Below are 57,671 nucleotides of genomic sequence, written 5' to 3'. Positions count from 1 at the left end.
GAAGAAGCGTCGATTTTCCGCAGCCGGACGGGCCCAGGAACACGATGAATTCGCGTGCCCTTATGGAGAGCGACAGATGATCCAGCACGGTCATGGCACCGAACTGCTTGCTCACGTTCCTGATCTCGATATTGGCCGTCACGTCGACGCTCCTCCTCAGCGTTTGCGCTTTCTCGATGATCCGCCTGAACTCAGAGCCTCAGGCGTATGACCTGGTAGGAATAGGCCGGCAGCGACAGGCTCAGCTTGCCGCCGGCGAGCGAGGCGCCCTCACCCTTCCTGGGGCTGACATTGCCAGGGTTTTCGGCCGAATTGACGGCTTTCAGATCGGCGTGTGCCATCACCCGGTGATCGACGATCTCCGCCGCGCCGAAGCCGGTGAGATCGACCACTGTTTCGATTGCCTCGCTCGAATGGCGGTTGACGGCGAAGAACGTGACGTGGCCGGTTTGCCTGTCGTGCACGCCGGCAACATCGACATAGGCGACCTCGCCCGCAACGGTGGATTTGTAGGTCGGGCTTTCCACCTTGAGATCCAGCGCGTTGCCGCGGCCATAGTTAGAAGCAAACAGATAGGGATAAAAAATCGTCTGCCGCCATGCCGGGCCATTCGGAACGGTCATGATCGGCGCGATGACATTGACCAGTTGTGCCAGGCAGGCGATCTTGACGACATCGGAACGGCGGATGAAGGTGTTGAGGATCAGGCCGACCTGCAGCACATCCTCGAAATTATAGATGTCTTCGAGCAACGGCGGGGCGAACGGCCAACCGTCGCTGCCGCCGAGTATCTTCCTGTCCTGCTCCTTGGAATGGTACCAGACGTTCCATTCGTCGAACGAGATGTAGACCTGCTTGTTGGAGCGCTTCTTGGCCTTGATATACTCGATGACGCCGGCGACCGAGACAATGTAGTCGTCGAGCTTTTCGCTCATGGCGAGATAGTTCGGAGCATCGTTGGCTTCGTTGTCGAAATACATGTGCAGCGAGATGTAGTCGACCTCGTTGTAGGTGTGGTCGAGAACCGTCGCTTCCCATTCAGGGTAGGTGGGCATCTTGGCATTCGAAGATCCGCAGACCACCAGCTCGAGTGACTTGGAGAAGGCGCGCATGGCCTTGGCCGTCTCATGCGCCAGGCGGCCATACTCGTCCGCGGTCTTGTGGCCGATCTGCCAGGGGCCATCCATTTCATTGCCGAGGCACCAGAGCTTGACGTCGAAGGGCTCCTTGCGGCCGTTGGCGATGCGCCTGTCGCTCCATTTGCTGCCGCCGGGATGGTTGGCGTACTCCAGCAGGTTGCGGGCTTCGTCTAGGCCGCGCGAGCCGAGATTGACGGCAAGCATCATCTCGGTGTTGGCGGAGGTGCACCAATCGGCAAATTCATGCAGGCCGACTTCGTTGCTTTCCGATGTGTGCCAGGCGAGATCGAGGCGGACTGGGCGCTGTTCCTTGGGGCCAATGCCGTCTTCCCAATTGTAGGCGGAGACGAAATTGCCGCCGGGATAGCGGACGATCGGAACATTGAGTTCCCTGACGAGATCGATGACGTCCTGCCTCATGCCGTTGGCATCCGCTGTCGGATGGCCGGGCTCGTAGATGCCGGTGTAAACTGCTCGCCCCAGATGCTCGATGAAGGATCCGTAGAGCCTCGGATCGATTTCCGAGACAACATAATGCGGATGAGCCGTAACGGCTGCCTTCATGCATTCCTCCCATCGATATCACAAACGATGATTTAAATCATCTTGCCCGATATCAAAGCGGGATTGGCAGCCCTTCGTCAAGCCAAAATACCCAAATGTAGGACAATTAGACGAACGCTTTGGCACGGTAGAAAGCCAGCTATTTGAAATTGCTGCGTTATCTTCAGAACCCGGTTTCATGATATCAACCAGTTTTGATCCTGAGCAGGATGTCCTGATCGTAATTTCCAAAGCCCTTGCCGAAAATGTTGATCCCGCCGGGGCGCTTGGCGTCATCCTTGACGCCGATACGGACGCGGATTGAATGATGGCTCTTCAGATCGAGTGCGGCGAGGCCGGTTTCGGAAATCCTGAGGCCGTCGACATAGGTGCCGTCATTGGCAATTCGCCAGTTCTTCAGCTTGCCGTATTGCGAGCCCTTGAGCTTCCACCATGAGGGCGTGAAGACGCCGCGCTTGTCGCCGAAATCCCCTGGCGACGTCCAGGTGCCGACATCGACGCCATTGATCGTCAGCGTGATGTCCGAGGGCCAATCGGCGCTGGTGCCCGGCACTTCCGAGGACAGCTCTATCGCCACTTCGAGTCCGGTGATCTCGGCATTGGCGAGCTTGGCATTGTTGGGGAACTGGTATTCGACAAAACCGCGCGTGAACCATAGCAGACCGGCTTTCATGCGGTCCGGATCGAGGAAAGTGTTGGGAACATCTAGCAGGCCGATGATGCCGTCCGGCGAGCAAAGGCCGCAAGGTGCGGTGACCTCGAAGCCGGTATAAAGCCCGATCGGCATCGACACTTCGATCGCGTCGTTCTTGACCGCACGATATTCGCTCTTGAACACGACGAGCACTTCTTCGGCCGTCGGATAACAGATTTTCTGACTGCCTTTCTTCGCTTTCAGGTTCTCGGTGCGGATCAGCCCCGCATCCTCCAGCACCTGGATGTTGGTCGAGACGGTCGACTGCGGCAGCGACAGCACGGCGGCGATTTCGTTGACATTCATCGGCCCCTTTTCATGCAGCAGTTTCAGCATCGAGATGCGCGCCGAGGAGGCAAGCCCCTTGAGCACGGCAATGCCTTCCTCAGGTTCAATCACCAGAAAATTGCGACTCATGAAATTGCCCGACCCATGCAAAATCTATATCCGAAATTATCCTGTATATCGGGATATCTGATTTAATCAATGCGCAGGCAGAACGCCGGGCAATTTGTCGAATCCAGCAGGACCGATAACCGGGCAGTGGCGCTGCACAGAATTTGCGCAGGAGCCATATGCAGAGTGGACACCTGAACGCCGATCGCCCAATCTGGTCCGGAGCCGAGCCCGGTGATGGCGGCTTGCATATAAAGTGGTTGGACGGTCGTGACCAAAGGGTGGAAATTATACGATCAGCGACTGGCCTGGGTCCTCGTCGCGCCTGTGCTTTTGCTGCTTACCCTGCTTCTGCTGCTGCCGATCGCGATGATGACGGTCTACACGTTTTTCACCTTCGTCACCGCGGGAGTGGAGTCGGCGGTACTGACCTTCGACAACTGGAAGGAATTCCTCACTGACAGCTACTATCACGGTTTTCTTTGGAAGACCGTTCGCGTTGGCGCCATCACCGCGGTGATCTGTGCGATCCTTGGCTATTTCCCCGCCTATTTCATCTGGGCCACGACCTTCAGGCACAAATGGCTGCTGTTGTTGCTGCTCATCGTGCCGTTCTGGATCAGCTTCACCATCCGGACGTTCTCGTGGATTCACATCCTCGGCGAACAGGGGCTGATCAACGTCGCGCTCATCAGGCTGGGGGTCATCAACGAGCCGTTGCCGATGCTCTACACCGAGGGCGCCGTCATCATGGGGCTGCTGCATTTTCTGCTGCCCTATATGATCCTGAACGTCTATGTCAGCCTGGAAAGCATCGACCGCACCCTGATCGCCGCCGCCCGCTCGATGGGCTGTACCAGCGCGCAGGCGTTCCGCGAAGTGACCCTGCCGCTATCGATGCCGGGGCTGGGCGCCGGGCTGCTGCTCTGCTTCGTGCTGGCGGCCGGTTCCTATGTGACGCCGCAGCTGCTCGGCGGCAGCCGCGATGCGCTGTTCGGCAACCTGATCTACGATACCATCATGGGGCAGCTCAATTGGCCGATGGGCGCCACGCTTTCGATCGTCCTGTTCGTCCTGCTCGGCGCGGCCGCGGCCGCCTACAGCCGCTATATGGGCCTATCGCAGATCATGAAGGGCCTCAGTGCATGAGAGCGGATCATCCCGATCGCGAAGGCAGATGGGCGTGGCGGCTGACCGGCGCGATCACGGTGTGCGTCTACGTCTTTATGTTTGCGCCGATCCTCGCGACGATCGTGCTTTCCTTCAACGCCTCGATGTTCGGCGGCTTTCCCCTTACCGGCTTCAGCCTGCGATGGTATGAAAAGCTGCTCACCAACGAGCCGGTTCTCGACGCCTTCAGGACATCGATGTGGATTGCCCTGGTGACGGCAACGGTGACGACGCTGCTCGGCATCATGGCGGCATTGGCGCTGGTGCGCTTCGAGTTCCGTGGCAAGCAGGCGATCAACACGCTTGTCATTCTTCCCGCGCTGGTCCCCGAAACGATACTCGGCGTCGGCCTGCTGGTCATGATCAAAGCCGTCGACCAGCCGCGCAGCATGACGCTGCTGGTGCTCGGCCACATTCTGCTCACGCTCCCCTACGTGGTGCTGATCGTCCAGGCGCGCATGGTCGGCATAAAACGTTCCTATGAGGAGGCAGCGCTTTCGCTCGGGGCGCCGCGTGTGTCGACATTCCGCGAGATCACGCTGCCGCTGCTCATTCCCGCAGTGCTTGCCAGTGTTCTGCTCGCGTTCACCATTTCGTTCGACAACACCTCGGCCAGCCTGTTCTGGCGGCCGGCGGGCGTCGAGACCATGCCGACGCAAATCCTTTCGATGCTGAAGATCTCGATCAGCCCCGAGGTGAACGCGCTCGGAACCGTCATGATCCTTTTGACGGTCGGCATTCCCTTGGCTGGCGGGCTCATCCTGCAAAGCCTCACCTGGTTCAAGGCAGGCAAGTGAAAATGAAAATGGGAGAATGGAAATGAAACTGACAACCACCAAACGACTGGAACGGCTCAACGAACGCTATGCCAATGGCGACATCAGCCGGCGATCATTCCTGACGCTGACGGCCGCCGCTGCCGCCGCCACCGGGCTTTCCATGCCCTGGATGGGACGGGCGCTGGCCGCGGTCTCGGAAGTGCGCTTCGACGGATGGGGCGGCGTGGTGCAGGAAGCGATCGATAAGTACGCGTTCCAGCCTTACACCGCCAAGTCCAAGGTCAAGGTCGTCCAGGGCACCTTTGGCGACGAGAACGAGATCATCACCAAGATCAAGACGTCGAAGCCGGGCGACTTCCAGATCGTCCATTCTTCCGGCGTCAACTACTACATCAAATATGTCAATGGCGGTTTCAATTCGGAGATCAACGAGGCGAACATTCCGAACATGGCGAATGTGCTGACCGCCATGATCGAGCCGTTCCGTAAGATCACGCCAAAGCTGTCGGCAGTGCCATATGATTACGGCACCACCGGCATCGCCTACAACAACAAGGTCATCTCGCCGGAGGAAGCCAAGGAAAAGGGCGCCAACCTGCTTACCGACACGAAATATGCCGGCAAGATCGGCGGCTACGCCGATATGACGACGCGCGTCTGGTATGCGGCGCTGCAGACGAAACAAGACCCCAACAACATCCAGGATATGGATGCGGTCTGGGCCAAGGTTCGCGAGACCCGGGACCTGGCCAAGAAATTCTGGAGTTCCGGCGCGGAACTCATGGACCTCCTGTCGCGAAACGAGATCGTCGTCACCGACGCCTGGTCAGGACGTGTCGCCGCCCTGCAGCAGCAGGGCCAGCCGATCGGCTATCTCGACCCTGCCGGCTCATACGCATGGATGGAGGACATGCTGGTGCTCAAGGGTTCGCCCATGGCCGAATGCGAGGAACTGATCAACTTCATGCTGGACCCGGCCACGTCGATCGCCGTCGCCGAGGGCCAGAACTATCCGCCATCGCTTGACCCGACCAAGGTGAAGCTGACCGACAAGATCGCAGCACTTCCGGCCTTCGACCCGACCGGATCTATGAAATCGCTGACCTTCGCCGATCCGCTCTACTGGGCGAAGAACGAAGACGCCTGGACCAAGCAATGGGACAGGGTGTCGAAAGGTGCATGACGACAACAGTCACGACCATCAGCCCCGGCCGGCTTCGGCTGGGGTTGCTGGTGACCCGCTCGCCCAGAGCGAGCGGCAGCCGATAGGAAAGCCTGCGGTCGAGTTTCGCGACATCGATATTTTCTACGGCAAGTTCGCCGCTGTACGCGATTTTTCACTGGCGATCCGCAAGGGTAGTTTCGTCACCTTGCTGGGTCCGTCCGGGTGCGGCAAGACGACGATCCTGCGATCGATCGCGGGCCTGGTCGACATCTCCAGTGGCCAGATCTCGATCGGCGGAAAGCGGGTCGACGACATCCCGATCTACAAGCGCAACATTGGTCTGGTGTTCCAGAACTACGCGCTTTTTCCGCACAAGAACGTCTTCGACAACGTCGCATTCGGCCTGAAATACCGAAATGTGCCGAAACCGGAAATCGTGCGCCGGGTCAAGAAGGCGCTGGATATGGTGCGGCTGCCCGGCAGCGAGACAAAGCTGCCCTCACAGCTTTCGGGCGGCCAGCAGCAACGCATCGCACTGGCCCGCGCCATCGTCTTCGAGCCGGAAGTGCTGCTGCTGGACGAGCCCTTGTCGGCGCTCGACGCCAATATGCGCGAGGACATGCGAGTCGAGATCAAGAAAATCCAGAGGGAGACGGGCATCACCGCTATCTTCGTGACGCACGACCAGGAAGAAGCCTTGTCGATGTCCGACGATATCGTCGTGATGAACGCCGGCCTGATCGAGCAGATCGGCTCCCCCGCGCAGGTCTATGACCAGCCGGCCACCGCATTCGTCGCCAATTTCCTTGGCAAGGCCAACATGCTGCCCGGCAGCGTGACAGTGATGGACGGCAAGATGGCGACGATCGCGCTGGCCAGCGGCCACGTCGTAAAGGCGGCCGCGCCTAAGGCGCTCGCGATTGGCAGCGCGGTCACCGTCGTCGTTCGCCCGCAGAAGCTCACCGTCGGTGCCGCCGGTGCTGCCAACAGGCTGGAGGGACGGGTCGTTTCGACCTCCTATCTCGGCGGCAACGCCGTCTACGAGATCGACATCGGCGCCGGCACGCAGGTGCGCGCCAACACGCTGATCGACGGCCAGCCGCTGCGTGAAGGCGAAGCGGTCGATGTCTGCTTCGACCCGCTGGGCTGCGTGCTTCTCGATGCGCAAGGCTTACGCATCGCGTAGCGAGGCGGAACTGAGCCGTTCAGTCTTTCGCGTTACCCTTTGGCCCGAGAAACCGTGCATAGACCTCACCGACAATACCGCGCCGGAAAACCAGCACACAGACCATGAAGGTCAGGCCGGTGGCGATGGTCACAGGAAAACTCGAGGTGGCGAGCGTGTTTTCCAGGCCGACGACCAGGCTGGCGCCAATGATCGGCCCGACCATGGTGCCGATGCCGCCGAGGAGCGTCATCAGGATCACCTCGCCCGACATCTGCCAGGTGACGTCGGTGAGCGTGGCAAACTGAAAAACGATCGCCTTGAGCGCGCCGGCCAGCCCGGCCAATGTTGCCGACATGACGAATGCCGCCAGCTTGTAATTGGCGACGGAATAGCCCAGCGAAATGGCCCGGCTCTCGTTTTCCCGGATGGAACGCAGGATCATGCCGAAAGGCGAGTTGATGATGCGCCAGATGGCGAACACGCCGATCAGGAAGACCGCCAGCACGAAATAATAGATGTTCATCGGGACGTTGAGGTCGAGCATGCCGAAGAGCGTTCCGCGCGGCACGCCCTGGATGCCGTCCTCACCTCCGGTGAACGGCGCCTGCACGCAGAAGAAGAAGAACATCTGCGACAGCGCCAGCGTGATCATGGCGAAATAGATACCTTGCCGGCGGATGGCAAAGAAGCCCATCACAAGGCCGAGCAGCGCGGCTCCCAGGACACCGAGCAGGATGCCCGCTTCCGGCGGCCAGCCCCAGACCTTGACCGCGTATGCGGTGAAATAAGCCGCCCCGCCGAAGAATGTCGCATGGCCGAAGGACAACAGCCCGGTGTAGCCGAGCAGAAGGTTGAACGCGCAGGCAAACAGCGCAAAGCACAGCATCTTCATCAGGAAGATCGGATAGACGAAGAAAGGCGCCACCAGCAGCGCCAGAATGGCGAGCCCCACCAGCGTCCATTCAAGCCATACCGAACTTTTGGCGCGCGTCTCGCGAAGTGAGAGTTCGGCCATCTCAGGCATCCCTTCCGAACAGGCCGGCTGGCCGGACCAGAAGCACGATCGCCATGATGACGAAGACCACCAGATTGGAGGCTTCGGGATAGAAAACCTTGGTCAGGCCTTCGGCGAGGCCAAGCATGTAACCGGTGACGATCGCCCCGAGGATCGATCCCATGCCGCCGACCACGACGACGGCGAAGACGACGATGATGAGGTCAGATCCCATCAGCGGGCTGACCTGATAGATCGGCGCGGCGAGAACCCCCGCAAGCCCGGCAAGAGCGGCGCCGAGGCCGTAGGTGAGAGTCAGCAGCAACGGCACGTTGACGCCGAAAGCCTGCACCAGGCCGGGGTTCTCCGTTGCCGCGCGCAGATAGGAGCCCAGCCTGGTCTTCTCGATCAGCGCCCAGGTGCCGAAACAGACGATCATCGAGGCGACCACCACCCAGCCGCGGTAATTAGGCAGGAACATGAAGCCGAGATTGGTTCCCCCGGAAAGCAGCGGCGGCACGGAATAAGGACTTCCCGATACGCCATAGTAGTAGCGGAACACCCCTTCGAGCACGAGCGCGAGGCCAAAGGTGAAAAGCAGCCCGTAGAGCGGGTCGATGTCGTAAAGCCTCGACAGCGCCAGGCGCTCGACCACGACGCCGAAGCCGCCGACGATCAGCGGCGACAGGATCAGAGCCGGCCAGTAGCCGATGCCGAACCGGGTGAGAAGCAGGTAGCCGATGAAGGCGCCGAGCATATAGAGCGCGCCGTGGGCGAAATTGATGACGCGCAACAGGCCGAATATGACAGCCAGGCCCAGGCTCAACATTGCGTAGAACGAGCCGTTGATGAGGCCGACCAGCAATTGGCCGAGGAATGCCTGAACGGGTATTCCGAAGATCATCGTCATGGCGCCATCATACACCCAGCACTTCATGCAGCAGCGTCATGCGATCCGGCAGTTCGCCGACCGGAAAGCCCGCCACGACCTTGCCGTGCTCCATCAGGTAGAAACGGTCGGTGACGCGGCTGGCAAAGCGGAAATTCTGCTCGACCAGCAGGATCGTCATGCCGCGTTTTTTCATCGTCGCCAGCAAGTCGCCGATGCGCTGCACGATGACGGGAGCCAGTCCCTCGGTCGGCTCATCGAGAAGCAGCATTTTCACGCCGGTCCGCAGCATGCGCGCGATCGCCAGCATCTGCTGTTCGCCGCCCGACAGCCTGGTGCCGGGGCTGTTGCGTCGCTCCTTCAGATTGGGGAAGAGATCGAATATTTCCTCCACGCTCATGCCGCCCTCGGCGACGATCGGCGGCAGGACCAGATTCTCGTCCACGGTCAACGTTGCGAAGATGCCGCGTTCCTCCGGCACCAGGCCAATGCCTTGATGCGCGGTCCGGTGCAACGGCAGGCGCATCAAATCCTTGCCGTCGAAAAAAATCTGCCCGGTCCGCTGGCGGATCAGCCCGATAATGGCGCGTAATGTCGTGGTCTTGCCGACGCCGTTGCGGCCCAGCAACGTCACCGTTTCACCTGGAAAGACCTCCAGATCGACGCCGTGCAGCGCATGGCTCTCGCCATACCAGGCGTTGAGGCTGCGGACTGCGAGAAGCGGCGCGGCCTCACTCATCGGCGGTGCCCATATAGGCGATCCTCACCCGCTCGTCGCGGCTGACCGTGGCATAGTCGCCGGCGGCAAGGATTTCGCCGCGCTGCATGACGGTTATCCAGTCGCAAAGATCGGCTACAACAGTCAAATTGTGCTCGACCATCAGCACCGCGCGCTCCTTAGCCACCGAGCGGATGATGTCGGAAACCGTGCGGACATCCTCGTGCCCCATGCCGGCCATCGGCTCGTCGAGCAGCAGCACTTTCGGATCGAGCGCCAGCGTCGTGGCGATCTCGAGCACGCGTTTCCTGCCATAGGAGAGATCGGCGGCGGGCCTGTTCTTGGCATCGTCGAGGCCGACCGACCGCAAAAGCTCCTCGGCGCGCGGCGTCAATCGATCGAGGGCCGCCAGCGAGCGCCAGAACTGAACGCTGAGCCCGCCCGGCCGCTGCAGCGCAACACGCACATTATCGAGCACGCTGAGATGTGGAAACACCGCCGAGATCTGGAACGAGCGCACCAGGCCCATCCGCGCGACCTTGGCCGGCGAGGTGCGGGTGATGTCGTGGCCGAGCAGTTCGATCTTGCCGCTGGTCGGCGGGAGGAACTTGGTGAGCAGGTTGAAGACGGTGGTCTTGCCGGCACCGTTAGGTCCGATCAGTGCGTGGATGTTGCCGTGGTAGAGGTCGAGATCGACATTCCTGACCGCAACAAAGCCGGCGAAGTCACGCCGCAAACCGCGGGCGGAAAGCACCACCCGCGGCTCACTCGGTTCGGGCGGTTCCATCGGTCCGCCAATCACTCGCCGGCCGTGGGACAGCCGCTCTCCTTGGGGCTCAGAAACGCCTCGTTGCCGGGGATCGTGGCGAGCGGTTTGTAATAGTCCCACTCCTTGGTGCTCTCACTCGGCGACTTGACCTGATAAAGATACATGTCGTGAACCATGTTGCCATCGGCCTGCACTTTGCCGTTTGCCGTAAAGACGTCGTTCACCGGCATCGAATGCAATTCCTTGGCGACCGCCTCGGTTCCATCGGTGCCGGCTTTGTCGATCGCCTTCAAATACTGGGTCACCGCTGAATAGGTGGCGGCCTGGATCATATTCGGCATGCGGTTGGTGCGCTTGAAGAACCGCTGGGCGAACTCGCGACTCTTGTCGTCGCGATCCCAGTAGAAACCTTCGGTCAGCACCACGCCTTGCGCCGCCTCGAGGCCGAGCCCATGCACCTCGGCCAGAGTGAACAGAAGTGCTGCAAGACGTTGGCCGCCCTGCACGATACCGAATTCGGCCGCTTGCTTGATCGAGTTGGAGGTGTCGAGGCCGGCATTCGCCAGGCCGATGACCTTGGCGCCCGACGATTGCGCCTGCAGCAGGAAGGATGAATAGTCGGTCGAGCCGAGCGGGTAACGCACCTCGCCAACCACCTTGCCGCCATGGCTCTGGACGAACTTTGCGGTCTGCTCCTTGAGCGAATATCCGAATGCATAATCGACTGTGACGAAGAACCAGCTGTCGCCGCCTTGCTGGACGAGAGCGCCACCGGTCCCCACTGCCTGCGAATGCGTGTCGTAGGCCCAGTGGAAGCCATAGGGCGAGCACTGTTTGCCGGTTAGCTCGGTGGTCGCCGCGCCGGTGACGATGTCGATTTTCTTCTTTTCTTTGGAAATCCCCTGGACGGCGAGCGCCACCGAGGAGGTGGTCAGTTCCATGATGGAATCGACCTGTTCGGTGTCATACCACTGCCGCGCAATGTTGGAGGCGATGTCCGGCTTGTTCTGGTGGTCGGCGCTGACGATCTCGACCGGCGCACCTTGCACCTTGCCACCGAAATCCTCGACCGCCATCTTGGCGGCCTCGACCGACCACTTGCCGCCGAAATCGGCATAGACGCCCGACTGGTCGTTGAGAATGCCGATCTTGACCTTGCCGTCGGAAATCTCGGCGGCTGCGGCAGGCATCGCAGTCGCTGCAAGAAGCGCGGCCGAGACCAGGTACGATATCTTCATTGGTGACTTCCTCCCTTATGGTCGACAACGATCAATCATGTCGGCGGCTGCCTGCTGCGGCACGAAGAGTGGCCTCCCACATTCCGTCCTCTTCGGCACCAGATCGCGCAGCGCTATACGGCCGGCTATGCCCGTCCTTCAAATCGTAGCATCGCTCGGCAACGCGAGAACAGTTACTTTAGTATTAGGCATTCGCGATGCCCGGCCGCCGAAGCGCAACATAGCGCCGGATCGTGCGGCGTCCAGATCGGCCTCTATCCTCGCCGAAAGGACGATTACGGCTGAACGGTCCTGATCCGATATCGCTGAACGAGAACTCCGGTCGTCAACCGTCGGCTGGATGATGGCAAGCAACCAGGCGGCCCTCGCCAATGCTTTGGAGAAGCGGACGCTCGCTGCGGCAGATCGGGGTGGCAGCCGGGCAACGGGTGTGGAACCGGCACCCGGAGGGTGGGCTCATCGGACTGGGCAGGTCACCCTTGAGCACCAGCCGGCCGCGCCGCGCCCGTTCGATGCTGGGTATCGGCACGGCGGAACGCAGCGCCGCGGTGTAGTGGTGTCTGGGCGCCGCAAAGACCTCGTCGGTCGGCCCGCTCTCCACGATCGATCCCAGATACATCACCGCCACACGGCTCGAGATCTGGCGCACCACGGAAAGGTCGTGAGCGATGAACACATAGGTCAGGTTGAACTCCTCGCGCAGGTCGGCGAGCAGATTGACGATCTGCGCCTGGATCGACACGTCGAGCGCCGAGACCGGCTCGTCGGCCACGATCAGCCGTGGCCGCAGCGCCAGCGCGCGGGCGATGCCGATACGCTGGCGCTGGCCGCCGGAGAATTCGTGCGGATAGCGCGATGCGTGCTGGGGCGACAAGTCGACCCGGCGCAGGAGCTCGGCCACGCGGTCCGCCATTTCCGATGCCGAGAGGCGTTCATGGATGCGGAACGGATCGGCCAGAAGATCGCCGACCCGCCGGCGCGGATTGAGCGAAGCGCTGGGATCCTGGAAGACCATCTGCATCTGCCGCCGCAACGGACGAAGCTGCCGCTGGGAAGCGTCGCTGATGTCGCGGCCCTCGAATTCCAGCGACCCCGAGCTGATTTCGGTCAGACGCACCAGACACCGGCCAAGCGTGGATTTGCCGCAACCGGACTCGCCGACGATGCCGAGGGTCTCCCCGGGCCAGATGTCGAGCGACACCGTATCGACCGCATGCACGGTCCGGCGCTGCGCCGGGAAGATCGAGCGGCCGACGCTATAGCGCTTCGACAGGTCGCCGGCACGAAGCAGCGGACGTTCGCGTGGCATGGCATTCATCGTTGCATCTCCGCCACGCCGCCAGGCCTCTGGGCAGCGAATTGCCTGCGCGTAGGCTCCGGCAACAGGCAGGCGGCGCGATGGCTCCCGCCTTGCATGATCGGCAGCTCAGCCAGGCAGGCGTCGTGGCGAAAGGCGCAGCGGGGGCCGAAGGCGCAGCCTTTCGGCAGGTTGGAGAGCGAGGGCGGAATTCCCGGAATGGCAGCAAGCCGGGCTGGACGTGGTCCCTCCATCGGCGGGATCGAGCCGAACAAGCCCCATGTGTAGGGATGCAGCGGCGCCCGGAACACGCTGCTCTTGCCGCCCTCCTCGACGAAGCGTCCGCCATACATCACCAGCACCCGGTCCGCGACTTCGGCGACGACGCCAAGATCGTGCGTGACCAGGATCACCGCGGAACCGAACTGGTCGCGCAATCGTCCGATCAGTTCGAGGATCTGCGCCTGCACGGTAACATCGAGGGCTGTAGTCGGTTCATCCGCGACGAGCAGCACCGGGTTGCACGAGAGCGCCATGGCAATCACCGCGCGCTGGCGCATGCCGCCGGAAAGCTGGTGCGGGTAGCTGTCGACGACCCGCTCCGGATTTGCGATGCCGACCGCATCCAGCAATTGCACGGCCCGCGCCCGTGCCGCTTTCGCCGACACTTTTTCATGCGCGCGCACCTGCTCGCCGATCTGGTTGCCGATCGTATGCACCGGGGTGAGCGCCGACATCGGATCCTGGAAGATCATCGCGATCTGGCGGCCGCGAATGGCATCGAGCGCACGTCGCTTGAGCCCGATCAGCTCCTGTCCCATGAAACGGATGGAACCGGATACGATAGCGTTGGGGCTGTCGATCAGCCCCATGATGGCGAGCAAGGTCTGGCTTTTGCCCGAACCGGATTCGCCGACCACACCGACGATCTCGCGCTGCTCGACGGAGAACGAAACACCTCCCACCGCGCGCACCAGGCCCTCGTCGCTGCGGAAGGAGACGGTGAGGTCCTTGACCACCAGAAGAGGAGCATCAGCCGACATCGCGAGCCCTCGGGTCAATGATGACGAAGACCACGTCGACGACGAAGTTAGCCATCACCACAAAGAAGGCGGCGTAGATCACGGTGGCCAGGATCATCGGCAGATCGAGCGTCTGCAGCGCCTCATAGGTCAGTTTTCCGACGCCCTGCAGTCCGAAGACCACTTCGGTCAGCAGGGCGCCACCACCGACCAGGGCACCGAAATCGAGGCCGAACATGGTGACGAATGCGACAAGCGAGGTCCTGAGGCCATGATGCAGCAGCACCCGCCGCTCGCCGATCCCCTTGGCCCGGGCGGTGCGTATGAAATCCTCCTGCATCATCTCGATCAGGCTTGCCCGCAGCACCCGGCCATAGAGGCCGACATAAAGGGTTGCCAGCGTGAACCACGGAATGACCAGCGCCTTGAACCAGCCCCAGGGATTCTCGGTCAGGGGGATGTAGCCGAGCGGAGGAACCCAGGAAAACAGCCAGCTGTCGTGCCAGCGGCTTTGCGTCAGCAGGTTGGCGACCTCGCCCAGCCAGAAGACCGGAATCGACACGCCTACCAGGCTCAAGATCATCAGTGCGCGATCGATGAATGTCCCGCGCGTAGCGCCTGCGATCACCCCGACGATCAGTCCACCCAGCACCCACAGCACTGCCGCGCCGCCGACCAGCGACAGCGTCACGGGAATGGCGCTTATCACGGTCGGGATGACGCGTTGCCCGCGATTGACGAAGGAGGTGAGATCGCGGCTGACGAAAAGCCGGTTCATCATCAGCCCATATTGCACCGGCAATGGCCGGTCGAGACCGAAATCGTGGCGCACCTGGATCAGCGTCTCTTGCGAAGCATTGCGGCCGGCAATGCGCGCCGATGGATCAGCGCCGGGCGTCGCAAAGAAGATCAAGAAAGCGACGACACTGATGCCGAACATGACCAGCACCATCTGGCCAAGCCGGAAGCCGAGCGCGGCAACCACTAGACGCCCCTCGGCGAGGATTTCGGATCGAGCGCGTCGCGCACGCCGTCGCCCAGAATGTTGAGGGCCAGCACCGTGATGACAATGGCTAGCCCCGGCGCCAGTGCCACGACCGGCCGCGAATAAAGCAGGCCCTGGCCGTCCTGGATGATCGTGCCCCAGCTGGCATCCGGCGGCTGCACGCCGATCGACAGGAACGACAGCGAGGATTCCGTCATCATGTTGAGCGCCAGGATCAACGGCACGAAAACGATGATGCGGGTCACCACATTGGGCATGATGTCGCGCAAAAGGATGCGCCAGGGTGACGCGCCTAGGCCGATCGCAGCGGTGACGAATTCGGCATGCATCAAGGTCAGGACATGGCCGCGGATCGGCCGCGCCACATAGGGCACATAGACGATGCCGATGATGAAGACCGGTAGCCACAGGCTGCCGGAGCGGATCTCGAATGGACCGATCTGGATGCTCTGCGCAATCAGCACGATCGACAACGAAATCGCCAACAGGAAAATCGGAAAGGCCCAGAGCACGTCGAGAATGCGCGACAGGCCGATGTCGACGATGCCGCCGAAGAAGCCGGAAACGACACCCAGAAACGTCGCGAGGACGAGGCACAGCACGGCTGCAGCACCCGAGATCAACAGCGAATCCCGTCCGCCGTAAAGCAGCCGCGCCGCGACGTCACGGCCCTGGTTGTCGGCACCGAGCATATAGGGGCCGATGCGCCAGGTCGGCCCGATCGGCGTCATGCCGAGGCCAAGGCCTTCGGTGGAGGGCTGCAGCACCGGCTGGGTCACCCCATCGACGACGATCTCGCCATTGAGATTGGTCACAAATGGATCGGTGCCGGAGACGTATCGCGCATAAAGCGGCGCCGCGAGCGAGGCGATCACGATGACGACGAGCACGGCGAAGGCCGATATTGCCGAACGATCGCCTTTCAGCTTGCGCCAAGCGGTACGCCACGGGCCATCGGTGGCCCGGCGAACCGGGATGGCGGGCTGGTCCGCAATGACATTGACCATGAACAGGATTGCCTAGGAAAAATCGCGGCCTGGAAGATGCGCTGATCCGCCGGAAAAGGAAATGCGACGGAGAGCCAGCGGCACTCCGTCGCATTGGCTCCGGTCGGCTATTCCACCCAGGACTGGCTGACAATCCAGTAGAATTGCGGGCTGAAGGTGAAGTTCTTCAGCCTGGAAGAGATCACATCGACGCGCTTTGGCGTGAACAGGACAGCGACCGGAGCCTTGTCCGTCACGGCCTTGTCGATGGCGGTCCAGAGTGTCGCGCCCTTGGCCGGATCGGCGATGGTGGCTGCCTCTGCCTCGTCCATCGATGCGTCGATCGACTTGTCGCAGAACCCCGAAATATTGACCGAGGCGTCGGAACCCGGCGTGAACGAGGCACAGCTGAACAAGACCTGCAGGAAATTCGACGGCGCCGGGTAATCCTGGAACCATTGCGAGATCGAAATCTGCACCTTGTTATTGGTGTTCTGGATGTAGGTGAACTGTATGTTCTGCGAGATCGGCTTGACCGACGTCTTGTAGCCAAGCTGGTTGAGCACATCCTGGAGGTAGACGCCGATCGCCTTGGAGACCGTGGTGTCCTCGGTGATGATCGTCACCTCCTGGCCTGCGGTTCCCGATTCCGCGACCAATTGCTTGGCCTTGTCCATATCCGGCGCCGACCACTTCTCACCCGGATTGGCGGTGAACGGGCAATAGGCTGCGAATGACGGGAAGCCCGGCGGCAGAATCTGACAGGCCGGCTGCGCCAGATTGCTGCCGCCGAACAGCTTGACGATCGCGGCGCGGTCGATCGCGAAGTTCACGGCTTGGCGAACGCGGATGTCGTTGAACGGCGCCAGATTGGTGTTCATCGGCGCGTACCACATCGCCGTCAGCGGGTGAACCGTGACCTGCTTGGCATATTTGGTGCCGAGTTCGGCGAGACGGTCGGACGGCGGCGGGTCGAACATCCAGTCCGCCTGCCCATTCTCGACCGCCGTCACCGCCGCCTCGTCGGTCAGGCCGAATTCATAGTCGATCTCGTCCGGATATCCGGCCGGCTGCGCTTCCTTGCTCCATTCCTTGAAATGAGGGTTGCGCACAATCTTCATCAGCTTGTTGGGGTCGTAGCTGGCGATCATGTAGGGTCCGGTACCCGGGATCGGATCCGTGCCGGCGTCCTTGAGCGGTGCGCTCGCCGGCAGGATCGACGCATGCGGAACGGCCAGCTTCTGCAGGAACTCGGCATCCGGCTGGACCAGGTTGAAGGTAATGGTTCGGGCCGTATCGTCGACCGACAGGCCACCGTCGAGGGTGCATGTCGCCGGGGCCTTCAAGCACGCATCCGCGCCGACGATGCCTTTGTAGAAGGTCCCGGCCGTCGGCCCGCTGATCTTGAAGATGCGCTGGAACGAAGCGACCACGTCCTTTGTGGTGACGTCCGAGCCATCCGCGAATTTGATGCCCTTGCGCAGCTTGAAGACATAGGTCTTGCCGCCGTTCTCGACTTGCGGGAGGCTTTCCGCCAGGTCCGCGACGACCTCGAAGCCCGTCTTGTCCCCGGCCTTCTTGTAGGTCACCAGGCCATCGTAGAGGATATAATTGATCTGGAAATACTGCAGCGTGTAGTTGATGTGCGGATCGGCGGTGCCTGCCGCGGCATTGGCCAGCAATCGGAGCGTGCCGCCTGGCTTGCCCTCGGCGGCCAAGGCACTGCTTGCCGGCGACATCATCGTCACGCCGAGCAGAGCCAGCCCGGATATCAACGCTGTAAATGCTTTTTGGAGTCGCATATTTGTTCCCTCATGGAGGCGTGTCGGCTTTTGCCGCGCTGAACCCGGTCGATCGACCATTGCGCGGCTGAAAACAGTGCTGGGGTTGCGAACGGCGTCCGCTACTTGGCCCAATCGCAAAAGACTACGGCGAGCGAAGCCGGACGGGATAGCTATTAAGATAGATAGGGTCGGACAGGCTTATCCCGCCTATTTGTTGAGCAACCGGCCGACATGGCTATTTGACAAGCAATCATCAGCGGGTAAGCTTGCCGGATGCAAAGCCTTCCAGGCGATCTAGAGAGCCGGTTCCGAACTGGAATGAGCATCGACGCTGCCATGGCGGTGGCAACGGAGGTGCTGGAGCCGATCGGTTTCACCGCATTCATCTATGATTATACGCCCGTGCCGGTCAGTCACAAGGGCGAGCTTATCACGCCCTCGCTGATGGCTCTGCGCAACGTGCCGCGCGACATGCAGGATCTCTGGTGCAAGGGCGGATATTATCAGCTCGATCCGGTGCAGGAGGCCGCGCTCACCGTATCGAGACCGTTTCTCTGGTCGCACAACGGCGTTCAGAGCACCGTCATGCAGCGCGTGCTCCAGTCCAAGCACGATCCTGTGGTCAGCTATTTGCTTGACACCAGGATGACCTGCGGCGTCACCGTACCCATTCGCCTTGCCGGCGGCGATCTCGCCACCTTCACCGCGATCCGTGCCGAGCCGGAGGCCGGGTTCGAGCTCGAAGCCAGACCCTTCATCGCCGAGATCGGCGATCTGGGTCATCTGCTGCATGACTCCGTCTACGCCGGTTTCGACGCCGGGATCCGCACCTGCCAACATGTCCATCTGACGTCGCGCGAACGCCAGTGCCTGCGCTTGGCCGCTGCCGGACTGACGGCCAAGCAGGTCGCGCGTGAGATTGGCCGTGCGGTGCCTACCGCAACGCTGCACCTCAACGCGGCGACGCGAAAGCTTGGTGCGCGCAACCGCTTCCATGCCATCGCGCTCGCCGCCCATTACCGGCTGCTCGAACCGGAGCATTGAGGCTCGCGACCTGCGGGCGATCGGCCTTGGCTCGGGCCAACTTATAACCGGCGAACCTATAAATAGTGCTAGCTGTAAATGCGCCGGGCCGCTTAGTACCGTCAGCCGCAAACAAGGCTTGGGAGGGGTGCGCCAAAGTGGCTCCTGCCGCGCCATGATGCGGAGCTTGGACTGTGACGGCACATGCGATCACCGAAGGATTTAGCGACTACAAGGGCTATCGCACCTGGTACCGTGTGACCGGGGACCTCGGGTCGGGCAAGCTGCCCCTGGTCGTCGCTCATGGTGGACCGGGCTGCACCCACGACTATGTGGACTCGTTCAAGGAGCTTGCCGGAACCGGGCGAGCCGTCATCCACTACGATCAGATCGGCAACGGCAAATCGACCCATCTGCCGGACAAGGGCGGCGACTTCTGGACCGTCGATTTCTTCCTGGGCGAACTCGATGCGCTGCTCGCCCATGTCGGCATCGCCGGCCATTATGCCCTGCTCGGCCAGTCCTGGGGCGGCATACTCTCGGCCGAGCACGCCGTGCGCCGCCCTGAAGGGCTCAAGGCATTGATCCTGGCCAATTCGCTGGCCTCGATGGCGCTGTGGGTGGAAGGAGCCCGGCAATTGCGCGCCGAGTTGCCAGCCGATGTGCAAAGTGCGCTCGACCGGCACGAAGCGGCGGGAACCACCGATCACCCCGAATATGTTGCGGCGACGAAGGCTTTCTACGACCGTCACGTCTGTCGCGTCGTTCCGATGCCGCCAGAGGCCGCCCGGACATTTGCGGCAATCGAGGAAGATCCGACCGTCTATCACACCATGAATGGTCCCAATGAGTTCCACGTCATCGGCACGATGCGGGACTGGACCATCGTCGACCGCCTGCATCGGATCGAGGCGCCGACCCTGGTTTTCCGCGGCTTCTACGACGAAGCGACCGAGGCCTGCGTCCAGCCCTTTCTGGATCTTATCCCGTACGTCGAAGGGCTGGTCTTCCCGAATTCCAGCCACATGCCGCATGTCGAGGAAAAGCACGACTGCCTCGCCGCCGTCGGGCGCTTCCTGGCCAAACACGATTGACGTTCCAGGACCCGGCCTACTGTTCCAACGGATCGTCGACACGGCGCAGTCGTCGTGAAGGCAGGTTCAGAAACTTCGAATAGCCTGCTGTCCCATGCCTCCGCCGGCGCATTGTGATGCTCCGTGATCGCGACGCCACGCGGAGGCCTAGCGTTGCGTCGCCGGCATGGCCGGAATCAGCCTGCCTTCCCCTGAAACTGGCATCCGGTCGCTGAAAACCTGACGGATACGGAGTGGGAGGGACCCCGTTGCCGGTAGGTACGGAAAGTATCGGAACCCAAAGTTTCGCTAAGCAGTTGCAACCGAATTCATTAGCCGGCGTTAAAGTACGGGTGATCTAGCGGGGCATGGGGAGGCTCTCATGCAGACGTATCTCGTCGAGCGCATGGATGGCGACGATGTTATCTCGGTGCGCGTTGTCAACGCGCCGAGTCCGTTCAGAGCCGCAGCTATGATGACGGGCGGGCGCATTACCTTCCGAACGTGGGAAAAGGATTGGATCCGCGTGACCGACGAAAATCGGGGACAGATCTATGCATATTGTTTTGTCCCCGGCAGCTATTCCGACACCGAAGCATCGCCGGTATCGCCCGGGAGAACCACCGAATAGGCAATATGCCTGAATAGCGGCAATTCCGTCTTCGACCCCACCTTGGTCTTCGATCCCGCCTTGGCATGTGTCCGTGTCATGCGCACCACAACAGCCAGCGAGCCTGGCATGATTGGCTCCGCCCGCGGCTTGCGAAACAGGCGAAGTGACTAGCCAAGCGTCCTTGAGGGAAGATCAGGGCATCATCAGAATGATCGATGAAAAGATTGGGGCGGGGGGCGATAAGTGACCCTAATCTTAGCGTAGGCAACTCATGTCTTCGGCATATTTGGGATCAGAAGTCGCGGATCAGGATCTAGCGGTGGATTGTCAGATAACGACCTCCGATAATTGGTCAAGTGTCGCACAATACGCACTGGATCAGGGCGGTCCCGTACTGCGCCCATTTCAAAGATTGGGCGTCGATTTTACCAACATTGCGGCCTTCGATCACCTGCGAAATGTTGTCCGCCAGTACCCCGACAAGCTTGCAATCAGCGACGGCGCCAATCGTCTGACCTATTCCCAGCTCCTCCGGTCCGTCGAGACGCTGTCCTACCAGATCGCGGCGGCCGTCCCAGACGGACAGGCGATAGGGATTCTTCAGGCCAACTCGGCCTGGTATCCCATTGCCATGCTGGCAAGCATGACGGCTGGGCGGCCTTCGGTGCCACTCAACGCGCGAGATCCTAGCTCGCGGATCCTTGAAATCGTGGCCGGAGCGCGGCTCTCAGCTGTCCTGGGCGAGGGAAATGTCCGACCCGATGGTTTGCCTCACCGGGTCAGTTGGATCGATGTGTCGACCAGTGCCGCCTCGCCGGCTGGGCAAGTGCCTCGGTCTTATTCCGTATCGGTCGATGCGCCCGCCATCGTGCTTTATACGTCAGGGAGTACGGGCCGGCCCAAGGGCATCGTTAACAGCCAGCGCAGCTTGCTGTGCCGGGTCCAGCAATACGTCGATGCATGCCACATCAACTCGGATGATGTTTTCCTGCCATTGACCGGACCCGCCACAATCGCCGGGTGCCGGGAGATTCTTGCAGCTCTTCTCACCGGCGCCACCTTGCATCTGGTCGAAGTCGAAGCGGTCGGCTTGCGCGCCGTTCAACGCCTGGTGCGATCCGAAAACGTGACAATCACCTATCTGGTGCCGGCACTGCTTCGCGCGCTTATGGCAGACGGACCTGCAGAAGCGTTCCATTCACTCAGAGTCGCCCGGATCGGTGGCGAGAAGGTGCCCTGGACCGACATCGCCCTGCTGCGCAAGGCCGTCTCCGATACGTGCCTTGTCCAGATCGGTTACTCGTCAACCGAGACCACCGGCTCGCAATGGTTCCTGCCGCGAGACTGGCCAGAGCATGGAGATTCGGTTCCAGTTGGCGGACTGCTGCCTGGAATCACCTTCGCAATTGTCGACGAAGCGGGTCGCCGCGTTCAACCGGGCCGCAGCGGAGAGCTTCTGATCAGGAGTCCGTATGTCTTGCTTGGCCATTGGGAGGACGGGGCGGTTGTACCGGCAACATCAGACCCGGACGATCCAGGCCTTCGGATTTTCGCGACAGGTGACCTCGTTCGACTTGATGATCAAGGCCTACTGCACATCGTCGGTCGCAAGGGGCGCCAGGTAAAAATCAACGGTCGACGCGTCGAGCCAGCCGAACTCGAACGGGTGCTGCGTTGCGCACCCTCTGTCGCGGATGCTGTGGCAATCGTGACGGCCGCGAATGAGCTTGTCGCCTTCGCTGTTCCTCGGCGCTCGGCTGAAGGGACCTTTTCGGACGAGCTTCGCCAGCTTGTCAGGACCAATCTGCCGCCGCCGCTGCGTCCCTTGCGGTTGCACACGATCGCCGAGGTTCCGCGCCTGCCGAGCGGCAAAGTCGACATCACGACACTTGCAGAGATGGACCTTTCAGCCAGAGAGACAGCGGCGACCGCGCGTCCGCTCGAGCCGCGAGGCAAGCTGACGGCGCAGCAGGTCGTCCAGCGGGCATGGACCAGCATTCTCAATACGCGCGTGGCGGCAGGACGCTGGGATGACGCCGGAGGAGATTCGCTGAAGCTGCTGCACTGCGTCATGGAAATCGAAAGCGCCATCGGGCAGGAACTCGGCCTTGAGGCCTTCACCGTCGGGATGAGCCTGGAAGAAATGGTCAAGGCGGTCGTGTCCGCCCAGGCAGGCGATCAAAGCGCGCGCGCCCAGAAGCACGACCCTCCCGTTCTTTTTCTGTTCCCAGGGTCCGTCGGCTATGGCCCGAGCCTTGCTGCCTTTGCAGCAGCGATGGGCAAGGTGACGCGCGTTGCCCCGATCAGGTATCCGGCCCTGGCTATGATACTGCGCGGACAAGACAGCCTCGCCGATATGGCCGACGCCGCCGTCGACCAGATCCGCCGCGCCCAACCCTCGGGTCATGTACGACTTCTCGGCCATTCGCTCGGCGGCGCTGTTGCCTTCGAGGTTGCGGCGCGGCTGCTGGCCTCGGGGCGAACCGTAAAGTTCCTCGGCATCCTCGACACCAGTCTCGTCGGGGAGCGAAGCGCCCGCTGGGAGACGTTTACGCGCACAGTCAATCGAATCCGAACCAACCGCGTGTCCGCTTACCGGATGGCTTGCCGGGCCCTCGCGAAAGTCGCCGTGGCAATGAAGCGCGAGGCACAACTGGTCCAGTTTCTCGACCGCTTCGCTCACGGACAGTTCAACGCGACGAGCTTTAGAACCAAACTGGAACTGCAAGAGGTTTTGCGCGCGCAAGCCTTCTTCCAATGGGTGGCCGAGCCAAAGCCGGCTCTGCCGATCACAGGCACCCTGTTCCGCTGTGCTCGACCCGGAATGCCTCTGGCAATCGGCTGGGATAGCGTCTTCGCCCATCTGGACGTGATTCCGATCGTCGGCAGCCACATCGATCTGGTTGTAGAGCCTCACCTTACCACCAATCGTCCCCTTATCGAGAAAGCGGTGGCGAAAACCTATTCGCCAGTCGAGTCTCGCAAACTGGAGTACAAGCCATCGACCTGATCTCAACATTCGGCAAGGACGCGCTGGTGCTCGACGCTGGCGCGGAAGTCGATCGCATCGTCCAGATCTTGCGCCAGCAGGTCTTCGGCACGCTGCGACGTCGAGGGGTGGTTGTCGGCCTCTCAGGCGGCATCGACAGCTCCGTCGTCGCGGCGTTGTGTGTTCGCGCCTTTGGGAAAGGCAAGGTCCTCGGGATATTCATGCCGGAGCGCCATTCCTCCGGCGACTCACTGAGGCTCGGCCGCATTGTCGCCGCACAGCTTGGTATCGAAACGATCCTGGAGGATATAACGCCGGCCCTGGAAGCAATCGGCGCCTATAGACGGCAGACCGAAGCAATCCAGACCGTCGTTCCCGAATATGGGGACGGCTGGAAATGCAAGCTGGTGCTCGCCTCGGTTTTCGAGAGCAACGGTCTCAACATCACGCGCCTCACGGTTCAGGACCCCGAGGGCAGGACCGACACGGTGCGTCTGCCGTCGGCAGCCTATCTGCAGATCGTCGCTGCAACCAACTACAAGCAGCGCCTGCGCAAGATGACCGAATACTACCATGCCGACCGCCTCAACTACGCGGTAGCGGGCACGCCGAACCGCCTGGAGTACGACCAGGGCTTCTTCGTCAAACAGGGCGACGGAATTGCCGATCTGATGCCAATCGTCCACCTCTACAAGACCCAGGTCTATCAGTTGGCCGAATATCTTGGGGTGGAGGACGAGGTCCGGCGCAGGCCGCCCACCACGGACACCTTCTCGATGGCGCAGAGTCAGGAGGAGTTCTACTTCGCGCTGCCTTATTATCTGATGGATCTGTGCCTCTACGGCTTGAACCATGGGATCGCCGACGAAGATGTCGCTGAGGCAACCGGCCTCACCGTGATGCAGGTCCAGAAGGTTTTCAAGGATATCGACAGCAAGCGGCGCGCCGCACGTTATCTTCACGCGCGGCCGTTGGTGTCCTCTTCAATGGGCGAGGGCTAGGCGATGTGCGGCATCGCCGGAATTGTGTCGCTGAGCGCCGCAGCGGCGCCCCCTTCCCGGGATGCGCTGATACGCATGGCGGGCGCGCTGGCGCATCGCGGCCCGGACGAGCGCGGCCTTTACCGGGACAGACGTGCGGGATTGGCGCATGCCCGCCTGTCCGTCATCGATCTCGCAAGCGGTCAGCAGCCACTCGCCGGCGCGGGCGACACAATGTGGATCGTCTTCAACGGCGAAATCTTCAATTACGTCGAGCTGCGACAAGACCTGGTCGCGCTCGGTTATCGCTTCCGCACACGCAGCGACACCGAGGTCATCGTTCATGCCTATCATGCCTGGGGCGAGGCCGCCTTCGAGCGAATGAATGGGCAGTGGGCAGTCGCCATCTGGGACTCCGTGGCAGGTCGTCTCGTCTTGTCGCGGGATCGGTTCGGCATCTGCCCGCTGCACTTTTGCGAGCATGGCGGGCGGCTTTACTTCGCCAGCGAGGTGAAGGCCATTTTCGCGGCCGATGCGGATATACCCCGCGCCTTCGATCCAGCCGGCATCGATCAGACTTTCACACTTTGGACTGTCACGCCGCCACAGGGCGTGTTTGGAGGAGTAAGCGAACTCACCCCGGGGCGCATTCGTATTTATGAAAGCGGCGTCGTCCGGGAGCGGGCTTTTTGGAAGCCTGACTATCCAGAGGTTGACGGACCCGGCGATGATGAATTCACCGGCTCGCTTGATGACGCGGTGGAGGAAGTGCGCAGCGCCCTGGAAGCCGCGACGGCGCTCAGGATAGTACGCGCCGACGTGCCGGTCGGCTGCTATTTGTCCGGCGGGCTCGACAGCTCGCTGGTCGCCACGCTGGGGAGACGCTTCGCGGGCGAGCGCTTCCAGACTTTCTCGCTGCGTTTTGCCGACGCCGAGTATGATGAGACGCATTTCCAGCGCCTGGTTGCCGGCGTGGCCGGCAGTGACCATCATGAGGTGGTTGTTTCGCGCAGCGATATCGCTGGCATCTTCCCTGAGGTGACCTACCACACCGAGCGGCCAATCCTCAGGACCGCGCCGGCGCCGCTGTTCCTGCTCTCGAGACTGGTGCGCCAGCATGGCATCAAGGTCGTGCTGACCGGCGAAGGGGCCGACGAAATGTTCGCCGGCTACGATTTGTTCCGCGAGGGCAAGGTCCGCCGCTTCTGGGGACGCCAGCCCGCCTCGACGCGACGCTCGCGGCTGCTGGAGCGCCTCTATCCCTATCTCAGCCGCTCGCCGGTGCAGCAGCAGGCGATGGCACGCCAGTTCTTCGGGCGCGACATCCACGCCTGTGACGCGCCTGGTTTTGCGCATGGCACGCGCTGGCGTACCACAAGCGCCATCAAGCGGCTGTTTTCGGCAGACATGCGCGCCCAAACGGAGCGCCGCAACGCCGTATCCGAGCTGCTTGCCCGTCTGCCGGCGGAGTTTTCGCGATGGGGCTCTCTTGCGCAGGACCAGTATATCGAGATCCAGACGCTGATGTCGGGATACCTGCTTTCCTCACAAGGGGACAGGATGCTGATGGCTCATTCCGTCGAGGGGCGCTTCCCGTTCCTCGATCATGAACTCGTGAGGCTCGCGAATTCGCTTCCTGCCGCCTACAAGCTGCGCGTGCTCGATGAAAAGCATGTGCTGAAGCGCGTGGCGCAACCCATCGTGCCGTCGGAAATCGTCACGCGCAAGAAGCAGCCTTACCGGGCCCCCAACGCGCTTTGCTTCGTCGCAGATGGCGCTCCGGCCTACATTCGCGAAGCACTTTCGGAGCCCGCGCTGCGCGAAGCGAACGTCTTCGATCCCAAGTCGGTTACCCGGCTCCTGAGCAAGTGCCAGGCCAGCGCCGGCGGCGGCGACCTGTCCAACTCCGACAATATGGCGCTAGTCGGGGTGCTGTCGACGCAGCTTCTCCATCGGCAATTTATCGCGAGCCGTCCAAGTGGGGCTCGCACGCTCAAGCTCAGCATCGATATCGACCGCGTGCATCGCGAAGAGGTGCTCGCATGATGCATGGCGCCGTACCGCTCCTGCACGACTATCTCACCCACTCTGCCAGCCGGCTCGGCGGCAAGGTGGCCCTGGTGTGCGGCAATCAACGTGTCACTTATGGCGATCTCGATATGCGTTCGAACGCCATAGCGCACCATTTGACCGATGCCGGAATTGCGCGTGGCGATCGCGTGGTGGTCTTCGCCGACAACACTGTCGAGGCCGTCGTTGCGTTCTGGGCGGTGCTCAAGGCCAACGCCGTGGTGTGCATCGTCAATCCGCTCACCAAAAGCGACAAACTTGATTATCTGCTCAACGATTGCCGCCCGACGGCACTGATTACCGACAAACACCTGCACTCGATTTTCAGGGAGCCGGCGCGGAATTGCCCATCGTTGCGCCGCATGATCGTCTCCGGGCCGATCGAACGCAGCGATCTACAAGAACTGCCGCATGCTGTGCGCTGGGACGCCGCGGTCGCGGCAGCCCGCAGCACGCCGCCCGCGCGCCGCTGCATCGACATCGATCTCGCTGCGATCATTTATACGTCCGGCTCGACGGGCGAGCCCAAGGGCGTGATGCTGACGCACCGAAACATGATTGCCGCGTGCGCCTCGATTTCCTCATACCTGGCGCTTGCCGAAGACGAGGTGATCCTCAATGTCCTGCCGCTCGCCTTCGACTACGGTCTTTACCAGATGATCATGGCCTTCGGCGCGGGCGCCCGGCTGGTGCTTGAGCGCTCGTTCGCCTTCCCGGCGCAGATCCTTGGGCTGATCAAGCAAGAAAGGGTGACGGGTTTTCCCGGCGTACCGACCATCTTCGCCGCACTCGGGGAGCTCAGGTCTCTCAGGGATCAGGATTTTTCGAGTATTCGCTACGTCACGAACACTGCGGCCGCCCTGCCGCTCAAGCACATTCTCCTGCTGCAGGAGCTGTTTTCTGGCGCCCGCATCTATTCGATGTACGGCCTTACCGAATGCAAGCGCTGCACCTACCTGCCGCCGGAGGATCTGGAGCGAAAGCCGTCGAGCGTTGGGATCGCTATCCCCAATACGGAAATGTGGATTGTCGACGAGCATGACAGGCGGGTAGGCCCCGGCATCGTTGGTCAGCTCGTCATCCGCGGAGCGACGGTGATGAAGGGCTATTGGGGCAAGCCGGAGGCGACAGCCAGGAAGCTCAAGCCCGGCCCGCTGCCGGGTGAGCAGGTCCTATACACCGGCGACTACTGCCGGATGGACGCCGAGGGCTACCTCTACTTTGTCGGTCGCGGCGACGAGATCATAAAATCGCGCGGAGAGAAGATAGCGCCGAAGGAAGTGGAAAACGTGTTGATGAACATTGCGGGCGTACGGGAAGCCGCGGTCATCGGCGTTCCGGACGAGCTGCTCGGGCAAGCAGTGAAGGCATTTGTCGTGATGGAGCAGGGAAGCATGATCGGTGAAAAGCAGTTGCAGAAAGAGTGCCAGAGACGGCTGGAAAACTTCATGGTTCCGAAGTCCATCGTCATCGTACCCAGTCTGCCGATGACCGACACGGGTAAGCTCAAAAAAACGGCCCTGTCATGAGTCGGTACCAGGGCGAAGTTGATCAGCATTCATTTTTTGTACCGGAGGCGAAATCAATGTTATCTACCAAGGACAGAACCGATACCTGCAGCGAACAAATTCGCGCTTTCCTGGCTTCGAATTTCTATATAGCCGATCCCGAGAGCCTGGAGAGCGACACCTCGCTCCTCGACCAGGGCATCGTGGACTCGACGGGTGTGCTCGAGGTTATCGGCTTCATCGAGGAGACCTTCGGCATCACAGTCGAAGACAGCGAGCTGCTGCCGGAGAATCTCGATTCCATCGAGGGAATTGCGCAATACATCATGCGCAAGAGAAACTGACACGAGCGAAACTGATTGCCGAAATCTCGCGCAACTCTGTTTCAAGTTCCCGGCCGTTTCTAGCCGCGACAGCGCGTCTGGGCGGCCACGGCTGCGATGCTTACGCCTGCGCCTTCGTATGTCCCACAACCACCCTGCCCTCACCGGCCTGGTTGGTGACTGCCCGGATACTCTCATAAGCCTTGGAACGCTCGAGCAAACTCATGACCTGCCGGTCCTGGCCAAGCCCCACCTCGAAAAGCAGGATGCCTCCACGCCGCAAATAACGCGGTGCCTCCTTGAGCACCCGCATGTGGATGCTCAGGCCGTAGGGGCCGGCTGCGAATGCTTCACGCGGCTCGAGCTCGACCAGATGTGAACGGTCGCCCTCGAGCCGTTTTTCCGAAATGTAGGGCGGGTTGCAAACAATCACGTCGATCGTACCGTCGAGCTCCAAGCCGGAGAAGGCGCTGAACAAGTCGCCCTGAAGAACCGTTACCCGGTCCTCTATTTCAAGATGGGTGACGTTGCGGCGCGCGACCTCCACGCATCCGTCGGTAAGATCGCTTGCCCACACGCGCGCGGTGGGAGCGTGGTGCGCAATGGCGCACGCCAGATTGCCCGCCCCGCAGCACATGTCGACAACGCGAGGCACCGGCAGGCTCAGTTGGCTCAGGACATCGAGAGCGGCCTTGCCGAGCAATTCCGTTTCCGGCCGAGGAACAAGCGCACCGGGCGAGACAAGCAACTGCAATCCCATGAAGGTGCTGCGGCCCTTGCCGTAGGCATCGGCGACATTGATCTCTTCGCTCACGACACTCGCCTCCCGTTTTAGCCGGCGTTGGTGGCCGACAATTGCGTACCGATGAAGTGTATCTCAAAACCGTTTAACTCTCGATCGACAAAATCAAAACCCATCCGTCGCCAGACGCTTTGGAGCCTTGATGCTACAAAGATGATCATAAGCTTCTGCCGGGTGTCATGATTAGGAATATCTCCTTACCCGACCCGGTTATCCCCAGCCTGGCGAGCCAGTTGCCGAATTCTCAGCCTGGCGTCACGATTTTGCTACATTTTAATCAAAGAAGGCACGTATGTAAGCAATTCGTAATGTTCCAGCAGCGGGGCGGGGCTGCTGCTTCCCGGAAGGTTAAAGTTTGTCCCTCATCGAAAGAATCGACGAGATTGCGCAGCAATTTCGCGTCAACGAGCGCACATCATGAAGTCGACCAAAGGGCGCTCGCTCGATCTCCGCTCCGCAATGTTCGGCTGTGTGCACGGCCTCGTCGGCGTAGGCGTTTTCTCCGCATTGATAAATATCCTCGCCTTAACCGGCTCCGTCTACATGCTCCAGGTCTACGACCGCGTACTGCCTTCCCAGAGCGTGCCGACTCTTATCGGATTTACAGTCGGGATGCTGGGACTTTACGCGGCCTATGGGCTCCTCGATTTCGTGAGGCTTCGCCTGTTGGTCCGCATCGGCAGCCGCCTGCATAGAAATCTGCAGCAAAAAGCGTTCGCAGCCTCGCTTTCCCTGCCCCTCGTCGCCGGGCCGGATGCGAACCGGGTACACCCGCTTCGTGATCTGGACCAGCTACGTGGCTTTCTTTCCGGGCTGGGGCCGACAGTCTTATTCGACGCTCCCTGGATACCATTTTATATGGTGGTCATCTATCTGCTGCACCCCGCGCTTGGCGTGCTGGCAACGCTCGGCGCATGCGCCGTTGTGTTTTTGACGGTGGTTGCCGAGATCATCGGCCGCAAACCTGCGGCTCGTGCATCTGAGACACTCGTAGCGCAGCGGCTTCTGGCCGACTCCGGCCGCCGCAACGCAGAGGTTGTTCAGGCGATGGGCCTTTCCGCCCCGCTTAGCCGGCGCTGGAACGAGGTCAGTCATCTTTATCTGAAGAACCAGGAACGGCTCTCCGACGTCGTCGGCGCCGCAAGCTCACTGTCGAAGACGCTCCGAATGGCCCTGCAATCATGTGTGCTAGGGCTTGGTGCCTACCTTGTGATCGGCGGCGAGGCCTCGCCTGGCGTGATCATTGCATCGTCCATATTGCTGGGCCGCTCGCTGGCGCCGGTCGATGTGGCGATCGCAAACTGGAGAGGGTTTCTGGCAACCCGCAAAAGCTATACCGAGCTGGCGGCAGCGCTGGATGCTTTTGATAGCCAGCAAGAGCCAATGGAACTGCCCCGCCCGAAGGCAGAGCTTGCGGTCGAGGAATTGACCGTCGCGCCACCAAGCCTGCAGAAACCAACCATCTTCAATGTAAGCTTCCGCTTGGCGAGAGGCGCAGGGTTGGCGGTCGTCGGCCCGAGCGGCTCCGGCAAGACCACGCTCGTGCGCGCTTTGGTCGGGGCATGGAAGCCGCTTCGTGGCACCGTAAGATTGGACGGCGCCTCGCTCAATCAGTGGAACTCAGAACTGCTCGGCATTCATATCGGCTACCTGCCGCAGGACGTTGAGCTGTTCGACGGGACGATCGCCGACAACATTTCGAGGTTCGGCGGCAAAAGCGACGCAAAAGGCGTGCTGGCAGCTGCCAAGGCTGCGGGCGTGGACAAGATGATCATGCGTCTTCCGCAGGGTTTTCAAACACGCATCGGAGAAGGCGGCGCGGCCCTTTCGGCTGGGCAGAGGCAGCTCGTCGGGCTTGCCAGGGCACTTTACGGCGATCCATTTCTCGTCGTTCTTGACGAACCAAATTCCAATCTGGACGCAGACGGTGATGCTGCTTTGGCCGGCGCTATCCTGGCAGTGCGTCAGCGCGGCGGTATCGTGATCGTCGTTGCGCATCGCCCCTCCGCTCTCGTCAACATCGATCAGGTACTCGTCCTGTCGAACGGGATGCTCCATTCGTTCGGCTCGCGCGAAGACGTTCTGGCAAATGTGATCCGGCCCTTCCCGCGCCCGGACAAGCCAAACATTGTCGTTCCGCTGCAGCACGGTGCAAGCGGGCATGCTTGAGGTATTGCTTAGTGTCTAACGTGACCATGTCGTCATATGCTGCGGTTGGCGGCGAAGGCCAGCCGACCGGGGAGAAGCCGGAGCCGGATGGGATTCGAGCCAATCTACCCTGGGGTACTCTGGTCCGGAGCCTGGCAGCACATTGTCGTTCCGCCGCACAAACGTGCAGCCGGGCATATGCGAGGTATCGCCCTGCTGTTGCGGTGTCGTCATACGTCGCAGCCGGTGGCGAAAGCCGTTCGCTGGAGACGAAGCCAGAGCCGGATGGCATCCGGGCCAATCTGCTCTTGGGCCTGGCAACCAGCTTGCTGTTGATCTTTGGCGGAGGGCTCTGGTTGGGATTGACCAAGATTGCCGGCGCGGTGATTGCGCCCGCAACCGTGGTGGTCGAAAGCAACATTAAAAAAGTCCAGCATCAAACCGGCGGCACCATCGGCGGAATCTTCGCGCAGGACGGCGATCATGTGAAGGCCGGCGACGTGTTGGTCAGGCTGGACAACACATTGACCCGAGCAAACCTGCAGATAATCACCGAGGACCTCAATCGCGCCACCATTCGTCTGGCCCGACTGGAGGCCGAGCGCCAGGGTCTGCCGGAAATGCAGATCCCGCCCGACCTTCGGGCTCAAATGGGTGACCCGCAAGTGGTGGCACTTGTCAGTGGCGAGCGTGCCTTGTTTGAAAGTCGTGCTGCGGCGCTGGCTGGCCAGAAGGCACAATTGCAAAGCCGCGCGAAGCAGCTGGAACGTCAGATCGATGGCCTCAAATCGCAGCAGTCTGCAACGGACGAGTCTCTGGATCTGCTGACCAAGAACCTTGCAGATGTCGAATCTCTCTACGCAAAGAAGTTGGTGTCCAAGGAGAGGTTGAGCAATGTCAGCCTGGAGAAGACCCGGACTCGCGGCGAATCGGGACGCCTTGTCGCAGCGATAGCGGAGGTACAAGCTCACATCAGTGAAACGGACCTGCAGGTGCTTCAGCTCGACGAACAAATGCGGAGCGACGTGACCAACGAACTTCGCGAAACGGAAGCCAAGCAGACCGAACTCAGTGAGCGCAAGGTGGTGGCCGAAGACGAACTCGGCAGGACAGACATTCGTGCCCCGCAATCGGGCACGGTACAAGAATCCTCGATCCACACCGTCGGCGGCGTGATTGGCGCCGGAGAGGTGCTTATGATGATTGTGCCCGATTCCGACAACCTTGTCGTCGACGCTTCCATTCCTCCGGCGCGTATTGATGAGATTCATCCTGGACAGCAGGTGTCGATCCGCTTTCCGGCGTTCGACGCCGGCACCACACCTGCTTGCGAAGGCTCGGTCAAGCGCGTCTCAGCGGATCTGATCAAGGATCAGCAGCGTCAGCTTTCCTATTTTTCGGCGCGCATCGACGTCGAAAATGAAGCGACCTGCCTGACAGGAGAGAAAATACTCAAACCGGGCATGCCCGCCGAAGTCCACATAAGAACCGACGAGCGCAGTGTCTGGTCCTACTTGATGAAGCCCCTTACCGACCAGTTTTCCAGAGCCTTCAGGCAGTAAAGCGGTTGCGAAACGCGGCCCGATCTATCGGGTCGCCGCATTTTCGAGAGCGCTGCTGAACCTGACCTCGATCGTGTCTCCCGACATGACCTCGGTGTCTTCTTGGGCAAGCTGTTTTCGCCATTCTTCGCCGACCCTGCGAATGATCGTGACCTCGGCCTGGATCTTCTCGCCGGCAACCGGCAACGGCAGTGCGGCAGCTCCCGTGGGCTGCAACTTTTGGCTGGCGGCGCGAAGCCTTGCGCTGACGTCGGCAAGGCGCACGTTGGTATCCTTCAACTCGATCAGCAGACCCATCCTTCTTTGGTTGTCATTGCGTTCGTGCTGTCTGGCAAAATCGTCCTGCTGACGTCGTGCTCTCATAAGTTCAACCGACGTTTCGAGTGCCCGGCTGGAAGAGAGAACCAAAGCGCGCCGGACGTCGGCGAGCCGGGTATTGGTTAGATTTCCCGACTCAAACGCTTTCCTTACGCGCGCCAGATCGTCTTCGTCCGCCTTCACACCATCCGCTTCGGCCTGCGCGCGTTTGAGCAAGGTCTCGGTTTGTGCGGCGGCGTCCTTGCCGCTTTTATCCAGAAAGCCCTGCTCTTGCTGGAAGTTGTCCAACGACAGCTTCAGCCCTTCCGCTTCAGCCTGGGCGATCGCCGACGCAAAACTTGCCGGCAAGGGCGATCCTTGTGGTGGCTGCATGTCGAAAGTCGGTTTGTTCTGAAGTTCGGCGCGGATGCGGGCGCTATGAAAATAATCTCTCGTATATTCCCCCCAAAGCGACTCGTAATCGCGCCGCAGATCCACCGGATCTGGGCCAACCTGGTTTGCCCGGGACCGCAAAAGGCTGAAACCGCCTGACACGGCAATCGCCTGCCGCACCGTCATCAGCGGGCGGTAGGCCTGCTGTCCGGGAGTGAGCACGTCGCCGGTCACATAGATCGGCCTGTACTCCGCAACCACGGCGGTCACGTCTGTCGGCTTGATGACGATCATTTGCTCCCGCCCATCAGGCAGACGCTGGTGGAATATCTTGGTCGGCAAGATCGTCTGCATGCGCGTTTGCAGTTCAGCCGGAGTTAAGCCGCCCACCGAAACCATACCGACTTCGGGAAGCGCGATCGTGCCGTCCATCTGGACCACCGCACGTTGCGTTCGCTCAGGGATGGAGGCAATTCCAATCTCGACGGTGTCGCCGGCGGAAAGTCGATAGGCGACCCGTGCTTCCGCTGCAGCAGCCGTATCCATGGCAGCCAGCATGCCGAGCACGACAATAAGGATTCGATCAACGAGGACCATGGGCGACAATCTCCTTCCGGCTCGAATCCGACGATACCGCGGCCGCAATCAACAGCGGAGCCAATCCTCCCAGGCGAAAGCTCATGTCATGTAACCCATTTCGTGTCGCACTCGGCCTTCGCTGAGGCGCCCTTGCCACCATCCGATCGTCCGCTCCAAGCCTTCGCGCAGGCTGGTCTGGGCACGCCATCCAGTCTTGCTTTCGAGGAGCGAAGAATCGGCGAGCAAGGCACGTACTTCGGAATTCTGCGGCCGCAGGCGGCGCTCGTCCCGGTGGATTGGTTTCTTGCAGCCACTCAACTCGATCACCAGATCCAATATGTCCGAAATCGTCACAGCGCGCTGGCTTCCGGCATTATAGGCATGGCCAAATTCGAGCTCGGCCGAACCTGCGGTCAAAAACGCCGCCGCAGTGTCTTCCACGAAAGTAAGATCGCGGATCGGGCTTGTGTCTCCCACCATGATCGCCGGGCATTTTTTGTCGAGAGCCTGGCGTATAATGGTCGGTACGATGGCCCGCTCACTCTGGCGCGGGCCGTACGTATTGAACGGCCGCATGATGACCACAGGGATGTCGAACGATCTGGCATAGGACTCCGCCATCATGTCCGCGCCGATCTTGGATGCCGAATATGGTGACTGTCCCTGCAACGGGTGGGATTCGCTGATAGGCATTGTCAGCGCGGTGCCGTAAACCTCGCTTGTCGAAGTGTGCACCACACGCTCCGTCTCCCATTGGCGCGCCGCTTCGAGAACGTTGACCGTGCCCAGGATATTGGTCTCCACATAGGACTGGGCAGCGGCATACGAATACGGGATCGCTATCAGTGCGGCGAGATGAAACACGACCGCCTGGCCACGCACGATCCGGTTAAGGAACGCGCTGTCGCGAACATCGCCGCGGATGAGATTCAGCTGGCTTCGTATGGTGTTCGGCAAATCGTCCAGCCAGCCGTGGCTGTCGAAGGAATTGTAGAGAGCCAGCGCGGTGACGTCGGCACCGCTACGGACGAGTGCTTCGGTGAGATGCGAACCGATGAACCCATCGGCACCCGTAACCAGAACTTTCCTGCCCTTGTATGCCATGACCCAAGCGTTCCCCCTATGACGTGAGGCACTGACTTTGCAAATCCACGAGAGCGCGGATGTCCCACCTGCTCTCAAGATCCGATCGGCGGCGGCGACACGACGCCAAGCACTGCCAGCAGCCCGCGCACCATCCACACGACATCGGAGCCGATCGTGCGCTGCGGATAATAGGAAAGGTCGAGCCTGGCTTTGGCAGGAAACAGAACCTCGCGGTAGAACAGTAGCGGATCCACGGACCGAGGATAAAAACGGGCTTCGTGCCGGAAGAGAACCTGGGCAGGACCCAGCAAGCCTGGCTTGTATTGTAAAATACCCTCGAAGCCCCCGCGAAAACAATCGGCGAAGGCAAGGCTCTCCGGGCGTGGCCCGATGATTGCCATCTCGCCTCTGAAGACGTTCCAAAGCTGTGGCAGTTCGTCGAATTTGGTGACGGCGAGGAACCGTCCTATCGGCGTCATGCGGCTGTCGTCGGCCATGGTCAGCGCCAAGCCACCGGGGTCGCATTGCACGCTGAACTTGCGGAACTTGTACATGCGGAATGGGCGAGCACCAGCCCCGACGCGGGTCTGAGTGAAGAAGATGGGCCGACCGCCTTCCAGCAGCAGCGCCACGGCAATCAGCAGCATCAGCGGGGCGAAGACGATCGCCGCGGCCGCAGCAATGACGAGATCGATTGCTCGTCTCGCAGACCCATGGGCGGCGCTCGAGACGTTAGACCGATGAATGGCTAGGTCCAGGGCATTCATGCGGCTGTTCCTGTCTGAGCGCAGTTATTGACCGCCGCGGCAAGAGCGACGACTACCGATTCAACCAATGGCGCGGTGATCTGCGGATGTAGCGGTACAGTCAGTTCGCGCTGCGCGAAATCTTCAGTGCGCGGTAAGTGAGTACCGGGAATGAGCTCACGATAGAGCGTCATCTGGTGCACCGGCGGGTAGTGGATAGTGGTTTGTATCCCTTGCGCGCGCAGTGCGTCGATGACGTCTTGCCTGTCGGCGTAACGTGGCAAAAGGATAGGCATGATGTGGTAGGCCGACGTCCGCGGCTCGTGGAACGGGATGGTCACGGCCGGGCAATGCTTCGCTATGAGACGGCGATACAGCATGACCAGGATACGCCTGATCTCATTCCACTCCTGCAAATTTTGCAGCTGGACCAGTCCGATTGCAGCCCGCAGTTCATCCATGCGATAGTTGAAACCGAGCATGGTGACATCATACTGCGGGGTGCGGCTGTTCAGCCTTTGACGCGTCCCGGTGGTCATCCCATGTCCACGCGCCTGGCGGATTGTCTCGAGCAGACCAGCATCCCTGGCAATCACTGCCCCGCCTTCCGCCGTGGTCATGTTCTTGTTGCCGTAGAAGCTGAAGGCGGCCGCGGCACCAAATGTCCCCACCTCCTTCAAGCCCGGCGCATGCGCCGCGTCCTCGACGATATGCAGCCCCCGGGCACGGGCGAACTTCTGCCAGTGTTCCCGATCGGCGAGGTAGCCGGCGAAATGGACAAGAATGACTGCCTTGGTGCGGGCCGTGCATTTCGCTTCGGCTTCCACGATCGACATCAGCGGCACGTCGGCTGACTCGATGTCGACGAAGACCGGCGTCGCACCGACATAGAGGACCGCATTTGCGGTCGCGACGAAAGTCAAGGATGGCACCAGCACCTCGTCGCCCGGTCCGATGCCAAGTGCGTGCAAAATGAGATGAAGCGCTGCGGTGCAAGAACTGACCGCGACGCAATCCTCCGCATCATGAACGTCGGCAAAAGCTTGTTCGAAGGCTCGTACCTGCTCCCCCATGGTCAGCCAGCCGCTGTCGATGACCTTGGTCAAAGCAGTCTTTTCCGGCACACCCAAGATCGGGGCACTGACCAAGAGCATCACAACCTCCTAGACTGATAACTGTGGGAACCGGGCTCGTGACTTCATCATGATCATGCAGCCGTCGCAGTGACCTCGATCGAGGCCGACTGGTCTTCCCAGGAAATGGTCTGTGCGTTCTGAAAGTCGTCGACGCGCCCGATATCGAGCCAGAGACCCTCATGTTTGTACACGTGCACGGTTGTGCCGTTCTGCATCATCTGCAGCATCAGGTCGTCGAACCCAAAGGGTATGCCGGATGGGATAAACTGCAGAACATCCGGGTTCATGCAGTAAATTCCCATGCTGACCAGATGCGAAAGCGTCGGCTTCTCGCGAAAGACCTGCACGGTATTGTCGACTTCGTCGATGACGCCGAAATCCATCTTGATCAGGCGACAGGCTGTTGCGATCGTCACTGGATCGGTGTGCTTACGGTGCGCTGCTACAAATCGACTGAGGCTTAGATCCGTGAGGACATCGCCATTGAGAACGATGAATGGCTCCGTCAGTTCATCCCTGATCAAAGACAGTGGCCCGATGGTGCCAAGCGGCTCCATCTCCTGCGTATATCGAATTTTCAGGTTCCACTGCGAGCCATCTCCACACACGGTGCGGATCAAGTGGCCGAGATACCCGGTTGTAATATAGACTTCCTGAATACCGTTGCGTCGCAACCATTTCAGAAGCATCTCGAGAACCGGCCGTGCGCCGATCGGCATGAGCGGCTTCGGCAAGACCGAAGTGAAGGGGCGCAGGCGTGTTCCCATTCCTCCACATTGAATAACCGCTTTCATCTTGGTCCTCCCTTGTTCATTCGGCCTGAACGCTATCGTCACGGGCCGGCTATCCTGCCCTGGTCAGCACCGGGAAACGCGTTCTTGTCCCCTCAGAAGAACCGGTGAGATTTCCCGTAGAAGACCGGTGAGTTTTCCCCACTGTCCCCTGATCCGGACATTGCATCTGGATGGTATGTGGCCCTCAGGGTGGATGTCGTCGTGCATTCGAATGGTAACAATTCAGCCGTTTTGCTGTTCTATATCTTTAGACCTATAGCACTGCTGAATGACCGACCGGTCTGTCAGCTGTCCAAAAGGTCAGAACGTATGTTCGACGACGTTCGGCGGGTTTCGCTCACAAGGGGCAAAAAAAGAGGAGCGTTTCCCGTCATTTAAGATTATATTAGAAATCTGGCGTTTGCGGTGTTGGGGGTGCCGCAGCGTCGGCTGGATGAATCGACGAGTGGATGGCCACGACTTTCAGGCCATCGCCGTTCAATCCATTCAGACAGGCGTTGGGGTAGTTCAATGTATCGAATCGTCATCGCCGACGATCACGGCTTGTATCGTCGCGGCTTGCGATTGGCACTGACCGCAGGCATTCCAGGTGTAGAGATATTTGAAGCGTCTTGTTTCGACGCGGTGCTCAGTTTGCTGGCAGAGCAATCGTTCGTGGATCTTGCGATCCTGGACCTGAATATGCCGGGCCTGTTCAATCAAGAAGTGCTCGGCGGGATCCTGTCCGCCTATCCGGACACGCGATTTGCGATCGTTTCCGGAAACGATTCACGCTCGGAAATACTCACCGCGCTGTCGATCGGGCTTCACGGCTACATCGTAAAATCGCAGACGGACGAAGAGGTTGTTTTGGCCGTCAATGAAATCCTCTCCGGCCGCATCTATGTTCCTGCACTTCTGTCACGCCCGGGTGCAACGCAAACAACCCACGCGCATACCCATTCCGACGACAAAGGCCCACAGAGGCGTACCGCTGGCGTCAACCTCGGCAGGCTGACCTCGAGGCAAAAGGAAGTCCTCAAGCTGATGGCGGAAGGCTATTCAAACAAGGAAATTGCGCGCGATCTGGAAATCGCGGAGGCGACCACGAAAATCCACGCTGCTGCGGTTCTGCGTGAGTTGGGGGTACGCAATCGGACCGAGGCTGCCGTTATGCTGAAGACTTGGCTTTCGAGACATGCCAGCTAGAGCGCCGCGCGTCCCTTTTGGACGTGCAAACGGCGTCCCAAGACTCCTCACGCATATTACTGCATATCCCAAAGCCGCAGCGCGGCTTTGGGCCAACGACATTCTTGGAAGGAACCCTGCGCATCTCAAAGGCCGCTCAGCGCGACCCGCCTTTTAGATATCTGCTTTCCGATTGGAGCACTGCACTACAATCCGATTTCCTTGCGTGACAGCCGCAGCGAATACCGCAACCCTTGGTCCGATATTTCCAGCCTGGGAGAGTGACCGACAAGCGGCGCTCCATCCACTCCGATTATCATGGAGCCGAAGCCATGACGGACTACGCTTGAGGTCCTACGCCGCCCCGATTCCACCCACTCGAACACGATATCACTGCCTGTTTCTTCAGGTGCGAACGTCCAGCTTACGTCGATCCGGCCTTTTGGATCGGCAAGCGCTCCATATTTCATGGAATTGGTGGCAAGCTCGTGAACGATCATTGCAAAACTCTCGGCGGCGCCTCCCGACATCGCCACGGAAGGACCGCTGACCGATATCGCACGTGTTCCAATATATGGGTGCAATTCTTGCGCAACGAGATCGTTTATCGCCCCCGATACGCTGCCGTTGCGTGAAAGAAGCAGATGGGTTGCCTCGAGCGCGCGTATCCGGTCGATCAGCATTTCCTTGTATTTGGCGACGTTGTTTCCGGGAACATCGACCATCTTCACGAGCGCCGTGATCACCGCGAAAACATTGCCGAATCTGTGACGCTGTTCGAGCATGATGCGCTCCCGCTTCTTTGCCGCGGCGCGCAGCAGCGTGGTTTGTCGTCTCTCGCTCAGGTCGGCAGCCACTCCAAGCCGCTGTCCACCATCATCATGTCTTTCCTCCCTTCCGCGCAGCGCAACCCAGCGGATATGTCCGTCCGGTCGGCGGACGCGTATCTCAACATCGTAATTCGTGACCGATGGTGCGGCCTTTCTCGATGCCGCCAGCTTTGGCCAGTCCGCCGGATGAACGACAGCTGACAGTTCCTCCAAACTGCGGCTATTGGCCCGGGCCAGGCCGAGAATGTCCCAGAACGTGTCCGAGCCCGTGACTGTCCCGTTTTTAAGGTCGATGCGCCACGTAGCCAAGCGTCCAGCAGACAGAGCGAGGTCCAGCCATTCCTTCTGAGCCCGAAGCGCTTCGTGAACAGCGCGTCGTTCCGAAATATCGTCGACCACCACGAAGATGCTCTCCGAGAGCCCCCCCTTGGGTACGGACGAAGAAAGCGTTAGCCGAGCCCAGAAGGCCGTACCGTCCTTTCTTGACAGACGGACCTCGGAAACGAACGAAGAGATGTCATTGCCCAGCCTCGCCAACAATTGCGCCAAGGTGTGCCGGTCGTTCGGATGGGTGAGCGTATCGAGCTGCAATTGGGCAAGCTCCTCCTCCTTGTACCCGGTCATCTCACAAAGGCGTTTGTTGGACTGCAGCAACTCACCTTTCTCGTTGGTGTTCGCGAATCCCAGGGCAGCACGTTCGAAGGCCCAACGATAGCGGCTTTCGGTCGCCTCGACGGCAGCGAGCCTGGCCTCCGCGACTTCCAGCAACTCACGCAAGTCCTGCCTAAGGCGATGGAAGGTCATGGCAATCACCCCGCCCGAAACCAGAAGCAGGATTGCCCGTGCCCAATCTCCACTTGAAATCTGATCGTGTCCTCGTGCCCACAGCCCGACAGCCACCATCAGAATGGTCGCAGCGAGCGCCGGTACGCGGTCTTCGAGATAGGCGATAATAATAATAGCCGGAATAAATTCCAGAAAACTGGCGCCTTGCCCAATATAGGCTGACGATTTTATTTCAAATATCAGTGTGGCAGCTAACACCGATGCAGAGGCAATATGAGTTAGCAATCTGCCCGACGGGTTCGAATTCGACCTGCGCGACTGCGAGCTCATGGACACAGACTACAACCTTCTGACTAGCCCGTCGAGACTAGAGCAAAAAACGTACAGCTTAGTACCACTGCCGGATTGCCACACCGCTATCATAGCGCGCATTTTATCGGACGCAGCGGGGCCTAGGAGCTGCCTTAGAACTGTCGGATCATATTAAGTTTTCAAGGTGGTGATGAACATATCATCCGTCAGCGCATAGAAGACTAGAATCCAGCGACACATAGAAGACTACATGAATCCCGAATACTTATTTCGGGCGTGTGAAACTTTGGGTTAGGGGTAGAAAATGAATCTGATCGATAGACAGGTCGATGCTTCTTCGAGCAATCGGTACATTGCAACGAGGACCAAGTATGATTTTGAAGCGCGGAATACGCGGCCCTCTTCTGGTCACCTTCCTGATCGCGCATCGGATCCATTGGACGCAAGGTTCGGCGAACAAAAAGGCCGCAGTCTGGAATCCATAACCGGCGTGCTTGATCGCATTGGCTGTGGCTATCTCGTGCTGAATCGCGAAAGAAAAGTAGTCGAGTGGAACGCAGCCGCCCAAACCACGCTTGAGCGCCAGGGCGAAGCGGCCGACACGGCGAGCGGACTTACGGCCGCCCTAAGGCGGCTGATCGCGAATGTTCCGGGCCAATTCCTGCCGGGCTCGTTGTCTTGGGTGGTGATCCGCAGCAGGGGCGACCGACCGGTGATACTGAACGAGAACGGCGTTATCGCTCCCGAGGGGACGAGCATTGTGGCGTTGCTGGATCGCGACAACAGGTCGGGGCCAAATCCTCGCACGCTGCAAAGAATGTTTGGCCTGACGAGCGCAGAAACGCACCTCGCCTTGCGCTTGGCCCAGGGCGACGCACCTTTGGAGATCGCCCGCAGCTGGCGTCTCAGCCGCACCACGATCCGTTCCCAGCTTGCCTCGCTGTTCGCCAAGACCGAAACAAAACGCCAGGCGGAACTGGTGGCCCTTCTTGGGCGTATTTCGGTCCTGCCGTAAGGGCCTGCCACTTAGATCCAATCGCCGGACGTCGGCAGCCGCCCGGAATTCAAAACCACGCAAGTTGGCGTGTCATGACTTGGCAGGTCGTGCACCGGATTGCGCACTCCACTAGGTTCTATGCGCCAGCGTAAATATCGAAAGCCGCAATCCCGGACCGGCTATTCGGTACCGTCGAACGGATTCGAAAGGCGACAAGTGGACAACGATCTATGCAGCGAGTCTGTCCTTGCCGCAGCGGAGAAGATGGAAATCGCTCGATCCCGTTCGGACCGCGCGGTGCAGAAACTTGCACGGACAGGACCGATCGTTGTCACCGGCGCCGCAGGCTTCATTGGTTTTCACGTGGCCTCACGGCTTTTGCGTCTCGGTATCAAAGTCGTGGGCGTCGACAATTTCACGCCCTACTACGATCTGCGGCTCAAGGAAGCGCGATTTGCACGCCTCTGTAGCGAGGCGAAATTCACGCCGGTGCGAATGGATCTGGCCGATGCCGCGCGCGTTCAGTTGCTGTTTTCAAACGTTCGCCCGTCACACTTTGTCCATCTCGCGGCTCAGGCCGGCGTGCGTCATTCACTTGTTGACCCGCACGCCTATGTGCAATCGAACGTAGTGGCGTTTCTCAACGTCCTTGAGGGCTGCCGGCATCACAGCGTCAGTCATCTCGTCTACGCCTCTTCGAGCTCCGTCTACGGCTTGAATCGAACCGTACCGTTTTCCGAACACCACGGCGCCGATCATCCCGTCAGCTTCTACGCCGCCACCAAGCGTTCGAACGAATTCATGGCGCATTCATACAGCCATTTGTTCGGCCTGCCCGTGACCGGACTGCGCTTCTTCACCGTTTACGGCCCTTGGGGCAGGCCCGACATGGCGGTCTACTTGTTCACGCGCGCGATCGTCGAGGGCAAACCAATTCAAGTAGCCAATGCCGGCCGCGTGTGGCGGGATTTCACCTACATCGACGATATCGCTGAGGGCGTGGTTCGAGCACTTGCCGCACCACCGCGGCCAGATCCGAATTGGGACCCTTGCACCGCCGACCCTGCCACAAGTTCCGCGCCATATCGCGTCTACAATATCGGCAACGACCGGCCCGAGGAGATCAACCGGCTGATTTCGATCATCGAGACCGCTCTTGGAAGCCGGGCGCTTCGCGTCGATGTGCCGTTGCCGCCTGGCGACGTTCTGGAGACGCGCGCCGACGTCAGCGATCTTCGCCAGGCCGTCGGCTTCGTCCCGGCAACACCGCTCGAGGATGGAGTGCAACGCTTTGTCGAATGGTACCGGGACTTTCATGGAACGGATGCCGCGGCCAGCATACGGCAACAGACGTTGGTGAATGATGAGGCCACCGTGTAGGCCGCGCGGCCTGTCGGGCGATGATCTGTCACTCGCCGCGTAACGCGTCGGCCAGAAAGCCGCCCTCGCCAGCCTCTATCCGACACAACCCTGGACTCGAAATTCCTGAACGCTGATGTCGTCGCGTATCGGGGCGACGGTCTCAGATCAGCGCAGGAACCAATGTCGCGGCTGGCCTTCGACTGCGTGCGTTCTGAACGATGTTAGCGCAAAGATCAGCCCAGGGATAATTTTCAGCCGTTTGCTGATGTAGATCGACATCGCCACATTCCAAATCGCCAACGCAAGCGCGAGGCCGATTGCGGCGCCCGGCGCGCCGTAGAGCGCAATTCCTGTGGCACAGCCTATGACACTGGCCGCAGCGCCGACGATCATGGTTACGGCTGCCGCCCATTCGTTTCCGGTCATCATCAAGAGGAGCATCTGGGGGCCGCACAGCGCGACAAAGACATATCCGAGAATGAGTATCCGCGCGACGGGTGCCGCGGTACTGAAATCCCCGCCGAACCAGCTCAACAGAGGTTCAATAATCGCAAGCATCGGGATGGCCATCGTTAGAGCCCCACCAGAGGAAAGTAGGGCGGCCCGTGAAAACAGCTGCTGCAGAGCGAGCCGATCGCCTCGGGCATGAAGGGCAGCCGCTGTCGGCGCAAACATCGTAGAGACGGCAACCAGGGAAAGGCTCACAAGCAAGGCGACATTCAATCCCAATGCGAAAATGCCTGCTTCGCGAATGTGATGCGTCCAGCCCAGCACCATGACCCCGGCCCGGCTGATGAAAACATCGAGCCCAGCCATGAGCATCATTGGCGGAACTGCGGACCACCATTCCCGCGACTCGTCGGCTGGCTGAGCCTGCCGCAAGCCAGGCGGCTGAAATTTTGCCGCCATGACGAACACCAGGCCGACCGTGATGGCTGAACTTGCCAGCACCGCCTGCATCACCAAGGGTGCGTTGGGGGTCCATGATCGGGATAAGACCGCCATTCCCAGCAACGTCAACAAGAGGCCGTCGCGCACGATGCGTTCCGGCAGGAGGGACGAGACACCGCCGCCGAAAGCACGAACAAGTGTTGCGCCCAACGCGTAGGCGGTGACCAAAGGCACTGCTGCCATGCCTAGCAGCTGGCTGATTTGAAGCTCCTTGTGAGAAGGATCTGAAAAGAAAAAGACCAAGGCGGCGCCAATGATGCCGAATAGTGTCGCTGCCGCAAGCGACCTTTGCAGAGCAAACCTGATTACGCCGTGTACCAGGTCAAGCCGCCCCTTGGCACTGTAAGCGGAGACGAAACGTAACAAGGATACATGGAAACCAAGCGTTGCAAGATAGGCAAGCACCGAGGTCCAGGCCAGAACATAGGAATAGATGCCATAGCTGGTGGAGCCGACGATGCGCGCAATCAACAACTGCGCCAAGCTGGTCAGGCCCGCACCCCCGATATAGACCAAAAGAGCGAAAATGCTGGCGTAGCCGAGACCCCTGCCCGTGTCCTCCTTGTGCGGCAAAACCATATTCGTTGGAGCAACGGCGGCCGCAGGGAAGCGGGCGAGCTTCGGATCGCTGCAATCGTCGATGTCTCTTGCGCCGGCCTCGCGCATTTCATCGCCCTGATCGCCCTTGGCCGCGGACCCGGCTCCGGACTGCGAGATCGTCGATATTATCTTCCGCTCGACAGGCCGAATGCCGTGGCGGTCGTTACGCGGAATCCCGCATGTGACACTCATGATGTTCTCTCGAGCAAGAGATCCGCGCTGTCCCCAAACCGGTAGCCGGCGTGTTTCCTGAGATTGACCTGCGTGAGAACGCTGCCTACGGGGACCTGAGCCGTCTCGTTCTCCGTCAGCAACTGCAGAACACCACGCGCGATGCTGCGGCGCGTCTTGGCCCAGCGAACAGCGAAAAGAACCGCGTCAGCCCAGCCCGTGAGTAGCCTGGCCTCAGGTCCTCCAAGGCCCAGTGGTCCATTTATGATGACGATGCTGTACATCGAGCGCAGCTCATCTGTGACCAGAGACCCGTCGATCATGGACAGTTGCGGCAGCAAATCCTCCGATGGTGCGAGTGCCATGAAGTCAATGCCAATTTCGGGCATCCCGGTGACCGCGTCGTGCAGGGGACAACGGTCGCTCATATAGTCTCCAAAGGATTTATGCGGCTTGAACGCACCGAATTCGTTCAGAAACTCGTTCGTGAGGCGGGCGCCCGTGCCGTCAAGATCGAGAAAAAGCACTCGTCCCCCAAGTCGGGTAGCTGCCAAGGCGAGGCTCCATGCGAGCTCGGTCTTGCCATCATGCCGGACGCTGGACGTTACGAGGATGACGTGCGACGCGCGGCCCCTCGCCTTGTTGAGCGTCACCGTGACAAGGAGAGAGGTGACGGCTCGGCTGTAGCTGCAGTTTTGCTGGCCGAGAACCAGCTGCTGTAGTCGTTTCGCGTGTATTGTGGGCGCTTCCGGTATCAGCCCCAGGCACGGAACCCTGAGCGCGGCTTCAGCTTCGGCCCCGCCGCGCAAGGTCTGATTGAGACGGCTGCGGACCATGACGAAGATCCCGCCAATGAGGCCAAATACGATCATGCCGGGCGGAATAAGAAAGACGGGCGGCAGGGTTTTTGGATTAGTCGGCGGCCAGGCCGCTGAAAGGATAGAGACCCCGGGCAAGGGCGTTGCGATGCGCTGGACCAGATCCTGTTGTTGGGTGAGAAGCTGGTTGTATCGCTGCGTCAGGATGCTGACCTGCGGCTCGAGCGCACGCAAGCCGGAAAGCCGGCCGGCTGTGTCGGCCACCACCGCATCGAGCACATTCTTACGCCCCTCCAGAGCAGCAATCTGGGCACGGTAGATGTTCGCCTCCGCCACAATGCGAGCAGTGCCTTGTTCGATCTCGCCGTTGATCGCAGTGCTAAGGCCCGCATCCGCATTGTCGTTGGCTTGGCGGGCCGCCATGTCGGCCAACACCGGAGACCCGATCGCTTCGGCGAGCGCCGCGACCGATGCTCCTTCCTCTCGCAAAGCCTCGATGTGCTGAAGGCGAGATTCCGTCGCTGAGAGATCCGCTTTCGACAACGATATCTGCTGACTAAGTTCGGCTGTCTCCTTGGCAGCGTTATCCGCCGCACCTTGATCGGCCGCGCCATGGCTCAGTCGATACTTTTCCAGGCGGTCGGTCGCTTTCGCCAGGTCGCTTTGTACGACCGGCAGGCTGGCGACGATCGAGGCGAGTTCCAGCCTGTCTGACGCCCTGCGCTTCTGTGCGAGATCGTCGATGTATACTTGGACGAACGTATTGGCCACCAGGGCGGCTCGCGCCGGATCGTCGTCAGTGAAGCCGACGGTGATCACCCTCGATCTCAGTTCCTGTCCAACCCTCATGCCCTTCCGCAATGCCTTGAGTTCGGCTGCATCGGCCGCCTCCGGCCTGCCCTGCGGCCAAATCCTTTCTAGCAGACCGGCTGCGAAGGTGCGCATGTTCTGCAGGTTGCCGCCTACCGGGGCGGCGCGGGAATTACCGATATCACCTTGCTCAGCAATATTGCCGATCTCTGTCTTGCGTAGGACTGCCACCACGCGACGCAGATGCCCCTGCGAAGAGAGCATGGTTAAGTGGTCATCAATGCTCGCATCCAGCATCTCCTGAGCAGAATCCGCGCCTCCGGGAGCCGCATTCCTGCCAGGAGCATCGACAATCACCTGTGCGGTCGCCTCGAACAGGACAGGACGCACAAAACCCGCAAGCCCAGCCAACACTCCGCCCAAAATCACCATTGCAAGCAGGAACCATTTTCTCCTCGCAATGGTAGTGAGGAGTTGATGGAAGGGGGTCTGCGCGTCGACCTGTTCGCGCAGGAATGGCCTCATGCGCGGGTTGATCTCGCGCGTCGGCACGTGCATGTCAGTGGCGCGCGGAAGGTGAATTCGGCTGACTATGGACCCTTCCATCTCATACTCCTGTCAGTTCGAGCGCTGTGGACATGCCCGTTGCCGGCCCGGCGGACCGCCCGACCTCGTTGCGCCAGGCCTGGAACATCAACGCGGGCCACAAATCGCGAGAATGATCCTGACTTCCGTCAAGATGGTCGCGCCAGCAGGTTTCGACCTTCGCAAAGTCGAAGATCCCATCTCCGGAGAGGCGTATATCGGCGACTAGATCGCTGGCCCAGATGCGCAACGGGCCGCTCAGCCAGACTGCTATGGGAACATCGAAACCCTGCTTCGGCCGGTCGATCAGCCGTTGCGGAACATAGCGGCTAAGCAGCTGACGAAGAAGCCACTTGCCTTTGCCATTGCGGACCTTCGCATGTGCCGGCAGCTGCCAGGCGAATTCGACAACCCGATGGTCGAGAAGCGGGCACCGGCCTTCGAGGCTGTTGGCCATGCTGGCGCGGTCCAACTTCACCAGTATATCGTCGGGCAGGTAACCGGCCATATCGTCGTACAAGAGACGGGACAGCAGGCCATCAAGCCGGGGGGACCCTTGAATTGATGTGGGCGGCGTGTGGAGTGCGAGGCTCCCGGTCGATGCTCCGGTCAGCCGTCGATACAATTCGTCCTCATCTGGTGCAGCGAGCAGCCGAGCGAGGCGATGCAGCCGGTCGCTCCGCAGCGCGTGCCGTCCACTCGCCGAAAGCGGCAGCATGCCGACGAAATCGTGACGCGCTGCACGGGCCAGCAATCCGACGCCTGCAGCAAGGGCGTGACGCAGCGGCGACGGCAGCGCATGCTGTCGTTTCAACCGCGCAGCCATGAAATGACGGGCGTAACCGGCGAAGCATTCATCGCCACCGTCGCCTGACAGGGCCACCGTAACGTGTTGGCGAGCGAGCCGCGCCACGAGCAAAGTCGGTATCTGCGATTCATCGGCGAACGGCTCATCCCAGATCCGCGGCAGTTCCGGAATGACTTCGCGCGCAGCGGCTGCTGAAAGGTGGAGTTCAGTGTGATCGGTGCCCAGGTGCCGCGCGACCTCCGCGGCGTGGGGAGCTTCATCAAACCCGTCTTCTCCGAAAGCGATCGTGAATGTGCGCACCGGTTTTGGCGATTGGGCCTGCATCAGCGCCACAACCGTGGAGCTGTCGAGGCCACCAGAGAGAAAGGCACCCAGCGGCACATCGGCTATCATGCGTTCCCGGACGGCAAGTCGAAGCAGGTCGTCGAGTTTGTCGGTCAGTTCGTCGTCGGTGCCGGCGATCGGATTCTGTCGTCCGTTCGCGGCGACTTCAGGCAGCGACCACCAGTGTCGGGCGCGTTGCGAAAGGGATGCGGCACTGCGCGCCTCGGCAAAATCCGCCGCCGTCACAGACAGAACCGAGCCTGGAGGTAACTTGAATACGCCTTGCCAGATGCAACTGTTACCCGGTACCCATCCCTTCGAAAGCATTGTCGCGGCCGCGTCGAGATCGAGCTCTTGACAGAAACCTGGAAAACGATGGATTGCCTTCAGCTCGGAGGCAAAAACGAGCGCATCGCGCGTTGCAGCAATAAAGAGCGGCTTTTTGCCCATTCGGTCGCGGGCGAGATGGAGGGTCCTGGTCTTTAGATCCCACAATCCAAATGCGAACATGCCAGCGAGGCGCGTCAGTGCGGTGTCGAGACCCCAGCTCTCGATTGCGCACAGCATCACTTCGGTATCGCTGGCGCTGCGGAACCGATGGCCAGCGTCTTCAAGCTCGCGGCGCAGATCGCGGAAATTGTAGATCTCGCCGTTGAAGGTAATGGTATATCGGCCACTTGCCGAATGCATCGGCTGGCGCCCTGCTTCCGATAGGTCGACTATAGCCAAACGCCTGTGGCCGAAGGCGATGCCGGCTTCGCGATTGATCCAGAAGCCTTCGCCGTCAGGCCCACGATGACGAAGGGCCGTCGTCATCTGGCCAATTGCCCTGAGCGGCTCGATGTTGGCGGCATCGGGTGCAAGGAGAATTCCGGTAATCCCACACATGCCATCACCTCAGGTCGCTGGAGGTTGCCGAAATCGTTCGCGGCGTTCCGGCAACAAGGCAAATGGTAAGCGCAAACCACACGATTGGATGGCGGATGATCAGATGTGGCATTCCGAAAATGACGATCGACACCACCAACACGAACAGGGCATCGAGCTTCGCACGCCACGCGCATAAAGCCGCCGCGCCGACAATCCAGGCCAGGGCCAGGACCGCAACCAAACCACCTTGCGTGTACAGATCGAGAATCGTGTTGTGGGCTTCGAAAGGTCGGGGCAGAAACTGGCTGTCGCCGACGGGGGGGCGCTCCAGATGCGGGCCAGGACCAAGGCCCAGGGATCCTGACGTTAGGCCCTTGTCCAATGCATCTCCCCAGAGTTGGATTCGAAGTGCAGCGGTTTCGGCGGTCCCCTGGCCGCCCTTGTCCTTGGTAAGACTCAAGGCGAACTGTTCGACGCTGCCCACCTCCGTGACGATGTAAGGCGTCATCGACATTGCCAACGGAAGGAAGCCAATCATCAGCAGAAGGGTAACTTGCCGGGACAGGCTGACCTTGCCGTCACCGGCTGCGAGCCATGTCCGAACCCGCAGCCCAACAAATATCAGGCCGACCAGGACCGTCGTGTAAAGATAGGCATCACTCTTCGTCAGCCTTCCGATATAGATGGTCAGGATAAGGCTGCTGAGCCCGGCCAACCTCGCCCACGGCTTGCTTGTGGTCGTCGCAAGATGCAAGGCGAGCGGACCAAAGAGTGCGCAATAGAGCGCGAGCTGGTTGGGGTTCTCTGACCAGCCTCGGAAGCGATCCCAGTACCAGGGATCGACGCCGGATTGGTGAATCCAACCCCATCCAAGTGCCAACTGAACAACAAAGCATGCGTTCGCGATAGCGACCACCCACCAGGCAGTACTGCGCAGACGGCGATCCGCGTCGGGCTCCGCGGCGGCCAGGCAGGTGACGCAGATCAGCAGCAGGTAGGCTATGACATCGTGCATCACCACCGACAGATACAGCACCGTGGTCAGGTAGCCGACGATGGTTCCAATACCCAGAGCGAGCGTGATGATCAGCCAGAAGCCCGCAACATGGATCAGGGCGGGCCTGACGACCAAGTGACCGCCGGCGAGCACCCGCCCGATCGACAGCATGATCCAAAGCGCGAGAAACAATTCGCCATAGCCGAAGGGCAAGCCCGGAACTGAGAGCTGCGCCGCATACGACATGGCAACGCCGCAGGCCAGGATCGCGTCCCGGATCATCGGCGTGCTCCACCGGATCCGCGGTTTGCAGCAGGCTCTTCAAGCAACACCGGCGATGCCGGTCGAGCGATGCCCTCCCGGGATTTGGCACTAAGGACATTGTCGAAGAGATCGCAATATTGCTCGACCACCCAGGGCAGCGAGAACTGCGTCCGGACGAGCTCGACAGAGCGAGCGCCCATGGTCGTTCCCTTCCGGCGGTCGGACAGGACCTCTATAATTCGAGAGGCAAGGCTGTTCGCATCGTGCGGGGGGACGAGATAGCCGTTCCATCCGTCCTCGACCACCTCATTGCAACCAGGCATCATCGAGGCGACGATAGGCAATCCTGCGAGCCCTGCCTCCAGCAGGACGCGCGGAATCCCTTCTCGGTATTGTGTTGGAAAGGCGAACAGATCGGCCATGCCAAGAAGGGCAGGAACGTCGCGTCGTAGACCCAACGCGATGACATGCGGCACATGCCGATCGATCTCCGCCTTGTCCACTGCAAACGGGCCCTCGGATTCCAATGGCCCGACAAGCACGAAACGGGCATTGGGCCTTTCCGACAGGATGCGAGGGACTGCCTTGAGGAGTGTCGGGATGCCTTTCTGGCGCGTTAGCCGGCCGACAAAAATCACGATCTCGGCGGATTGGAGCCCAAGCTCTTCGCGCATTTTCATCGCCGACGGGGCAAGATGCCTTGCCATGGCGAACGCATCGACGTCGATTCCAGAACTGCGGATCACTCGTCCGCTGCCGCGTCCGATCAGTCGGTAGCGTTCAAAGAATGCCTGATCGTCCCGATTCTGGAACACCGTAGCCGCCGTCCATAACGACGAAAGCCATTGCAGTCCGCAAAAGATTGGGCGCAGGGCAAGAGCGCGCGGTTCCAGGGACGAGAACGTCCAGCCCAGACCGTTGATAGTGCGCACGACTGGAACGCTCCCGCGCACCGCAAGTGGCGTCACCAGGTTGGGCTTGGTGTCGAAGCTTTGGATAATGTCCGGCCGGAGTTCCGCCATCAGCTTTCGAATGGTTCTGATAGCGGCCCATTCTCCGCTGCTGCTGGAAAATCGGTCGAAACCGTAGCTGCGATGCGGAATGCCATGCCGCAGGAATGCGGCTTCACCGCCGCTCGACACCGCAGTAACCCGAAATCCCTTCTCTCGCAGCGACATCAGGAACGGAATTCGCAGGGCATGATCCTCGCCTCCGACACACACGAGATGCGGATTCATCCTGCGTCTCCTGACCGTTCGCTGTAGTCCGATCGCGCAAAGTGGCCGGCCCTTGAATTTGCTTTCATGGTGTTGGTTTCGCTACCCATCTCGCCCATGGTCACGGTAGGGGCAGGTCTTGCCACTGTCCTCGTCTGTTTAAATGACGCAAACCCTGTCCCGGCAACGGGCCGCCGTACCCAGCCGGTTCAGGTCGTCGCGCGTTGCATCAAAGAGGTCGCCACTGCCCGGGTGCCGAGCCGGGTCCGCAGACAGCTCGCGCTCCGCGGCACACTTTCCTGTCATTGCTGGCTATCGTCGGAAAGCCGCCTGCTTTAGCGCGGCTCCCATCATCGTCTGGATGCGCGAAGTTTGACCACGCGGGAGGTGATCGTCCGTGCCTCCGAGGCTAGCAGGATTGGAATGCCGTCGCGAACCGGATAGGCAAGTCCTGCGCTCTTCGAAACGAGTTCATCGCGATCCGAATCCCAGGCAAGTGAGCACTTGGTCATTGGGCATACCAGCCATTCTAACAACTCAGAGTTGAACGAGGCATTCTCTTCGGCTCGCTTATCCGAATCCATCTGCTATTCCTTTCTCGGCCGCGACATCAACAGTGAGCTCCGACGCGAGCGCCCTTCGCGATACAAGCCGTCACCCGACGTCATCGCTGTAATTCGTAGGATTCCGGCAAGTGTCATAAGCCTTGCAAACTGCACAATCACGCTAGGTGGAGGCTTGGCCACTGTCGTCGTCCGTTTGAATGAATCGACATGAACGGACCCGTATGTCGGCGAAGTTGAACGTGAGGCGTTAAAAGCGTGAATGGAGCAAGCACGATCGGCGATATCGCCATAGGCAACCGGAAGGTTTCGTTATTGAAGACCGCTCGCGGCTAATGCTCTCGAGCCAGTGTCTGATCCTTCCGGCCAGTCAATACGGGCGACGAAATCGTAAACCGGGCCGCCGGGTACTCCCCAATTGCTTGACCAGATCACCTGTGAACCGTCCGGGGACGGCGAGGCGTGGGTCTCACTCCAGTAGTCGAATGGAACGTTGTTCGTCTGCACAATGCGCCGGACCTCTCCGCTGCCGTCGATGCGCAACGCGATGACTTCCCGTGCATATGGCGCCCAAGCCGGATATTTCGATACTTCGTCCGGATTGCCCGAATAGCTAAGGAACACCCAACCGGGTCTGTCCAGCGACCTGAGCGACGCATGCTGTGCTTCACCATATCTCATGAGCGAGGTGACTTTCCCATCTGACAGCCTTCGCTTGATCACCTGGTATATGTCCGGATCGGACTTACTGATCCCCACATAGATTTCGCTGCCGTCGGCATCGACGGTCATGTCGCCATGGCCAGGCCGATGATGCTCAGTCCATTTCTGGCGCAGAACGCCGTCAACAGAAAAGATGAACGTCTGTTGAGTGTCGTCTTTCAGGTTCTGAATGCATAAGATGTTGACGCCAAGCGGCGAGATTGAGCAGGCGCCGTTGGCCCCGACAAGCTGTGCTAGATCGATTTCCGGAAATTTCCGCCGCTGTTTGAGATCGTAGGCAAAGACCACCGCTTTGCCGTCCCGGCGAACCGCGCGTACGGCAATACGGCTGCCGTCACGGCTTGGATTGCCTTTATATGGCCCGAACTGGAGCTTGCTGCCGTCAGTCGAAACAAACAGGACCTCCTCATGGTTGGTGCGTGGCGCCCAGGTCGAAATTTTCCGGCCGCCGACGCAGATCATCAGGTCGGGATCGCGAGGGTGCCATTCGCATTCGATCGATCGAACACGGCGAAAAAGCGGAGCGTAGGTGCGCCCATCCAGGAAGCATAAGCCGCCGCAGCCGTTGCTGATGACAAGAAGGCTCTGATCCGAATTCCAGGCCTGGGCGCTCGAATAGCGGTGGCTGCAATATTTGCTCCCGCATGCGATGCCGGCGCCGAGCATTCCGGGTTTGGTTATTCGGGTGAAAGTTGTGCCAAATGCCGCATCCTTCGCGGCGTGCAGGTAATCCGGCAGGTCCGTGGCTACCGGCGCGACGAACTTTGTCGATGCGACGTCCTCTCCACTCACCGCCCCGCGGATGACTATCGATATCGCGCTGACAGCAGCTAACGTCAACGCCAAGGCAGTCTGGTAGCGAAAAAAGCGCATGTCATGTCAACTCGCGCGGTTTCTTCTCAATAATTCGATTTTCCGTCTTATTGGATATCTTCTTATCGACGCTTTAAGAACCGCATCTCTCTAAGCTTCAACTCTTTTAAATTTCGCCCGCGCCGCCCCGAACTTGTCGATTACTCCACGCGCTATCATTTCTGTGGCGGCTGTGAGCCCGTTCGAATCTAAACTTTCGACGCAAGTTGTTGGCACCGGAAACGATCCAAGTTGTTCCTCAATGAGATTAACGTGGTCAATATGATCAAGACTGCTCTGCAGATCGACTTCGAGGAACTTCTGAATAATACCGAGGTTACGCCGGCGTTCCTTCAGCCGAACCTCTAGAATTTCTCTTGGCGCCTGCAATCGGACAAGCAGGTCCGGTTTGGGTAGAAGCTCGAGCGCGCGCGACACCCTTTCACGATCCGTGATGCCGCTGAACAAAACCAGTGAACATACGAATTGCACCATACCCTGGTCAAAAATTGAGATCGTGTCATTGGACGCTATTGCCGCGCGCCAAGCTTGAAGAAGAGCTTCAAGATGCCAGTTCAGGCGAGCCGCCCACAGCTCATTCTTGGGTGGAAGAATCTTAAGCACTTCTGCACCGAGAGAACGCTGTCCGATCCACTTTGAATGCAAGCCGGAAACCAGTTTGAAGGCGGCCCTTCTAACCGGGTGTCGACGGTCACCGGTCTGCAAAACAACACAGTAGCCCTGAGCTCGCAAAACGTGCACCAGCTCGGACGCTAACGTCGTCTTACCAGCACCGGACGGCCCAAATAGCTCCAAGATCATCTTTTAATCCAGACTGAGGGAAGCCTACTGGCAGTGACGTCATGTCCATTTGCTGAAGCGAACGCCCATCTCTTCCTGGGATGTCTAGCCGACGAGCCAGGAATCCGCGCCATCCGTATGAATGACGGTGTGGTCACGTTGGGATATCGACGGACGCCAAAATCGTGAACGGAAGGATTGCGTTTCGGGTCACTACCCTTCCGGATTGCCTTCCGTCCGTTTACCGTTCCGTCTCCGACAGGGCTGTGCAGTAGCCCTATTCCCCTGCACACTTCCGCGAGGGCGCGGCAGTCATGAGTTCGCCATGTCTCATCCGTTCGAGGGATGCGAGACACCCAGCGTTCTGGAAACCTTCTCTGTGATGGACGCAGCCAACTGGCCGTTTATCCCCTCTATCGCCAATAGGGCAGCCTGGTCGGCTATCCAATAAACGTGTCGGACAAAATCTTCGATCTCATCTGCAGGAGAAATCGTATGAAAGCAGGCATATGAGCGAGAACCTCGAGCCACATCAGACGGCAGCGGCAAATACGGCTATACCTGCCAATTACAACGCCAAGGTCGCGGCAGTCGCGGCCTATGAGCTCCCGACAAAACAGAGATATCAAGATCCGAGTTTTGCGAGCTGGTACCTGAACGGCTATGCAGGCCGGTTGAAGCTGTCCACCGTTGCGTCATACGTCATTGCGCGACGGGAACAACGCTGCATCGCCAAGGCGCTGGAGAGGTGCAGCCCGCCTCCATCTCAGGTGCTCGATATCCCATGCGGAACCGGGAAGCTGGCCGGCGTGCTGGGCCAGCATGATTGTCGGGTGCTGGCTGCAGACATTTCAATGGAAATGATGGCCTTGGCTAAGTCAGCATATGAAGGTCAATCCGGTTTTCGGGGATTCATCCGATGTGACGTGACGCAGCTTCCGTTCGCCGACGAAAGCTTTGATACGGTGGTCTGTCTTCGCCTCATTCACCTTATCCCGCCACATCTCAGGCGCGACATTATCATTGAGCTCGCGCGCGTTGCCAGCCGTCGCCTGATCGTATCCTACGGCCTTGGCACCCGCCTCCAGAGAATACGGCTAAGGCTGCGGAAGATGATCACCGGAAGGATGTCGGCGCCTCATCCTGTCAATCTCACGGTTGCACGACAGGATTTCGCGGCGGCGGGGCTCAAGCTGGTACGCTCTTTTAGCGTCCTGCGGTTCCTGTCCTGCGAGCAGCTGTTCGTACTTGAGAAGGTAAAGGCTTGGCCCGCCGCCGGTTTGCAGTCTTCGCTTTAGCACTGGTATTGCGGATCAGGCCGCTGATGATTGTCAAAAGCTGAAACGGCTGCGGGAGGTAGCTGTGGAACCGGCAGGTAGGGCCATTCCGGCGCGCATGGCATCACTCGACCTGCTGCGCCTGGCTGCGGCCCTCGCGGTCGTACTCTATCATTATCTTTTCGGCGGCGCGATCGCCGGAAGTCTCGATGTGGAATATCCTGCCGCAGCACCTTACGCCATCTATGGCTATCTCGGCGTCAATCTGTTTTTCCTGATCAGCGGTTTCGTCATCGCGTGGTCGGCCGAAGGTCGAAGCTGGCAAGAATTCGCGGTCGCCCGCTTCGCCCGGCTTTACCCCGGATTCCTCGTCTGCATGACCGCGACGTTTGTTTTTCTCGTCGTCGCCAAAGACCAGCGTTTCCCGACTGATGTTGCAACCTATATAGCCAATCTTTCCATGTTCGCCCGCCTCTTCGGCAGACCATCCATGGATGGCGCCTATTGGTCGATCATGCTCGAGATCCTGTTCTACGGCTGGGTTGCGGTGCTGATCTTTGCAGGTGCCTTTCAGCGCTGGAAAATACCCATCGCTGCCATCTGGCTCGCAATTTCGGCAAGCAACGAGTTCTTCTTTGGAAACACGGTGATACGCATTCTCTTTATTACAAACTATGCGCCTTTGTTTGCCGCCGGCATCCTCGCGGAAGACATCGTTGCAAGGGGTCGTTCGCCGGCTGCGTTCTTGCTTCTTGCCGTCGCGTTCCTGGTGTCTTGCCAGACCATAATGTTCTCTCACAACTGGATGCAGGAGCACTTTGGCGCAGCCATTTCGTATCCTGCCCTCCTCGCTGCCAATTTAGTGGTCTACGGAGTCTTCGCTGGCGCGATACTGCTCCGCTCCATGATTGCTCCATCCAAGACCGTCATGATGCTCGGAGGGTTGACTTATCCGCTGTATCTTTTGCATCAGTACATTGGCTATGTTTCGCTTAACGCGCTGGCGCCGCATGTCGGGAAGGACGCCGCATTCGTCGCTGTATTGGCCGGGGTCCTTCTGGCCTCTTTTCTCGTCTGGCGCTTCATCGAGACGCCGGTACGCAAGCCGCTTGTCCGCGCCCTGATGTCCGGGATATGTCGCCTTGCACCAGCCTCGCAGCCAATCCGGCCAACCTCTTCCGCACGAACATCATGATCGCAAGCTCTCGGCGGGTGTCCCAGAAAGATTCGCGTTAATAGCGAAACACTGGAGCATCTGGGGCTTGGCACGGCTGTACGGCACACTGGATGCGTCCCGCTTCCGATTTCGTTGACGGCTAAGCCGATGCCCAGCACCCGGCATGACGAGGCCCTTCTTCAAGCTAGACCGGAGCTTCAAGAGCGGCGATGCGCGCCCCAGATAGCGCACGCCAGGTCCGACACATGGCGCGAGACTCTCTTGCGACCTGACACCCCATCGAAGGCTTATCGGCGAGAACGTCGCGATGTTTATCAACTTACGATCAAAGATTCTCACACCGCGTGCCGGTATGTGATTTGGCGCTAATATACGCTGTCTGTAGGTAGGGCGCAGTCGAAACAGAAAAAGGAATATTGGATGACCACTCTGCATTACACGTCAGGCGGATCAGGCACGGAAATTGCACAAGCCGGATTTAACCTGGCTGACGTTTCATCCGTTGACCA

Annotated in this window: 47 protein-coding genes (1 of these 47 running past the window's edge); 19 read left to right on the top strand and 28 right to left on the bottom strand. The window is 60.1% G+C overall.

All coding sequences use genetic code 11. From position 1 onward, the window contains the following. From AC0L2X_RS13850 to AC0L2X_RS13840, 3 genes are all read right to left on the bottom strand, one after another. Positions 1-142 carry the 5' end (the start) of an ABC transporter ATP-binding protein gene (locus AC0L2X_RS13850; protein WP_473557928.1) on the bottom strand. Its footprint begins 950 nt before the window's first position, so 142 of the gene's 1,092 nt are visible here — the first part of the coding sequence; its start codon is at positions 140-142; the stop codon falls past the left edge of the window. 49 nt (positions 143-191) lie between these two features. Next, positions 192-1,703, bottom strand: coding sequence for an arabinosylfuranosidase ArfA (gene arfA / locus AC0L2X_RS13845; RefSeq protein WP_473557926.1), 1,512 nt, complete (start codon positions 1,701-1,703; stop codon positions 192-194). Positions 1,704-1,887: 184 nt separating this feature from the next. Beyond that, positions 1,888-2,814, bottom strand: coding sequence for an ArsR/SmtB family transcription factor (locus AC0L2X_RS13840; protein WP_352455343.1), 927 nt, complete (start codon positions 2,812-2,814; stop codon positions 1,888-1,890). A 249-nt stretch (positions 2,815-3,063) separates the two neighbouring features. Here AC0L2X_RS13840 and AC0L2X_RS13835 point away from each other — a divergent pair, with 249 nt between their 5' ends. Genes AC0L2X_RS13835 through AC0L2X_RS13820 form a run of 4 tightly spaced genes read left to right on the top strand, consistent with a single transcriptional unit; the run spans position 3,064 to position 7,093 of the window. Next, entirely contained in the window at positions 3,064-3,942 is an 879-nt protein-coding gene (locus AC0L2X_RS13835; protein ID WP_473557923.1) for an ABC transporter permease, read from the top strand. Continuing rightward, on the top strand, positions 3,939-4,760 hold the full coding sequence (locus tag AC0L2X_RS13830) for an ABC transporter permease (protein ID WP_352661970.1): 822 nt from the start codon (positions 3,939-3,941) through the stop codon (positions 4,758-4,760). The genes AC0L2X_RS13835 and AC0L2X_RS13830 overlap by 4 nt, the downstream gene beginning before the upstream one ends. 22 nt (positions 4,761-4,782) lie before the next feature. Then, the gene (locus tag AC0L2X_RS13825; RefSeq protein WP_023675643.1) at positions 4,783-5,925 is read left to right on the top strand and encodes an extracellular solute-binding protein; all 1,143 of its coding nucleotides are present in this window, start codon (positions 4,783-4,785) and stop codon (positions 5,923-5,925) included. Beyond that, the gene (locus tag AC0L2X_RS13820) at positions 5,918-7,093 is read left to right on the top strand and encodes an ABC transporter ATP-binding protein (protein ID WP_473557921.1); all 1,176 of its coding nucleotides are present in this window, start codon (positions 5,918-5,920) and stop codon (positions 7,091-7,093) included. Before AC0L2X_RS13825 ends, AC0L2X_RS13820 begins: the two co-directional genes overlap by 8 nt. A 19-nt stretch (positions 7,094-7,112) precedes the next feature. Here AC0L2X_RS13820 and AC0L2X_RS13815 read toward each other — a convergent pair whose 3' ends face one another. From AC0L2X_RS13815 to AC0L2X_RS13770, 10 genes are all read right to left on the bottom strand, one after another. Further along, positions 7,113-8,090: a branched-chain amino acid ABC transporter permease gene (locus tag AC0L2X_RS13815; RefSeq protein WP_473557918.1), complete on the bottom strand. Its 978-nt coding sequence runs from the start codon at positions 8,088-8,090 to the stop codon at positions 7,113-7,115. Position 8,091: 1 nt separating this feature from the next. Continuing rightward, positions 8,092-8,979, bottom strand: coding sequence for a branched-chain amino acid ABC transporter permease (locus tag AC0L2X_RS13810; RefSeq protein ID WP_254819527.1), 888 nt, complete (start codon positions 8,977-8,979; stop codon positions 8,092-8,094). A 7-nt stretch (positions 8,980-8,986) separates the two neighbouring features. After that, positions 8,987-9,697 (bottom strand): ABC transporter ATP-binding protein, encoded by a 711-nt coding sequence (locus tag AC0L2X_RS13805; RefSeq protein WP_473557915.1) that lies wholly within the window; start codon positions 9,695-9,697, stop codon positions 8,987-8,989. Continuing rightward, on the bottom strand, positions 9,690-10,463 hold the full coding sequence (locus AC0L2X_RS13800; RefSeq protein ID WP_473557912.1) for an ABC transporter ATP-binding protein: 774 nt from the start codon (positions 10,461-10,463) through the stop codon (positions 9,690-9,692). The genes AC0L2X_RS13805 and AC0L2X_RS13800 overlap by 8 nt, the downstream gene beginning before the upstream one ends. An 11-nt stretch (positions 10,464-10,474) precedes the next feature. After that, positions 10,475-11,683 carry an ABC transporter substrate-binding protein gene (locus tag AC0L2X_RS13795; protein ID WP_473557910.1) on the bottom strand — a complete coding sequence of 403 codons (1,209 nt, stop codon included), beginning with the start codon at positions 11,681-11,683 and terminating at the stop codon, positions 10,475-10,477. A gap of 325 nt (positions 11,684-12,008) precedes the next feature. Continuing rightward, the gene (locus AC0L2X_RS13790; protein WP_352565399.1) at positions 12,009-13,001 is read right to left on the bottom strand and encodes an ABC transporter ATP-binding protein; all 993 of its coding nucleotides are present in this window, start codon (positions 12,999-13,001) and stop codon (positions 12,009-12,011) included. Next, the gene (locus AC0L2X_RS13785) at positions 12,998-14,023 is read right to left on the bottom strand and encodes an ABC transporter ATP-binding protein (protein WP_473557908.1); all 1,026 of its coding nucleotides are present in this window, start codon (positions 14,021-14,023) and stop codon (positions 12,998-13,000) included. Before AC0L2X_RS13785 ends, AC0L2X_RS13790 begins: the two co-directional genes overlap by 4 nt. Continuing rightward, complete coding sequence (locus AC0L2X_RS13780) at positions 14,013-14,987, bottom strand: ABC transporter permease (protein WP_352661999.1); 975 nt, start codon at positions 14,985-14,987, stop codon at positions 14,013-14,015. The genes AC0L2X_RS13785 and AC0L2X_RS13780 overlap by 11 nt, the downstream gene beginning before the upstream one ends. Beyond that, on the bottom strand, positions 14,987-16,015 hold the full coding sequence (locus tag AC0L2X_RS13775; protein ID WP_352565401.1) for an ABC transporter permease: 1,029 nt from the start codon (positions 16,013-16,015) through the stop codon (positions 14,987-14,989). The genes AC0L2X_RS13780 and AC0L2X_RS13775 overlap by 1 nt, the downstream gene beginning before the upstream one ends. 107 nt (positions 16,016-16,122) lie before the next feature. Beyond that, on the bottom strand, positions 16,123-17,796 hold the full coding sequence (locus tag AC0L2X_RS13770; protein ID WP_473557905.1) for an ABC transporter substrate-binding protein: 1,674 nt from the start codon (positions 17,794-17,796) through the stop codon (positions 16,123-16,125). Between the two features lie 300 nt (positions 17,797-18,096). On the opposite strand from AC0L2X_RS13770, the gene AC0L2X_RS13765 reads away from it, so the two are divergent. The 8 genes from AC0L2X_RS13765 to AC0L2X_RS13730 all read left to right on the top strand — a co-directional run bounded on the left by AC0L2X_RS13765 (position 18,097) and on the right by AC0L2X_RS13730 (position 28,378). Further along, a complete protein-coding gene (locus tag AC0L2X_RS13765) occupies positions 18,097-18,822 on the top strand; it encodes a LuxR family transcriptional regulator (RefSeq protein ID WP_352489815.1) in 726 nt (241 codons plus the stop codon). 173 nt (positions 18,823-18,995) lie between these two features. Beyond that, entirely contained in the window at positions 18,996-19,895 is a 900-nt protein-coding gene (locus tag AC0L2X_RS13760) for a proline iminopeptidase-family hydrolase (RefSeq protein ID WP_473599937.1), read from the top strand. 361 nt (positions 19,896-20,256) lie between these two features. Further along, positions 20,257-20,505: a hypothetical protein gene (locus AC0L2X_RS13755; protein ID WP_352489813.1), complete on the top strand. Its 249-nt coding sequence runs from the start codon at positions 20,257-20,259 to the stop codon at positions 20,503-20,505. A 253-nt stretch (positions 20,506-20,758) separates the two neighbouring features. Then, positions 20,759-23,497: an AMP-binding protein gene (locus tag AC0L2X_RS13750; protein WP_473557901.1), complete on the top strand. Its 2,739-nt coding sequence runs from the start codon at positions 20,759-20,761 to the stop codon at positions 23,495-23,497. Beyond that, the gene (gene nadE, locus AC0L2X_RS13745; RefSeq protein WP_473558150.1) at positions 23,494-24,477 is read left to right on the top strand and encodes an NAD(+) synthase; all 984 of its coding nucleotides are present in this window, start codon (positions 23,494-23,496) and stop codon (positions 24,475-24,477) included. Before AC0L2X_RS13750 ends, nadE begins: the two co-directional genes overlap by 4 nt. Positions 24,478-24,480: 3 nt before the next feature. Continuing rightward, positions 24,481-26,502 carry an asparagine synthase (glutamine-hydrolyzing) gene (gene asnB / locus AC0L2X_RS13740; protein WP_473557899.1) on the top strand — a complete coding sequence of 674 codons (2,022 nt, stop codon included), beginning with the start codon at positions 24,481-24,483 and terminating at the stop codon, positions 26,500-26,502. Continuing rightward, positions 26,499-28,055 carry a class I adenylate-forming enzyme family protein gene (locus AC0L2X_RS13735; RefSeq protein ID WP_352489810.1) on the top strand — a complete coding sequence of 519 codons (1,557 nt, stop codon included), beginning with the start codon at positions 26,499-26,501 and terminating at the stop codon, positions 28,053-28,055. Before asnB (AC0L2X_RS13740) ends, AC0L2X_RS13735 begins: the two co-directional genes overlap by 4 nt. A 56-nt stretch (positions 28,056-28,111) precedes the next feature. After that, positions 28,112-28,378 carry an acyl carrier protein gene (locus tag AC0L2X_RS13730; protein WP_473557897.1) on the top strand — a complete coding sequence of 89 codons (267 nt, stop codon included), beginning with the start codon at positions 28,112-28,114 and terminating at the stop codon, positions 28,376-28,378. Between the two features lie 100 nt (positions 28,379-28,478). Here AC0L2X_RS13730 and AC0L2X_RS13725 read toward each other — a convergent pair whose 3' ends face one another. Next, positions 28,479-29,171 carry a N5-glutamine methyltransferase family protein gene (locus AC0L2X_RS13725; protein ID WP_473557894.1) on the bottom strand — a complete coding sequence of 231 codons (693 nt, stop codon included), beginning with the start codon at positions 29,169-29,171 and terminating at the stop codon, positions 28,479-28,481. A 405-nt stretch (positions 29,172-29,576) separates the two neighbouring features. Between AC0L2X_RS13725 and AC0L2X_RS13720 the strand changes: the two genes are divergently transcribed. Next, on the top strand, positions 29,577-31,328 hold the full coding sequence (locus AC0L2X_RS13720) for a type I secretion system permease/ATPase (protein ID WP_473557892.1): 1,752 nt from the start codon (positions 29,577-29,579) through the stop codon (positions 31,326-31,328). Between the two features lie 203 nt (positions 31,329-31,531). Further along, positions 31,532-32,869: an HlyD family type I secretion periplasmic adaptor subunit gene (locus AC0L2X_RS13715; protein ID WP_473557889.1), complete on the top strand. Its 1,338-nt coding sequence runs from the start codon at positions 31,532-31,534 to the stop codon at positions 32,867-32,869. 24 nt (positions 32,870-32,893) lie between these two features. Here the strand turns inward: AC0L2X_RS13715 and AC0L2X_RS13710 are convergent, their stop codons facing one another. The 5 genes from AC0L2X_RS13710 to AC0L2X_RS13690 form a co-directional block, all read right to left on the bottom strand. Further along, positions 32,894-34,156: a polysaccharide biosynthesis/export family protein gene (locus AC0L2X_RS13710; protein WP_473557888.1), complete on the bottom strand. Its 1,263-nt coding sequence runs from the start codon at positions 34,154-34,156 to the stop codon at positions 32,894-32,896. Between the two features lie 81 nt (positions 34,157-34,237). After that, positions 34,238-35,242 carry an SDR family NAD(P)-dependent oxidoreductase gene (locus tag AC0L2X_RS13705; RefSeq protein ID WP_473557886.1) on the bottom strand — a complete coding sequence of 335 codons (1,005 nt, stop codon included), beginning with the start codon at positions 35,240-35,242 and terminating at the stop codon, positions 34,238-34,240. 74 nt (positions 35,243-35,316) lie between these two features. Then, entirely contained in the window at positions 35,317-35,991 is a 675-nt protein-coding gene (locus tag AC0L2X_RS13700; protein ID WP_473557883.1) for a sugar transferase, read from the bottom strand. Beyond that, positions 35,988-37,124 carry a DegT/DnrJ/EryC1/StrS family aminotransferase gene (locus tag AC0L2X_RS13695; RefSeq protein WP_352490098.1) on the bottom strand — a complete coding sequence of 379 codons (1,137 nt, stop codon included), beginning with the start codon at positions 37,122-37,124 and terminating at the stop codon, positions 35,988-35,990. Before AC0L2X_RS13695 ends, AC0L2X_RS13700 begins: the two co-directional genes overlap by 4 nt. Before the next feature lie 53 nt (positions 37,125-37,177). Beyond that, on the bottom strand, positions 37,178-37,900 hold the full coding sequence (locus AC0L2X_RS13690) for a nucleotidyltransferase family protein (RefSeq protein WP_023675619.1): 723 nt from the start codon (positions 37,898-37,900) through the stop codon (positions 37,178-37,180). A gap of 510 nt (positions 37,901-38,410) precedes the next feature. Between AC0L2X_RS13690 and AC0L2X_RS13685 the strand changes: the two genes are divergently transcribed. Next, positions 38,411-39,088 carry a LuxR C-terminal-related transcriptional regulator gene (locus tag AC0L2X_RS13685; protein WP_023675618.1) on the top strand — a complete coding sequence of 226 codons (678 nt, stop codon included), beginning with the start codon at positions 38,411-38,413 and terminating at the stop codon, positions 39,086-39,088. A gap of 185 nt (positions 39,089-39,273) precedes the next feature. Here the strand turns inward: AC0L2X_RS13685 and AC0L2X_RS13680 are convergent, their stop codons facing one another. Then, positions 39,274-41,013, bottom strand: a complete 1,740-nt coding sequence (locus tag AC0L2X_RS13680) for a PAS domain S-box protein (RefSeq protein ID WP_473557879.1) — start codon at positions 41,011-41,013, stop codon at positions 39,274-39,276. 286 nt (positions 41,014-41,299) lie between these two features. Between AC0L2X_RS13680 and AC0L2X_RS13675 the strand changes: the two genes are divergently transcribed. Continuing rightward, positions 41,300-42,010, top strand: coding sequence for a helix-turn-helix transcriptional regulator (locus AC0L2X_RS13675; protein WP_473557877.1), 711 nt, complete (start codon positions 41,300-41,302; stop codon positions 42,008-42,010). Between the two features lie 246 nt (positions 42,011-42,256). After that, positions 42,257-43,372: an NAD-dependent epimerase gene (locus AC0L2X_RS13670; protein ID WP_473557875.1), complete on the top strand. Its 1,116-nt coding sequence runs from the start codon at positions 42,257-42,259 to the stop codon at positions 43,370-43,372. A 147-nt stretch (positions 43,373-43,519) separates the two neighbouring features. Here the strand turns inward: AC0L2X_RS13670 and AC0L2X_RS13665 are convergent, their stop codons facing one another. From AC0L2X_RS13665 to AC0L2X_RS13630, 8 genes are all read right to left on the bottom strand, one after another. Beyond that, the gene (locus AC0L2X_RS13665; protein WP_352489801.1) at positions 43,520-45,097 is read right to left on the bottom strand and encodes a lipopolysaccharide biosynthesis protein; all 1,578 of its coding nucleotides are present in this window, start codon (positions 45,095-45,097) and stop codon (positions 43,520-43,522) included. Then, positions 45,094-47,310 carry a GumC family protein gene (locus tag AC0L2X_RS13660; RefSeq protein WP_473557872.1) on the bottom strand — a complete coding sequence of 739 codons (2,217 nt, stop codon included), beginning with the start codon at positions 47,308-47,310 and terminating at the stop codon, positions 45,094-45,096. Before AC0L2X_RS13660 ends, AC0L2X_RS13665 begins: the two co-directional genes overlap by 4 nt. Before the next feature lies 1 nt (position 47,311). Next, entirely contained in the window at positions 47,312-49,309 is a 1,998-nt protein-coding gene (gene asnB / locus AC0L2X_RS13655; RefSeq protein WP_473599936.1) for an asparagine synthase (glutamine-hydrolyzing), read from the bottom strand. A 4-nt stretch (positions 49,310-49,313) separates the two neighbouring features. Beyond that, positions 49,314-50,570 carry an O-antigen ligase family protein gene (locus tag AC0L2X_RS13650; RefSeq protein ID WP_352489798.1) on the bottom strand — a complete coding sequence of 419 codons (1,257 nt, stop codon included), beginning with the start codon at positions 50,568-50,570 and terminating at the stop codon, positions 49,314-49,316. Next, entirely contained in the window at positions 50,567-51,790 is a 1,224-nt protein-coding gene (locus tag AC0L2X_RS13645; protein ID WP_352489797.1) for a glycosyltransferase family 4 protein, read from the bottom strand. The genes AC0L2X_RS13650 and AC0L2X_RS13645 overlap by 4 nt, the downstream gene beginning before the upstream one ends. 329 nt (positions 51,791-52,119) lie before the next feature. Then, complete coding sequence (locus AC0L2X_RS13640) at positions 52,120-52,353, bottom strand: Trm112 family protein (protein WP_352489796.1); 234 nt, start codon at positions 52,351-52,353, stop codon at positions 52,120-52,122. 291 nt (positions 52,354-52,644) lie between these two features. Then, positions 52,645-53,928, bottom strand: a complete 1,284-nt coding sequence (locus AC0L2X_RS13635; protein ID WP_473557867.1) for a hypothetical protein — start codon at positions 53,926-53,928, stop codon at positions 52,645-52,647. 90 nt (positions 53,929-54,018) lie between these two features. Further along, positions 54,019-54,729: an AAA family ATPase gene (locus AC0L2X_RS13630; RefSeq protein ID WP_352489794.1), complete on the bottom strand. Its 711-nt coding sequence runs from the start codon at positions 54,727-54,729 to the stop codon at positions 54,019-54,021. Positions 54,730-55,217: 488 nt separating this feature from the next. Here AC0L2X_RS13630 and AC0L2X_RS13625 point away from each other — a divergent pair, with 488 nt between their 5' ends. Continuing rightward, positions 55,218-56,006: a class I SAM-dependent methyltransferase gene (locus tag AC0L2X_RS13625; RefSeq protein ID WP_473557863.1), complete on the top strand. Its 789-nt coding sequence runs from the start codon at positions 55,218-55,220 to the stop codon at positions 56,004-56,006. Between the two features lie 64 nt (positions 56,007-56,070). Then, on the top strand, positions 56,071-57,180 hold the full coding sequence (locus tag AC0L2X_RS13620; protein WP_473557862.1) for an acyltransferase family protein: 1,110 nt from the start codon (positions 56,071-56,073) through the stop codon (positions 57,178-57,180). The last annotated feature ends 491 nt before the right edge of the window (positions 57,181-57,671 follow it).

The sequence above is a fragment of the Mesorhizobium sp. WSM4828 genome, from assembly GCF_055811175.1.
Note: the sequence above shows the minus strand (reverse complement) of the source record. Positions and strands in the feature narration are given on the sequence as shown.

Excerpts from the sequence above, each read along its gene's own strand:
- arfA (WP_473557926.1), bottom strand. The coding sequence starts at position 1,703 with ATGAAGGCAGCCGTTACGGCTCATCCGCATTATGTTGTCTCGGAAATC.
- AC0L2X_RS13840 (WP_352455343.1), bottom strand. The coding sequence starts at position 2,814 with ATGAGTCGCAATTTTCTGGTGATTGAACCTGAGGAAGGCATTGCCGTG.
- AC0L2X_RS13830 (WP_352661970.1), top strand. The coding sequence starts at position 3,939 with ATGAGAGCGGATCATCCCGATCGCGAAGGCAGATGGGCGTGGCGGCTG.
- AC0L2X_RS13825 (WP_023675643.1), top strand. The coding sequence starts at position 4,783 with ATGAAACTGACAACCACCAAACGACTGGAACGGCTCAACGAACGCTAT.
- AC0L2X_RS13815 (WP_473557918.1), bottom strand. The coding sequence starts at position 8,090 with ATGGCCGAACTCTCACTTCGCGAGACGCGCGCCAAAAGTTCGGTATGG.
- AC0L2X_RS13810 (WP_254819527.1), bottom strand. The coding sequence starts at position 8,979 with ATGACGATGATCTTCGGAATACCCGTTCAGGCATTCCTCGGCCAATTG.
- AC0L2X_RS13805 (WP_473557915.1), bottom strand. The coding sequence starts at position 9,697 with ATGAGTGAGGCCGCGCCGCTTCTCGCAGTCCGCAGCCTCAACGCCTGG.
- AC0L2X_RS13800 (WP_473557912.1), bottom strand. The coding sequence starts at position 10,463 with ATGGAACCGCCCGAACCGAGTGAGCCGCGGGTGGTGCTTTCCGCCCGC.
- AC0L2X_RS13795 (WP_473557910.1), bottom strand. The coding sequence starts at position 11,683 with ATGAAGATATCGTACCTGGTCTCGGCCGCGCTTCTTGCAGCGACTGCG.
- AC0L2X_RS13790 (WP_352565399.1), bottom strand. The coding sequence starts at position 13,001 with ATGAATGCCATGCCACGCGAACGTCCGCTGCTTCGTGCCGGCGACCTG.
- AC0L2X_RS13785 (WP_473557908.1), bottom strand. The coding sequence starts at position 14,023 with ATGTCGGCTGATGCTCCTCTTCTGGTGGTCAAGGACCTCACCGTCTCC.
- AC0L2X_RS13775 (WP_352565401.1), bottom strand. The coding sequence starts at position 16,015 with ATGGTCAATGTCATTGCGGACCAGCCCGCCATCCCGGTTCGCCGGGCC.
- AC0L2X_RS13770 (WP_473557905.1), bottom strand. The coding sequence starts at position 17,796 with ATGCGACTCCAAAAAGCATTTACAGCGTTGATATCCGGGCTGGCTCTG.
- AC0L2X_RS13765 (WP_352489815.1), top strand. The coding sequence starts at position 18,097 with ATGAGCATCGACGCTGCCATGGCGGTGGCAACGGAGGTGCTGGAGCCG.
- AC0L2X_RS13755 (WP_352489813.1), top strand. The coding sequence starts at position 20,257 with ATGCAGACGTATCTCGTCGAGCGCATGGATGGCGACGATGTTATCTCG.
- AC0L2X_RS13750 (WP_473557901.1), top strand. The coding sequence starts at position 20,759 with ATGTCTTCGGCATATTTGGGATCAGAAGTCGCGGATCAGGATCTAGCG.
- asnB (WP_473557899.1), top strand. The coding sequence starts at position 24,481 with ATGTGCGGCATCGCCGGAATTGTGTCGCTGAGCGCCGCAGCGGCGCCC.
- AC0L2X_RS13735 (WP_352489810.1), top strand. The coding sequence starts at position 26,499 with ATGATGCATGGCGCCGTACCGCTCCTGCACGACTATCTCACCCACTCT.
- AC0L2X_RS13730 (WP_473557897.1), top strand. The coding sequence starts at position 28,112 with ATGTTATCTACCAAGGACAGAACCGATACCTGCAGCGAACAAATTCGC.
- AC0L2X_RS13720 (WP_473557892.1), top strand. The coding sequence starts at position 29,577 with ATGAAGTCGACCAAAGGGCGCTCGCTCGATCTCCGCTCCGCAATGTTC.
- AC0L2X_RS13710 (WP_473557888.1), bottom strand. The coding sequence starts at position 34,156 with ATGGTCCTCGTTGATCGAATCCTTATTGTCGTGCTCGGCATGCTGGCT.
- AC0L2X_RS13705 (WP_473557886.1), bottom strand. The coding sequence starts at position 35,242 with ATGGCATACAAGGGCAGGAAAGTTCTGGTTACGGGTGCCGATGGGTTC.
- AC0L2X_RS13700 (WP_473557883.1), bottom strand. The coding sequence starts at position 35,991 with ATGAATGCCCTGGACCTAGCCATTCATCGGTCTAACGTCTCGAGCGCC.
- AC0L2X_RS13695 (WP_352490098.1), bottom strand. The coding sequence starts at position 37,124 with ATGCTCTTGGTCAGTGCCCCGATCTTGGGTGTGCCGGAAAAGACTGCT.
- AC0L2X_RS13690 (WP_023675619.1), bottom strand. The coding sequence starts at position 37,900 with ATGAAAGCGGTTATTCAATGTGGAGGAATGGGAACACGCCTGCGCCCC.
- AC0L2X_RS13685 (WP_023675618.1), top strand. The coding sequence starts at position 38,411 with ATGTATCGAATCGTCATCGCCGACGATCACGGCTTGTATCGTCGCGGC.
- AC0L2X_RS13680 (WP_473557879.1), bottom strand. The coding sequence starts at position 41,013 with ATGAGCTCGCAGTCGCGCAGGTCGAATTCGAACCCGTCGGGCAGATTG.
- AC0L2X_RS13675 (WP_473557877.1), top strand. The coding sequence starts at position 41,300 with ATGAATCTGATCGATAGACAGGTCGATGCTTCTTCGAGCAATCGGTAC.
- AC0L2X_RS13670 (WP_473557875.1), top strand. The coding sequence starts at position 42,257 with ATGGAAATCGCTCGATCCCGTTCGGACCGCGCGGTGCAGAAACTTGCA.
- AC0L2X_RS13665 (WP_352489801.1), bottom strand. The coding sequence starts at position 45,097 with ATGAGTGTCACATGCGGGATTCCGCGTAACGACCGCCACGGCATTCGG.
- AC0L2X_RS13660 (WP_473557872.1), bottom strand. The coding sequence starts at position 47,310 with ATGGAAGGGTCCATAGTCAGCCGAATTCACCTTCCGCGCGCCACTGAC.
- asnB (WP_473599936.1), bottom strand. The coding sequence starts at position 49,309 with ATGTGTGGGATTACCGGAATTCTCCTTGCACCCGATGCCGCCAACATC.
- AC0L2X_RS13650 (WP_352489798.1), bottom strand. The coding sequence starts at position 50,570 with ATGATCCGGGACGCGATCCTGGCCTGCGGCGTTGCCATGTCGTATGCG.
- AC0L2X_RS13645 (WP_352489797.1), bottom strand. The coding sequence starts at position 51,790 with ATGAATCCGCATCTCGTGTGTGTCGGAGGCGAGGATCATGCCCTGCGA.
- AC0L2X_RS13640 (WP_352489796.1), bottom strand. The coding sequence starts at position 52,353 with ATGGATTCGGATAAGCGAGCCGAAGAGAATGCCTCGTTCAACTCTGAG.
- AC0L2X_RS13635 (WP_473557867.1), bottom strand. The coding sequence starts at position 53,928 with ATGCGCTTTTTTCGCTACCAGACTGCCTTGGCGTTGACGTTAGCTGCT.
- AC0L2X_RS13630 (WP_352489794.1), bottom strand. The coding sequence starts at position 54,729 with ATGATCTTGGAGCTATTTGGGCCGTCCGGTGCTGGTAAGACGACGTTA.
- AC0L2X_RS13625 (WP_473557863.1), top strand. The coding sequence starts at position 55,218 with ATGAGCGAGAACCTCGAGCCACATCAGACGGCAGCGGCAAATACGGCT.